The 57671-nt window shown below is 60.8% G+C and carries 40 protein-coding genes and 1 pseudogene (1 of these 41 only partly in view); 31 read left to right on the forward strand and 10 right to left on the reverse strand.

Annotated elements, in window-relative coordinates; all coding sequences use genetic code 11:
• Positions 1 to 282 precede the first annotated feature (282 nt).
• Together ACQKP2_RS06040 and ACQKP2_RS06045 are read left to right on the forward strand one after the other, a co-directional pair.
• Entirely contained in the window at positions 283 to 1743 is a 1461-nt protein-coding gene (locus ACQKP2_RS06040) for a nucleobase:cation symporter-2 family protein (RefSeq protein WP_427575180.1), read from the forward strand.
• 71 nt (positions 1744 to 1814) lie between these two features.
• The gene (locus ACQKP2_RS06045) at positions 1815 to 2288 is read left to right on the forward strand and encodes an LEA type 2 family protein (protein ID WP_427575182.1); all 474 of its coding nucleotides are present in this window, start codon (positions 1815 to 1817) and stop codon (positions 2286 to 2288) included.
• A 131-nt stretch (positions 2289 to 2419) separates the two neighbouring features.
• On the opposite strand, the gene ACQKP2_RS06050 is transcribed toward ACQKP2_RS06045, so the two are convergent.
• Positions 2420 to 3343, reverse strand: coding sequence for a carbon-nitrogen hydrolase family protein (locus ACQKP2_RS06050; protein WP_427575184.1), 924 nt, complete (start codon positions 3341 to 3343; stop codon positions 2420 to 2422).
• 84 nt (positions 3344 to 3427) lie between these two features.
• Here ACQKP2_RS06050 and ACQKP2_RS06055 point away from each other — a divergent pair, with 84 nt between their 5' ends.
• Entirely contained in the window at positions 3428 to 4336 is a 909-nt protein-coding gene (locus ACQKP2_RS06055; RefSeq protein ID WP_427575186.1) for a LysR family transcriptional regulator, read from the forward strand.
• A 21-nt stretch (positions 4337 to 4357) separates the two neighbouring features.
• Here the strand turns inward: ACQKP2_RS06055 and ppk2 are convergent, their stop codons facing one another.
• Positions 4358 to 5179, reverse strand: coding sequence for a polyphosphate kinase 2 (gene ppk2 / locus ACQKP2_RS06060; protein WP_427575188.1), 822 nt, complete (start codon positions 5177 to 5179; stop codon positions 4358 to 4360).
• A 286-nt stretch (positions 5180 to 5465) separates the two neighbouring features.
• On the opposite strand from ppk2, the gene ACQKP2_RS06065 reads away from it, so the two are divergent.
• Genes ACQKP2_RS06065 through ACQKP2_RS06075 form a run of 3 tightly spaced genes read left to right on the forward strand, consistent with a single transcriptional unit; the run spans position 5466 to position 11204 of the window.
• Positions 5466 to 6557 carry an efflux RND transporter periplasmic adaptor subunit gene (locus tag ACQKP2_RS06065; RefSeq protein ID WP_427575303.1) on the forward strand — a complete coding sequence of 364 codons (1092 nt, stop codon included), beginning with the start codon at positions 5466 to 5468 and terminating at the stop codon, positions 6555 to 6557.
• Positions 6554 to 9751: an efflux RND transporter permease subunit gene (locus tag ACQKP2_RS06070; protein WP_427575190.1), complete on the forward strand. Its 3198-nt coding sequence runs from the start codon at positions 6554 to 6556 to the stop codon at positions 9749 to 9751. The genes ACQKP2_RS06065 and ACQKP2_RS06070 overlap by 4 nt, the downstream gene beginning before the upstream one ends.
• 1 nt (position 9752) lies before the next feature.
• Positions 9753 to 11204: an efflux transporter outer membrane subunit gene (locus tag ACQKP2_RS06075; protein WP_427575192.1), complete on the forward strand. Its 1452-nt coding sequence runs from the start codon at positions 9753 to 9755 to the stop codon at positions 11202 to 11204.
• A gap of 21 nt (positions 11205 to 11225) precedes the next feature.
• Here ACQKP2_RS06075 and ACQKP2_RS06080 read toward each other — a convergent pair whose 3' ends face one another.
• Both ACQKP2_RS06080 and arcD (ACQKP2_RS06085) read right to left on the reverse strand, forming a co-directional pair.
• Positions 11226 to 11888 carry a hypothetical protein gene (locus ACQKP2_RS06080; protein WP_427575194.1) on the reverse strand — a complete coding sequence of 221 codons (663 nt, stop codon included), beginning with the start codon at positions 11886 to 11888 and terminating at the stop codon, positions 11226 to 11228.
• A 100-nt stretch (positions 11889 to 11988) separates the two neighbouring features.
• The gene (gene arcD, locus ACQKP2_RS06085) at positions 11989 to 13416 is read right to left on the reverse strand and encodes an arginine-ornithine antiporter (protein ID WP_427575195.1); all 1428 of its coding nucleotides are present in this window, start codon (positions 13414 to 13416) and stop codon (positions 11989 to 11991) included.
• 438 nt (positions 13417 to 13854) lie between these two features.
• Between arcD (ACQKP2_RS06085) and arcD (ACQKP2_RS06090) the strand changes: the two genes are divergently transcribed.
• The 5 genes from arcD (ACQKP2_RS06090) (at position 13855) to ACQKP2_RS06110 (ending at position 19162) form a co-directional block, all read left to right on the forward strand.
• Entirely contained in the window at positions 13855 to 15282 is a 1428-nt protein-coding gene (gene arcD / locus ACQKP2_RS06090; protein WP_427575196.1) for an arginine-ornithine antiporter, read from the forward strand.
• Between the two features lie 35 nt (positions 15283 to 15317).
• A complete protein-coding gene (gene arcA / locus ACQKP2_RS06095; RefSeq protein WP_427575198.1) occupies positions 15318 to 16574 on the forward strand; it encodes an arginine deiminase in 1257 nt (418 codons plus the stop codon).
• 68 nt (positions 16575 to 16642) lie between these two features.
• Positions 16643 to 17653 (forward strand): ornithine carbamoyltransferase, encoded by a 1011-nt coding sequence (locus ACQKP2_RS06100; RefSeq protein WP_427575200.1) that lies wholly within the window; start codon positions 16643 to 16645, stop codon positions 17651 to 17653.
• A gap of 151 nt (positions 17654 to 17804) precedes the next feature.
• The gene (gene arcC / locus ACQKP2_RS06105; RefSeq protein ID WP_427575201.1) at positions 17805 to 18734 is read left to right on the forward strand and encodes a carbamate kinase; all 930 of its coding nucleotides are present in this window, start codon (positions 17805 to 17807) and stop codon (positions 18732 to 18734) included.
• A gap of 65 nt (positions 18735 to 18799) precedes the next feature.
• On the forward strand, positions 18800 to 19162 hold the full coding sequence (locus ACQKP2_RS06110; protein WP_427575202.1) for a DUF5064 family protein: 363 nt from the start codon (positions 18800 to 18802) through the stop codon (positions 19160 to 19162).
• A gap of 79 nt (positions 19163 to 19241) precedes the next feature.
• Here the strand turns inward: ACQKP2_RS06110 and ACQKP2_RS06115 are convergent, their stop codons facing one another.
• Entirely contained in the window at positions 19242 to 19496 is a 255-nt protein-coding gene (locus tag ACQKP2_RS06115) for a hypothetical protein (RefSeq protein WP_427575203.1), read from the reverse strand.
• 163 nt (positions 19497 to 19659) lie between these two features.
• Between ACQKP2_RS06115 and ACQKP2_RS06120 the strand changes: the two genes are divergently transcribed.
• Positions 19660 to 19977: a DUF883 family protein gene (locus ACQKP2_RS06120; protein ID WP_427575205.1), complete on the forward strand. Its 318-nt coding sequence runs from the start codon at positions 19660 to 19662 to the stop codon at positions 19975 to 19977.
• 131 nt (positions 19978 to 20108) lie between these two features.
• Here ACQKP2_RS06120 and ACQKP2_RS06125 read toward each other — a convergent pair whose 3' ends face one another.
• Positions 20109 to 21149, reverse strand: coding sequence for an Ldh family oxidoreductase (locus ACQKP2_RS06125; RefSeq protein WP_427575207.1), 1041 nt, complete (start codon positions 21147 to 21149; stop codon positions 20109 to 20111).
• Between the two features lie 219 nt (positions 21150 to 21368).
• Here ACQKP2_RS06125 and ACQKP2_RS06130 point away from each other — a divergent pair, with 219 nt between their 5' ends.
• The 3 genes from ACQKP2_RS06130 (at position 21369) to ACQKP2_RS06140 (ending at position 27995) form a co-directional block, all read left to right on the forward strand.
• Positions 21369 to 26189 (forward strand): dermonecrotic toxin domain-containing protein, encoded by a 4821-nt coding sequence (locus tag ACQKP2_RS06130; RefSeq protein WP_427575208.1) that lies wholly within the window; start codon positions 21369 to 21371, stop codon positions 26187 to 26189.
• 146 nt (positions 26190 to 26335) lie between these two features.
• Positions 26336 to 27337: a FecR family protein gene (locus ACQKP2_RS06135; protein ID WP_427575210.1), complete on the forward strand. Its 1002-nt coding sequence runs from the start codon at positions 26336 to 26338 to the stop codon at positions 27335 to 27337.
• A 286-nt stretch (positions 27338 to 27623) separates the two neighbouring features.
• Positions 27624 to 27995, forward strand: a complete 372-nt coding sequence (locus tag ACQKP2_RS06140) for a fe2+ zn2+ uptake regulation protein (RefSeq protein ID WP_427575212.1) — start codon at positions 27624 to 27626, stop codon at positions 27993 to 27995.
• A gap of 19 nt (positions 27996 to 28014) precedes the next feature.
• On the opposite strand, the gene ACQKP2_RS06145 is transcribed toward ACQKP2_RS06140, so the two are convergent.
• On the reverse strand, positions 28015 to 28203 hold the full coding sequence (locus ACQKP2_RS06145; RefSeq protein WP_111283688.1) for a hypothetical protein: 189 nt from the start codon (positions 28201 to 28203) through the stop codon (positions 28015 to 28017).
• 167 nt (positions 28204 to 28370) lie between these two features.
• On the opposite strand from ACQKP2_RS06145, the gene ACQKP2_RS06150 reads away from it, so the two are divergent.
• The 15 genes and pseudogenes from ACQKP2_RS06150 to ACQKP2_RS06220 all read left to right on the forward strand — a co-directional run bounded on the left by ACQKP2_RS06150 (position 28371) and on the right by ACQKP2_RS06220 (position 49458).
• Positions 28371 to 28505 carry a hypothetical protein gene (locus ACQKP2_RS06150; protein ID WP_427575214.1) on the forward strand — a complete coding sequence of 45 codons (135 nt, stop codon included), beginning with the start codon at positions 28371 to 28373 and terminating at the stop codon, positions 28503 to 28505.
• A 299-nt stretch (positions 28506 to 28804) separates the two neighbouring features.
• A complete protein-coding gene (locus tag ACQKP2_RS06155) occupies positions 28805 to 29251 on the forward strand; it encodes a DUF411 domain-containing protein (protein WP_427575216.1) in 447 nt (148 codons plus the stop codon).
• Positions 29251 to 29685 (forward strand): YqaA family protein, encoded by a 435-nt coding sequence (locus ACQKP2_RS06160; RefSeq protein ID WP_427575305.1) that lies wholly within the window; start codon positions 29251 to 29253, stop codon positions 29683 to 29685. Before ACQKP2_RS06155 ends, ACQKP2_RS06160 begins: the two co-directional genes overlap by 1 nt.
• 83 nt (positions 29686 to 29768) lie before the next feature.
• Positions 29769 to 30794, forward strand: a complete 1026-nt coding sequence (locus tag ACQKP2_RS06165) for an alpha/beta fold hydrolase (protein ID WP_427575218.1) — start codon at positions 29769 to 29771, stop codon at positions 30792 to 30794.
• Positions 30795 to 30807: 13 nt separating this feature from the next.
• Positions 30808 to 31761: a D-2-hydroxyacid dehydrogenase family protein gene (locus tag ACQKP2_RS06170; protein WP_427575220.1), complete on the forward strand. Its 954-nt coding sequence runs from the start codon at positions 30808 to 30810 to the stop codon at positions 31759 to 31761.
• A gap of 579 nt (positions 31762 to 32340) precedes the next feature.
• A complete protein-coding gene (gene glgA / locus ACQKP2_RS06175; protein WP_427575222.1) occupies positions 32341 to 33927 on the forward strand; it encodes a glycogen synthase GlgA in 1587 nt (528 codons plus the stop codon).
• A gap of 12 nt (positions 33928 to 33939) precedes the next feature.
• A pseudogene (treZ, locus tag ACQKP2_RS06180) lies at positions 33940 to 35735 on the forward strand (malto-oligosyltrehalose trehalohydrolase).
• Positions 35732 to 37810, forward strand: a complete 2079-nt coding sequence (gene malQ, locus ACQKP2_RS06185) for a 4-alpha-glucanotransferase (protein WP_427575224.1) — start codon at positions 35732 to 35734, stop codon at positions 37808 to 37810. Before treZ ends, malQ begins: the two are co-directional and overlap by 4 nt.
• A complete protein-coding gene (locus ACQKP2_RS06190; RefSeq protein ID WP_427575226.1) occupies positions 37807 to 40602 on the forward strand; it encodes a malto-oligosyltrehalose synthase in 2796 nt (931 codons plus the stop codon). The genes malQ and ACQKP2_RS06190 overlap by 4 nt, the downstream gene beginning before the upstream one ends.
• Before the next feature lie 21 nt (positions 40603 to 40623).
• Positions 40624 to 40953, forward strand: a complete 330-nt coding sequence (locus tag ACQKP2_RS06195; RefSeq protein ID WP_427575228.1) for a DUF2934 domain-containing protein — start codon at positions 40624 to 40626, stop codon at positions 40951 to 40953.
• A 132-nt stretch (positions 40954 to 41085) separates the two neighbouring features.
• Positions 41086 to 43254: a glycogen debranching protein GlgX gene (gene glgX / locus ACQKP2_RS06200; RefSeq protein WP_427575230.1), complete on the forward strand. Its 2169-nt coding sequence runs from the start codon at positions 41086 to 41088 to the stop codon at positions 43252 to 43254.
• A 190-nt stretch (positions 43255 to 43444) separates the two neighbouring features.
• The gene (locus ACQKP2_RS06205; protein WP_427575231.1) at positions 43445 to 44209 is read left to right on the forward strand and encodes a PIG-L deacetylase family protein; all 765 of its coding nucleotides are present in this window, start codon (positions 43445 to 43447) and stop codon (positions 44207 to 44209) included.
• Between the two features lie 104 nt (positions 44210 to 44313).
• Positions 44314 to 45114, forward strand: coding sequence for an endonuclease/exonuclease/phosphatase family protein (locus tag ACQKP2_RS06210; protein ID WP_427575233.1), 801 nt, complete (start codon positions 44314 to 44316; stop codon positions 45112 to 45114).
• A gap of 284 nt (positions 45115 to 45398) precedes the next feature.
• A complete protein-coding gene (locus ACQKP2_RS06215; protein ID WP_427575235.1) occupies positions 45399 to 48077 on the forward strand; it encodes an autotransporter outer membrane beta-barrel domain-containing protein in 2679 nt (892 codons plus the stop codon).
• 313 nt (positions 48078 to 48390) lie between these two features.
• On the forward strand, positions 48391 to 49458 hold the full coding sequence (locus ACQKP2_RS06220) for an autotransporter outer membrane beta-barrel domain-containing protein (RefSeq protein ID WP_427575237.1): 1068 nt from the start codon (positions 48391 to 48393) through the stop codon (positions 49456 to 49458).
• 196 nt (positions 49459 to 49654) lie between these two features.
• On the opposite strand, the gene glgB is transcribed toward ACQKP2_RS06220, so the two are convergent.
• The 3 genes from glgB to ACQKP2_RS06235 form a co-directional block, all read right to left on the reverse strand.
• Positions 49655 to 51889 (reverse strand): 1,4-alpha-glucan branching protein GlgB, encoded by a 2235-nt coding sequence (gene glgB / locus ACQKP2_RS06225; protein ID WP_427575239.1) that lies wholly within the window; start codon positions 51887 to 51889, stop codon positions 49655 to 49657.
• Positions 51890 to 51891: 2 nt separating this feature from the next.
• Positions 51892 to 55233: a maltose alpha-D-glucosyltransferase gene (gene treS / locus ACQKP2_RS06230; RefSeq protein ID WP_427575241.1), complete on the reverse strand. Its 3342-nt coding sequence runs from the start codon at positions 55231 to 55233 to the stop codon at positions 51892 to 51894.
• 146 nt (positions 55234 to 55379) lie between these two features.
• Positions 55380 to 57374 (reverse strand): alpha-1,4-glucan--maltose-1-phosphate maltosyltransferase, encoded by a 1995-nt coding sequence (locus ACQKP2_RS06235; protein ID WP_427575243.1) that lies wholly within the window; start codon positions 57372 to 57374, stop codon positions 55380 to 55382.
• Between the two features lie 218 nt (positions 57375 to 57592).
• Here ACQKP2_RS06235 and ACQKP2_RS06240 point away from each other — a divergent pair, with 218 nt between their 5' ends.
• A protein-coding gene (locus ACQKP2_RS06240) for a hypothetical protein (protein ID WP_427575245.1) crosses the window boundary here: on the forward strand, positions 57593 to 57671 show its start. Its footprint extends 89 nt past the window's final position; 79 of the gene's 168 nt are visible here — the first part of the coding sequence; its start codon is at positions 57593 to 57595; its stop codon lies beyond the right edge, outside the window.

Raw genomic sequence — 57671 nt, forward strand, 5'->3', positions numbered from 1 at the left:
GGGAGCGAGCCTGCTCGCGATGAACGCAAGAGCACCGCTGGGTGTCTGGTGCCCAGTGTTATCGTTCACGACCATCGCGAGCGTGCTCGCTCCTACAGGCATCCAGGCAGCGCCATGAACCTGTGGGAGCGAGCCTGCTCGCGATGAACGCAAGAGCACCGCTGGGTGTCTGGTGCCCAGTGTTATCGTTCACGACCATCGCGAGCGTGCTCGCTCCTACAAAAGCCTGGGCGTTTCTGGCATCCTGCGCCTCCACTTTTTGGCCCGGCCCGCACATCGCCCATGACCGCCTCTGAAAAAATACCTGCCCCACGCCGCAACGACCTGATCTACGGCCTCGACGACCGCCCGCATTTAACCGCCACCGTGTTCGCCGCCCTGCAGCATGTGCTCGCCAGTTTCGTCGGCATCATCACGCCGACGTTGATCATGGGCAGCGCGCTGGGCCTGCAAAGCGAGATCCCCTACCTGATCAGCATGGCGCTGTTCGTATCGGGCCTGGGCACCTTCGTCCAGGCGCGCCGTTTCGGTCCGATCGGCTCGGGACTACTGTGCCTGCAAGGCACCAGTTTCTCGTTCATCAGCGTGATTCTCAGTGCCGGCTTCATGGTCAAGGCCCGTGGCGGCGGCACCGATGAGATTCTCTCGACCATCTTCGGCGTGTGCTTCTTCGCCGCCTTCATCGAGGTGGTGTTGAGCCAGTTCATCGGCAAGCTGCGCATGCTGATCACCCCGGTGGTGACCGGCACGATCATCACGCTCATGGGACTATCGCTGATCAAGGTGGCCATGACCGATATCGCCGGTGGCTTCGGTGCCACCGACCTTGGCGCGGCCAGCCACATCGGCCTGGCGGCGCTGGTGCTGGGGACCATCGTGATATTGAACCGGGTGGACGTACCTTTCCTGCGCCTGGGGGCGATTGTCATCGGCCTGACACTGGGCTATGTCGTCGCCTGGTCGCTGGGCGTGGTCGATTTCGCCAGCCTGCCCGCCGTGCCGCTGATGAGCGTACCGGTGCCCTTCAAGTACGGTTTTTCATTCGACTGGGTGGCGTTCGTGCCCGTGGCGGTGATTTTCCTGGTGTCACCGCTGGAAGCGGCCGGTGACCTGACCGCCAACTCGATGATTTCCCGGCAACCGGTCAAGGGCCCGGTCTACATTCGAAGGATCAAGTCCGGGCTTTTGGCCGACGGCCTGAACTCAGCGATGGCCGCGGTCTTCAACAGCATGCCGATGGTGACCTTCGCCCAGAACAATGGCGTGATTCAACTGACCGGCGTGGCCAGCCGCTACGTGGCGTTTTTCATCGCCGGGCTGCTGGTCCTCTTGGGGTTGTTTCCGATGATCGGCGCGGTGTTGCAACTGATGCCCAAGCCGGTGCTGGGCGGCGCCGAACTGGTGATGTTCGGTACCGTCGCCGTGGCCGGGATCAAGATCCTTGCAGAAGCGGGCCTGCATCGGCGCAACATGCTGATCGTGGCGATTTCCATCGGTATCGGCCTGGGCGTGGCGGCAGTGCCGCAAGTCTTGCGTGAATTGCCTGAGGCCCTGCACAACATTTTCGAATCGCCCATTACTGTCGGCGCGCTGTGCGCTATCGTTTTGAATATCTTCCTGCCCGAAGAATTCCTCGAACTGGAAGAAGACGAGTTCGACCCGGAGGCTTCCGTACTGCAGGTCATGCAGAACCCGGATGTCGCGCACCAGGTTGAACCCCAAACACCTGCGGGTGTCGCATAGCCGGACCGCCAGATCGCGCTCAAGGGCCGAGCCACTGGTGGCTTGGCCTTTTTTTTCACGAGAGCACGTCCATGCGCAGTGTCCACGCGATCATTGTTTCCCTTGTGCTGTTGTGCCTGAGCGCCTGCACCACCTTTCCCAACAGCGACCCACTGAACATCAACGTCGTCGGCCTCGAACCGCTGCAAGGCCAGGGCATGGAGGTGCGCTTCGCCGTGAAGATTCGCGTGCAGAATCCCAATGGAATGAACGTCAACTTCAGCGGCGTGGCCCTGGACCTTGAAATCAATGGACAGCCCTTCGCTTCCGGTGTCAGCGATCAGTCAGGCTCGATCAGTCGGTTTTCCGATACCGTGCTGACCGTGCCTGTCAGCGTCTCGGCGTTCTCGGTGCTGCGCCAGACCTATGTGCTGGGCCAGATGCAAACGCTGAACAACATGCCCTACATACTGCGCGGCAAACTGGGCGGCGGTTTGTTCGCCACCCAGCGCTTCGTGGACAGCGGCAACCTGCGCTTGCCCGGGCCTGTAACCAGCGGCCTGTAGGTGTAGGTGTAGGTGTAGGTGTAGGTGCGAGCATGCTCGCGATGGTCGTCAACGATGACGCTGGAAACCTGACACCCAGCGTCGTTCTCTCGTTCTTCGCGAGCGTGCTCGCTCCTACAGGGGTTCAGGGGTCATGAGCTGAAGCGCACGCCCGGTTTGGCCCGCTCGTCGACCGTCAACTCGAAAACGTCCGGGCGCGCATAGTGCCCGACCACGTCATAGTCGTAGCGGGCGCGTACCAGGTCGTCGGTGTCGATTTGTGCGGTCAGCAAGCCGCGTTCGCCACGCAAGGGCCCGGCCAACACTTCGCCCATCGGCCCGACTATGACACTACCGCCGGCAATCAGTGGCCGTTCGGCCGGCCAGTTGGGTACCTCGATACCCAAGGCCTGCGGCGAATCCTGGACCTGGCAGGCACTGACCACAAAGCAGCGACCCTCGTGGGCAATGTGGCGCATGCTGACCTGCCACATCTCGCGCTCGTCCACCGTTGGCGCACACCACACCTGCACGCCCTTGGCGTACATCGCGGTACGTAGCAACGGCATCATGTTTTCCCAGCACACCACCGCGCCAATGCGCCCCACCTGGCTGTCGATCACCGGCAAGGTGGAACCATCCCCCTTGCCCCAGATCAGCCGCTCGGTGCCCGTCGGCATCAATTTGCGGTGCTTGCCGACCAGTCCGGCCTGCGGATCGAAGTACAGCGCCGTGCAGTACAGGGTACTGCCGGCCCGTTCAATGACACCGATCACCAGATTGGCGCCGGTACGCGCCGAGAGTCCGGCCAGGGCATCGGTTTCCGGGCCGGGTATGTCGATGGCGTTGTCGAAATAGCGGGCAAAGGCTTCACGGCCTTCCGGCAGCCGATAGCCCAATTGAGTGCCGAAGCCTTCGCCTTTCGGGTAGCCGCCCAGCAACGCCTCGGCCATCACCACCAGCGCGGCACCGGATTCGCTGATTGCGCTTTCAAAGGACAGGATCTGTTCCAGGGTCTGGGCCTTGCCAGCGGGCAAGGCACCGATCTGCAGTGCGGCAACAATGGATTTGGACATGGCGATCACTCCGTCGGTATCAGGTATTGCTCATTCTCGAGCGTCACTGGATCATGAATAAAGCCCTGCTCACTGCTGAATGATATGAACCAAATGAATATCGCCGACATCGATCTCAATCTGCTGAAAGTCTTCGAAGCCTTGCACGAGGAGTCCAGTGCCAGCCGGGCCGCACTGCGCCTGGGCGTGACGCAATCCGCCGTGAGCGCGGCGTTGCGCCGCTTGCGCGAAGTCTATGGCGATCAGTTGTATGTGCGTACCGGCCGCGGCCTGGCGCCGACACTCAAGGCCAATCAACTCAAGCCGGTGGTCAGCGATGCCCTGAACAAGTGCCGCCAGAGCCTGGCGATGGTCGATCCCGCCGCCAGCCACTATGAAGGACGCTCGGTGACCGTGGGCATGTCGGATGACTTCGAAATTGCCTATGGTCGACGATTGATCGAGCAAGTCGCCCGCAGCGCCCCGAAGCTGCGCCTGATTTTTCGCCAGACCCACAGTCAGATCGTCGCCCAGGCCCTGATGGAGCGCAGCATCGACCTGGCGATCACCGCCGGTGGCTTTGCCGAACGCCTGTTGAGTCGCCAGGTGCTGGGTGAAGGAGGTTATGAATGTTTGGTCGACCCGCTCAGCCTGGCGGTGGGCCAGCAACACATCGGCCTTGAGGAATTCGTCGCCCGTGAACACATCCTGGTGTCATCGGGCGGCTTCATCGGCATCACCGACGAGGGTCTGGCAGCGTTGGGCCTGAGCCGACGGGTCTGTGCCTCGACCACGCATTTTGCGGCGTTGCCCCACTTGCTCAAGGGCAGTCGGGCCGTGGCGACCATCCCCGCCCATGCCGCCCGCAGCCTTGCCTCACTCTGCGGCCTGGCCTTGCTCCCCTGCCCCCTGGCGCTGCCGCGCTACCCGATCGAACTGGGCTGGCGTACCAGCACCCAGCTCGATCCGGTGGTGTTGAAAGTGCGTGAGGCGATTGTCGAAAGCTTTGCCTGAATGTGCCTGGCAACCACTCCGTCAGAACTTTTCGGCAATGCGCTTGTACGGATAATCCGGTTCGCGGTAGGCCCCGGGCTTCTGCCGCTTGGGCAATACCACTTTCTCGCGCGGCACATCCTTGTACGGAATACGCCCCAGCAGATCGCTGATGATGTTCAGCCGAGCCCGACGCTTGTCATTGGAGTCCGCCACGAACCAGGGCGCATGCTCGGTATCGGTAGTCTTGAACATGTCGTCGCGCGCGCGCGAATAGTCATACCAGCGGCTGTAGGACTTGAGGTCCATGGGCGACAGTTTCCAGATCTTGCGCCCGTCCTTGATCCGCGCTTCGAGCCTGCGGGTCTGTTCCTGCGGACTGACTTCCAGCCAATACTTGAGCAGGACGATGCCTGAATCAATGATCGCGCGTTCCACATTGGGCACCGTCTTCAGAAACCCCGTGGCCTGTTCTTCAGTGCAGAACCCCATGACACGCTCGACCCCCGCACGGTTGTACCAACTGCGGTCGAAGATCACCACTTCACCGGCCGCCGGCAGGTGCGGCAGGTAACGTTGCAGGTACATCTGGCTTTTTTCACGATCGGTGGGCGCCGGTAACGCAACCACCCGAAACACCCGCGGGCTCACCCGCTCGGTCAGTGCCTTGATGGTCCCGCCCTTGCCTGCACCATCGCGGCCTTCAAAGACGATGCATATTTTGGCACCGCTCTGCTTGACCCACTCCTGCATCCTGACCAGCTCGACATGCAATCGACGCAGTTGCTCCAGATAGTCCTTGTTTTTCAGCGGCTCGCTTTTTTCCGCCTGACTCCTTGAAGCCGCTTTCTTGTCCTTTGCCATGATGATGACCTCGCAAGCACGATGGATAACCACAGCCAGTGTAGGTAACAGATCAATGTTCCGACTGCCGATTGCTCCCGTATCAGTCGGTTAGCGCTGTTTGGACTTAGTGGCTACGCTTCTGTTCGAGCGACTTTCAAGGAGCATTTGCATGGGCGTGGACATCAACCTTTTCAGGCGGTGCGTCAACTTGCCGATGGTTCTTGCGATCGCAGGGGCGGGCCTGCTTGGCGGATGCGGCAAGGAACCGGAGACGCTGGCCCGCAAAGCCCCCGATGTGACAGTCATGACGGTTGCCGCCCATGACACCCCGGTGACTTTCGAGTTCGTTGCCCAGACCCAAAGCTCCCGTGAAGTGGAAATCCGTGCCCGCGTGGCCGGTTTTCTGGAAAAGCGCCTGTATACCGAAGGTTCCCTGGTAAAGGCCGGACAGACCCTGTTCCAGATGGACCGCAAACCGTTCGAAGCCTCGCTGCTGTCGGCGCAGGGCCAGTTGGCCCAGCAACAGGCTCGCTGGGAAGTGGCCAAGGCGACCCTGGCCCGAGTCCGTCCGCTGGCCGCGCAAAACGCCGTCAGCAAGATGGACCTGGACAATGCGGTAGGTGAAGAACGCTCGACCCGGGCCGCCGTGCTGGCCGCGGAAGGTACTGTACGTACCGAGCAGTTGAACCTCAGTTACACCACCATTTCCAGTCCCCTGACCGGTCTTTCGAGCTACGCCAAGCGACAGGACGGCAGCTATGTGACGCCGGGCGAGTCAGGGCTGTTGACCACCGTTTCGCAGATGGACCCCATTTACGTCAACTTCAGCCTTTCGGAAAACGAAACCCTCAAGTACCGCGACGAGATGAATAGCGGTCACCTCAAGCTCCCGCCCCAAGGCGATCTGGTGATCGAAGTGGTGCTGGCCGACGGCACCGTGGTGCCCGAGCATGGCAAAGTGAGTTTCCTGGCCCCCTCGTTCAGCCAGAATACCGGCACCTTTCTGGTCCGTGCCGAACTGGCCAACCCGAAGGGATTGCTCAAGCCCGGCCAGTTCGTCCGTGCCCTCGCCAAGGGCGCCACCCGCCCCGACGCGATCCTGGTGCCGCAAAAAGCCGTGTTGGAAGGCGCCAAAAGCCACTTCGTGTGGGTCGTCAACGCCGAGGGCAAGCCCGAACAGCGCGTGGTAATGGTCGGCGACTGGCACGGCGATGACTGGTTCATTACCCAAGGCCTGCGGGCCGGCGAACGGATCGTGATCGATGGCGCCGTCAGGGTCACGCCTGGCGGTGCGATCAACATCGTCCAGAAGACTGACGCCGCGCCGGCAGCGCCGACGGCTGAACCCGTGTCCAAGCCGGCGAACCAGGCTGACAGTAGCGGGAAAAAACCATGAGCCTTTCCCACTATTGCATCGATCGGCCCATCTTCGCCTCGGTCATTTCCATCGTCATCACCCTGGCCGGCGCCGTGGCCATGCTGAAACTACCCGTGGCCCAGTACCCGGACATCACGCCGCCACAAATCACCGTGGCGGCGACCTACCCCGGTGCCGATGCACAGGTGGTGGCCAACAACGTGGCAGCGCCCATCGAACAGCAGGTCAACGGCGCCGACAACATGATCTACATGAACTCGTCGAGCTCCGCGACCGGCAACATGACCCTCAACGTTTTCTTCGAGATCGGCACCGACCCTTCCCTGGCGCAGGTCGACGTGCAGAACCGGGTCAACCTGGCCTTGCCGCAATTACCCTCGGCCGTTCAGAGCCAAGGCATTCAGGTACAGAAGAAGTCTTCGGCGTTCATGATGGTGCTTGCCGTGTATTCCTCCGGCGACCGCTACGACAGCACCTACGTCGCCAACTACGCCAACCTCTACATTCTCGATGCGATCAAGCGCATCCCCGGTGCCAACCAGGCCAGTATTTTCGGCACCCCCGACTACGCCATGCGCATATGGCTAAAGCCGGACCGCATGGCCCAGCTGGGCATTACCGCAGCGGATGTGCAAAAAGCCGTGGCCAACCAGAACCAGCAATTTGCCGTCGGCCGCGTCGGTCAGTCTCCCACGGGGCAAGCCGTGGAACAGTCGTTTGCCGTGACCACCAAGGGGCGCCTGACCGAGCCTGCGGAATTCGAGAACATCATCCTGCGCGCCAGCAGCGACGGCGCCGCCATCGTTCGGCTCAAGGACGTCGGGCGTGCCGAGCTCGGGCAGAAGGACTATTCCCTGCGCAGCACCTATCAAGGGCGTCCGGCAACCCTGATCGCGGTGTATCAACAGCCTGGCGCCAACGCCCTGGATGTATCGGCAGCCGTCACCTCGACCCTGGCGCAAATGAAGGAAACCTTCCCCGAAGGAATCGAATACAAGATCGTGATGGACACCACCGCCTTCACCCGCGCGTCGATTTCCGAGGTGATTCACACCTTTTTCGAAGCGCTGGTGCTGGTGGTCATAGTGGTCTACCTGTTCCTGCAGAGCCTGCGTGCCACGCTGATTCCCGTACTGGCGGTGCCGGTGTCGATTGTCGGGACCTTCATTGGCATGTCGGCCCTGGGGTTTTCGGTGAACATGCTGACGCTGTTCGGCATGGTGCTGGCCATCGGCATTGTGGTGGACGACGCCATCGTGGTGATCGAAAACGTCGAGCGCAACATGCATGTCCACAAGATGACGCCCAAGGATGCCGCCAAGCGTGCGATGGACGAAGTGGCCGGTCCCGTGGTGGCGATCGTGCTGGTGTTGTGTGCGGTATTCATCCCGGTGGCCTTCATGGGCGGGATCACCGGTCAGCTGTACAAACAGTTTGCGATCACCATTGCCATCTCCGTAGTGATCTCGGGCCTGGTGGCCCTGACGCTGTCACCGGCATTGGCGTCGCTGTTGCTCAAGCCCCAGCACGGCGATAAAAACGCATTCTTCCGCTGGTTCGAACGCAGCTTCGAGCGCATGACCGAAGGCTATTCGCGCTCCGTGGCCCTGATGATCAAGCGGTTCGTGGTGGCATTGCTGCTGTTTGCCGGCATGATCGGGTTGATTCTGCTGATGTCTCAGCGCATACCCGGCGCCTTCCTTCCCCCCGAAGACCAGGGCTACCTGCTCGGCGCCGTGATCATGCCCGATGCCGCCAGCCTCGACCGCACCGGCGAAGTCGGCAAAGTCGCCAGCGACTTCTTCATGAACGATCCGTCCGTCGAAGGCGTCGCCATCGTCAACGGCTACAGCCTGCTGGACGGACAGAACAAGAACAACGCGGCGGCCTTCTTCGTCGGCTTCAAGGACTTCGAAGGGCGTTACAAGGACTCCGACACCATCAAGCAGCAAAGCGCCCCGGCGGTGATCCAGAAAGCCGCGCACGCGTTTTCTTCAGTACAGGAAGGGGTCATTCTGCCGGTCAACCCACCGTCCATTCCGGGCCTGGGCACGACCGGCGGCATGGAGGTCTGGATTCAAAGCAAGGGTGACGCCAGCGTCAATCAACTGGCCGAAATGGTCGCCAGTGTCGTCGCCAAGGCCAGGCAACGCCCGGAACTGGGCGCCATCACCTCGACCTTCAACGTGTTTTCAAGGCAATTGCTGGTCGATGTGGACCGGGAAAAGGCCGAATCCCTGGGCGTGCCCATCGAAGACGTCTACAGCGCCATGCAAACGATGTTCGGCTCGTTGTACGTTTCGCAGTTCAACAAGTTCAGTCGCCTGTGGCAGGTCATCTTGCAGGCCGAGCCGTCCTATCGGCTCAAGGCCGACGACCTGCAGCAAATCTACGTGCGCAACAAGAACCTGGAAATGGTGCCGCTCAAGGCCATGATCAACACCCGTTACGTCACCGGCCCCGACCTGTTGACCCGTTTCAACAACTTCCCGGCGGTCAAACTGACCGCCAACGCCGCCCCCGGCTACAGTTCCGGCCAGGCGCTGGCGGCGCTGGAAGAAGTCAGCGCCGAGGTCATGACCAACGATTACGCCTTGGCATTGAGTGGCGAGGCGTTCGAAGAGAAGAAGAGCGGTGGTTCTTCTTCCCAGGTGTTCATCTTCGGTCTGGTGATGGTGTTCCTGATCCTGGCCGCCCAGTACGAAAAATGGTCGCTGCCGGTCGGCGTGTTGCTGGCGGTGCCCTTTGCCGTGTTCGGCGCCATGCTCGCGGTGCTCCTGCGGGGCTTGAGCAACGATGTCTACTTCCAGATCGGCTTGACCATGCTGGTGGCGCTCGCCGCGAAGAACGCCATCCTGATTTTCGAGTTTGCCGTACTGAACCGGGAAACCGGCATGTCGGCCTACGACGCGGCCATGACCGCGGCCAGGGAGCGCCTGCGTCCGATCGTGATGACGTCGCTGGCGTTCATTCTGGGCTGCGTTCCACTGGCCATCGCCGTGGGCGCTTCGGAAAACAGTCGCCATTCCATCGGCACCGGGGTGATTGGCGGGATGTTGGCGGCCACCGTCATCGCGATCTTCTTCATTCCGATGTTCTATTACCTGATAGAACGAATGACCGAGAAAAAGGCCGCCGTGAAGCCGGCGGAGCCGACAGCGCTCGGGCATCTGCCCGACGGTGCCGCGCAACACCGGCATGGGGAGGACTGAGATGCGCAGATCCCCTCTTCCACTGGTGCTTTGCCTGAGCCTGACTGCCTGCATGGTGGGCCCGGACTACCAGCGCCCGGTCACCGACACGCCAGCGGCCTATCGTTATGCGGACAAGGAAGCGAAGAATTTATCCAACACGCTGTGGTGGGAACAGTTTCAGGATCCAGTCCTCAACGACCTGATTCGCACCGCGCTCCTGGAAAACAAGGACATCAAGATCGCCGCCGCGCGGGTCGAGGAGTTCCAGGGGCGTTACGGCGTCACCCGCTCCCAGCTGTTTCCACAAGTCAGCGCCGGTGCGCAGGGGCAACGCAGTCGCTCGCCCCGAGACAACGGCCCTGTTCCCCTGGACCCAAGCGTCGACCCGGTGTTCAACAACTACCAGGCCACCCTCGGCGTCAATTGGGAGCTGGACATCTGGGGTCGCCTGCGCCGCCTCAATGAGTCCGCCCGCGCCGACCTGCTGGCTTCAGAGGAAGGCCGGCGCAGTGTCATCCTGAGCCTGGTGGCGTCAGTGGCAAGCAGTTACGTGACACTGCGCGATCTTGACCGTGAGCTGGAAATCTCCCGCACCACCGCCAAGGCACGGGGCGACTCCTACGAGATTTTCAAATTGCGTTTCGGTGCCGGCACCATTTCCGAGATGGAACTGGCGCAGAACCAATCCGAGTACGAGCGCACGATGGCCTCGGTTGCGCAGTTCGAACCCCTGGTGGCCCAACAGGAAAACGCACTGGCCGTGCTGCTGGGACGCAACCCCGGGCCGATCATTCGAGGGCGCGACCTGGGCCAATTGGCGCTGCCGTCGGTGCCTTCCGGCCTGCCCTCGGAACTGCTGGAGCGCCGACCCGACCTACGCCAGGCAGAACTTAACCTGATTTCGGCCAATGCCCTGATCGGTGCCGCGAAGGCTCAATACTTCCCGACCATTTCCCTCACCGGATTGTTCGGTTCGGTCAGCAATCAACTCTCCGACCTGTTTACCGGCCCGGCCCGGACCTGGTCCTATGGCGTCGCGGCGAGCATGCCGATTTTTACCGCCGGCGCGATCGCCGGGCAGGTGCAACAGGCCGAAGCGGTTCAACAACAAACCCTGCTGGTCTACCAGCAAGCCATTCAATCGGCGTTCAAGGATGTGGAGGATGCACTGGTCGCGTCGAGCAAATCCCGCGAACAGATGGCCTACCAGGCTCGCCAGGTCGACGCGCTGCGGACCTACGCCCACTATGCACGGCTGCGTTATGACAACGGATATACCAGCTACATAGAAGTACTGGATGCCGAGCGCACCCTGTTCGATGCCGAACTCAACTACACCCGCACGCGGGCAACGGTGTTCACCAGCATGATCGATTTGTACAAGGCGACCGGTGGCGGCTGGGTGGCCGAAGCGGACAAGCTGACGTCGACAGCAGCGCCGCTGCCTTCGAGTAACGGTCAGGCGAAGTAGCCAGCCTGGCGCTTCGCCTGCCTAGCCGCCCAGCGCAATGATCGCGCAAATCAACAAGGTACCGGTGATGGCCAGCGCTACGCCGCCCTGCCAGGGCTTCGCACCCGCGTACCGGGCAAGCATCCAGCCGGCCAGGAACAACACCACGACACCGACCAGGTTGGATACGCGCACCGCCAGCATCGTCTGCTCGATCAACAGAAAGGGCACCACCAGCGGGAAAGTCGAGATGACGACCAGCAGGAAAACCCCCAGTGCCCCCTTGAAATCATCCAGCCTCAGTGTGCGATGCGTCGACGTGGCCGGTGCTTCGATCAGGCTGCGACGCAGCATCTCCAGCCCCTGCGTACCTGCCGCGGCGGCCATTTGTGGTGGCAGCGCATCGGCTATCAGCGCCTGCCCGATCGCCGGATCGGCGCTGCCGCGCAAGGTGGAAAACAAGGTACGGTTGCGCGTGCGCTCGATCACGGCCCGCAGCAGGTACATCACTGCATCGGCAAGGCCCCAGGCCAGGTTGCAACCCAGCGCGGCGATCATCATGGTCCGCTCTGCTGCCTGATCGGCCGTGGCCACGCTGAGGGTACCGGTGAAGGTCATGGCCATGAGCAGGCCAAAAATCACTTCCGTGACACGGTCAACGGGGTCGAGTACACGTGCCGACTTGTGTTCTGTTGTGCTTGGCATGGCGTGAACCCTTTCGGATCGGAGGTCAAAGGTCTTCCTCTGTCTTATTCAAGTGTAGTGGCAACCCCCTCCCGCGCCCTGACTCGCTGGGTGTCCGCCCTCATAACGACAGCAAGCCGCTGTACAACCCATAGGCTGCCAGCCCCGCGCCGCTGATGACGCCGGTGAATATGCCTTTTTCGAGGGTGGTGAACAGGGGTTCGCCCTGCTCATGTTTGGCCTTGGCGAACAGAATCACCCCTGGCGCATACAGCAATGCCGACAGCAGCAGATATTTCACGCCGCCGGCATACAGCAACCACACGGCATAAACCAGCGCGATGCTGGCGATCAGCAGGTCCTTGACCCGCTCGCGCGGGGCATTTTCGTAGGTTTCGCCGCGATGGCTCAGCAGCACGGCATAAGCGGCCGACCACAGGTAAGGCACCAGAATCATCGAGGACGCCAGGTAGATCAGGCTGGTGTAGGTGCCGGCGGAAAACAGGGTGATCAGCAGGAACAACTGGATCATGCCGTTGGTCAGCCACAGGGCGTTGACCGGTACATGATTGGCGTTTTCCCGGGTCAGGAACGCCGGCATGGTCCGGTCCCGGGCGGTGGCGAACAGGATCTCCGCGCACAGCAACGCCCACGACAACAAGGCGCCCACCAATGAAATGGCCAGGCCGATGCTGATCAGCAACGCACCCCAGTGGCCAACGATATGCTCCAGAACCGCCGCCAGAGACGGATTCTGCAGGGCGGCCAGTTCCGGCTGGCTCATGATCCCGAGCGACAACACGTTGACCATCACCAGCAGCGCCAATACGCCGACAAAGCCGATAACCGTCGCCCGGCCGACATCCGAGCGCTTCTGTGCGCGAGCCGAATAAACGCTGGCCCCCTCGATGCCAATGAATACGAACACGGTCACCAGCATCATGTTGCGCACCTGATCCAGCACGCTGCCGAAATTCGGATTGCTACGCCCCCAGATATCGCGGTTGAAGATTTCGGCCTTGAAGGCAACGGCGGCAATCACCACGAACATCACCAGTGGCACGATCTTGGCCACCGTGGTGACCTGGTTGATGAAGGCGGCCTCCTTGATTCCGCGCATGACCAGAAAATGCACGGCCCAGAGCAATACCGAAGCGCAACCGATGGCGACTGGCGTGTTGCCTTGACCGAAAACCGGAAAAAAGTAACCGAGCGTACTGAACAGCAGTACGAAGTAGCCGACATTGCCCAGCCAGGCGCTGATCCAGTAGCCCCAGGCAGACGAGAACCCCATGTAGTCGCCAAAACCCGCCTTGGCATAGGCATACACACCGGAATTCAATTCAGGCTTGCGATTGGCCAGCGTCTGGAACACGAAGGCCAGGGTGAGCATGCCGACGGCAGTCACTGCCCAACCGATCAGGATCGCGCCTACATCCGCTCTTTCCGCCATGTTCTGCGGCAAGGAAAAGATCCCGCCGCCAATCATCGACCCCACCACCAGCGCAATCAGTGCTCCGAGCCGAAGTTTTTGCGCCGGATTCGACATTCCCCTCTCCTTTTCCTGTAGTTCCCGCGGTGATAAATCGACGGATAGCAAGTTTTAACTAAATAGATAAAGCGTAATAACGTTTATTAAACCCCGCCAGAAAAAACATGGCTTATATATAGCCAAATCTGCTTTCAAGACCTGATTTTAATCGCGATTCAATCGACACATCCTCTCTGATACGGGGTAATTCGAAAGCCATGCAGGTAACTTTACAAAGCAGGAAAGCAGACTAGTATCTAGACTTCAATGGATGAAGGAACTTTTCTCATTCCCATCAATACCCCTCTAGCCAGCACTTTACAGCGATGTTGCCAAATATTTCATGGCTTCAGCATTACTTACTGTTTATGTGCTTATTTAGTGTTCCATGTCAGTTAAATGAAAAGTCGACAGAAGTAATCTGTTGACTCTCTTCTCACTCACTGGAGACATGCCATGTCTGAATCCCCCGGGAAGTTGAAACTCGGAGCATTGGTTGCGCTGGTTGTTGGTTCGATGATTGGTGGCGGGATCTTTTCCTTGCCGCAGAACATGGCCGCCAGTGCCGATGTCGGCGCCATCCTCATTGGCTGGGCCATCACGGCAGTCGGCATGCTCACCCTGGCCTTCGTGTTCCAGACCCTGGCCAACCGCAAGCCTGATCTCGACGGTGGGGTCTATGCCTACGCCAAGGCCGGTTTCGGCGACTACATGGGTTTTTCCTCCGCCTGGGGCTACTGGATCAGTGCCTGGCTGGGCAACGTCGGTTACTTTGTTTTGCTGTTCAGCACCCTGGGTTATTTCTTTCCTGTGTTTGGTGAAGGCAACACGGTCGCGGCCGTGATTGGCGCATCGGTGCTGCTCTGGGCCGTGCATTTTCTGGTGTTGCGCGGGATCAAGGAAGCGGCGTTCATCAACCTGGTGACCACCGTGGCCAAGATCGTGCCATTGGTGCTGTTCATGTTGATCGCACTGTTCGCCTTCAAACTGGACATCTTCACCGCCGACATCTGGGGCGTGAAAAACCCCGACCTGGGCAGTGTGATGAACCAGGTGCGCAAGATGATGCTGGTCACTGTCTGGGTGTTCATCGGTATCGAAGGCGCCAGTATCTTCTCGGCCCGCGCGGAAAAACGCAGTGACGTCGGTAAAGCCACCGTGATCGGCTTCATTACCGTGCTGCTGTTCCTGGTGCTGGTGAACGTGCTGTCGCTGGGCATCATGACCCAACCGGAACTGGCCAAACTGCAGAACCCGTCGATGGCCGCCGTGCTTGAGCACGTGGTCGGTCATTGGGGCGCGATATTGATCAGCGTCGGCTTGATCATTTCGCTGCTCGGTGCACTGCTGTCCTGGGTACTTTTGTGCGCGGAAATCATGTTCGCCGCGGCCAAGGACCACACCATGCCGGAGTTCCTGCGTCGCGAAAACGCCAACAACGTACCGGTCAACGCGCTGTGGCTGACCAATGCCATGGTTCAGCTGTTCCTGATCATCACGCTGTTTTCAGCCAGTACCTACCTGTCGCTGATCTACCTTGCCACCTCAATGATTCTGGTGCCTTACCTGTGGTCGGCAGCCTACGCCCTGCTGCTGGCGGTACGCGGGGAAACCTATGAAGGCAGCGCCGGTGAGCGGCAAAAGGACCTGATCATCGGCGCTATCGCCCTGATCTACGCGATCTGGTTGCTATACGCCGGCGGCATCAAGTACCTGCTGCTCTCCGCCCTGCTCTATGCCCCCGGCGTGATTCTTTTCGCCAAGGCAAAACTTGAAATCAACAAACCGGTTTTCACCAACGTCGAGAAGCTGATCTTCGCAGTGGTCATCGTGGGCGCCGTGGTGGCGGCTTACGGACTGTATGACGGTTTCCTGACTCTGTAACAACTCATTGACTTTTCATCTGGAGGAACACGGTAATGACCACGGAAAAAGTTAAGTACGGCGTGCATTCCGAAGCCGGCAAACTGCGCAAAGTCATGGTTTGTTCTCCCGGCCTGGCCCATCAGCGGTTGACCCCGAACAACTGCGATGAACTGCTGTTCGATGATGTGCTTTGGGTCGCCCAGGCCAAGCGTGACCATTTCGACTTCGTCACCAAAATGCGCGAGCGCAATGTCGATGTGCTGGAAATGCACAATCTGCTGACCGACATCGTCGCCATCCCGGAAGCGCTGGACTGGATCCTGTCGCGCAAGATCACTCCCGACACCGTCGGCCTTGGCCTGATCAATGAAACCAATTCCTGGCTGCGCAGCCTGGAACCACGCCATATCGCCGAGTTCCTGATCGGCGGCGTGTCCGGCGATGACTTGCCGACAAGTTTCGGCGGCAAGGCCATCGAAATGTTCCGCGACTTCCTCGGCCGCTCAAGCTTCCTGCTGCCACCGCTGCCCAACACCCAGTTCACCCGCGATACCACCTGCTGGATCTACGGCGGTGTGACACTCAACCCGATGTACTGGCCGGCGCGCCGTCAGGAAACCCTGCTGACCACCGCCATCTACAAGTTCCACCCGGAATTCACCAACGCCGACTTCCAGATCTGGTACGGCGACCCGGACAAGGACCACGGGCATTCGACCCTCGAAGGTGGGGACGTCATGCCGATCGGTAACGGTGTGGTGTTGATCGGCATGGGTGAACGTTCGTCCCGCCAGGCCATCGGTCAACTGGCGGTCAACCTGTTCAAGAACAAGGCCGTGGAGAAAGTCATCGTCGCCGGCCTGCCCAAATCCCGCGCAGCCATGCACCTGGACACCGTGTTCAGCTTCTGCGACCGCGACCTGGTGACCATATTCCCGGAAGTGGTGAACCAGATCGTCGCCTTCACCCTGTACCCGGACGACAGCAAACCGGGCGGCATCGATATCCGTCGCGAAAAAACCAACTTCATCGACACCGTCGCCCAGGCGCTCAATCTCAAGACCCTGCGTGTGGTGGAAACCGGTGGCAACAGCTTCGCCGCCGAACGTGAGCAGTGGGACGACGGTAACAACGTGGTTGCCGTGGAGCCCGGCGTGGTCATCGGCTACGACCGCAATACCTACACCAACACGCTGCTGCGCAAGGCCGGCGTGGAGGTCATCACCATCAGCGCCGGCGAACTCGGACGCGGCCGGGGCGGCGGCCACTGCATGACCTGCCCGATCATCCGCGATCCGATCGACTACTAACCCATTGACCCCTGGTCGCACCCACCCGGTGCGACCGGGGGGATAACCGATACCATAGGAGATCCAAAATGGCGTTCAATATTCATAACCGCAATCTGCTGAGCCTGGAACACCACACCCCTCGCGAATTGCGCTATCTGCTCGATCTGTCCCGCGACCTCAAACGTGCCAAGTACACCGGTACCGAGCAGCAACACCTCAAGGGCAACAACATCGCGCTGATCTTCGAAAAAACCTCCACTCGCACCCGCTGCGCGTTCGAAGTCGCCGCCTATGACCAGGGTGCCAACGTCACCTACATCGACCCGAACTCCTCGCAAATCGGCCACAAGGAGAGCATGAAGGACACCGCCCGCGTGCTGGGTCGCATGTACGACGCCATCGAATACCGTGGCTTCAAACAGGAAATCGTCGAAGAACTGGCCAAGTTCGCCGGTGTGCCGGTGTTCAACGGCCTGACCGATGAGTACCACCCGACGCAAATGATCGCCGACGTGCTGACCATGCGCGAGCACAGCGACAAGCCGCTGCACGAGATCAGCTACGCCTACCTGGGCGACGCGCGCAACAACATGGGCAACTCGCTGCTGCTGGTCGGCGCCAAACTCGGCATGGACGTGCGGATCTGCGCACCGAAGGCCCTGTGGCCCCATGACGACCTGGTCGACCGTTGCAAGAAATACGCGGAAGAAAGCGGCGCCCGCATCACGCTGACCGAAGACCCCAAGGCCGCCGTCAAGGGCGTGGACTTCATCCACACCGACGTCTGGGTGTCGATGGGTGAACCGGTCGAAGCCTGGGGTGAACGCATCAAGCAACTGTTGCCTTATCAGGTCAACGCCGAGCTGATGAAAGCCACCGGTAACCCACGCACCAAATTCATGCACTGCCTGCCGGCTTTCCACAACAGCGAGACCAAGGTCGGCAAGCAGATTGCCGAGCAGTACCCGCACCTGAGCAATGGCATCGAAGTGACCGATGACGTGTTCGAGTCCCCGGCCTGCATCGCCTTCGAGCAAGCGGAAAACCGCATGCACACCATCAAGGCGATTCTGGTGTCGACCCTGGCCGACCTGTAACGAACCGAATGCGGTTCATGTGGGAGCGAGCCTGCTCGCGATATCGGTAGGACGATCAACATTGATATCGACTGACAGACCGCTTCGCGAGCAGGCTCGCTCCCACAAAGGGCCGTGTTATCGCCACATTTCCGCTTAGAAGGACTGCATCATGCGTATCGTCGTAGCTCTGGGTGGCAACGCCCTGCTCCGCCGTGGTGAGCCGATGACCGCTGACAACCAGCGCGCCAACATTCGCATCGCCACCGAACAGATCGCCAAGATCCACCCCGGCAACCAACTGGTCATCGCCCACGGCAATGGTCCGCAAGTGGGACTGCTGTCATTGCAGGCAGCCGCCTATACCTCGGTTACGCCCTACCCACTGGATGTGCTGGGTGCCGAAACCGAAGGCATGATCGGCTACATCATCGAACAGGAGCTGGGCAACCTGCTGGATTTTGAAGTGCCCTTCGCTACCTTGCTGACGCAAGTGGAGGTCGACGCCAACGACCCGGCTTTTCAGAAACCCACCAAACCCATCGGCCCGGTGTATGCCAAGGCCGAGGCGGAAAAACTCGCGGCCGAAAAAGGCTGGTCGATTGCCCCGGACGGCGACAAGTTCCGTCGTGTGGTCGCAAGCCCCAAACCCAAGCGCATCTTCGAAATCCGTCCGATCAAATGGTTGCTGGAAAAAGGCAGCATCGTCATTTGCGCCGGTGGGGGTGGCATTCCGACCATGTACACGAGCCCCGGCAAACTGGAGGGCGTGGAAGCGGTCATCGACAAGGACCTGTGTTCGGCGTTGCTGGCCGAACAACTCGAAAGTGATTTGCTGGTGATTGCCACCGACGTCAACGCCGCGTTCATCGATTTCGGCAAACCGACCCAGAAAGCCATTGCCCAGGCGCACCCCGACGAACTGGAACGGCTCGGCTTCGCCGCAGGCTCCATGGGGCCGAAGGTGCAGGCAGCCTGCGAGTTCGCACGCCATACTGGAAAGGTCGCGGTGATTGGTTCGTTGTCGGACATTGAAGCGATCGTCCAGGGCAAGGCTGGCACCCGCGTCAGTACGGAAAAACCCGGTATCAGCTATCGCTGAACGAAACACGAAGGCAGGCTCCGGCCTGCCTTGCTTGAAGTTCTAACCAATAAGGAGAGATGACAATGGCTATGTTCGAGCCAGGTCACTTGCACATCGAGCGTCACGCGCTGACCAAGGACGACGTCAGCTACAACTTGCACATCGAATACACAGTCATCCAGGACCCCAAGGAAGGCAAGGGAATGGAATTCACGATGCACGGCAGCATTCAGGGCAAGGAGCTCAAGGAGACCTTCTATCTGCCGAAGGACCAGGCCTACAACTTCGCCAGCAATGTCACGAAAATCGCCGAGAAGTACGGGATTCCGAAGGCATTGAGCAGCATCGGCTCGCAGCATAAGCACTACGACCTGATGTTTGAAGACGTGAGGGTCCAGCTGAATATGAAATCCGGCGATCCCGTTAAACCCGAACATCTGGAATAACTGACTGTTGCGATTTGCGGCACCGCGTCGTCTGGCATGGCATTGCCATATGACGCGGCGCTCTGATTCGATGTAAAGGTTACTTGTTGGCGGCCATCAGCCGATTGACTTCACTGCGCACCATGTTCGAAAACTCCGGCGGTGACATGCCATCCAGCTCGGCCCGGACCCATTCCGCCCATTTGCCCTTGCGTTTGGCCCGCTCACCGAACAGACGGGCGGCTTCACCCTTGGCTTTGCCCAGATTGGTTTGCCAGAGTTCGAACAGGCGTGCCTTTTCATCTTCAAGCGCTGCGCGCTCGGCCAGGGGTTTGTCGGCCAGATTGAAGCTCATGTGAATTTCCTGCTGCGTAAATAGGCGACATCTTACACCGTAGGACGAAACGTCCTGCTGCAGTTTTCGCAAGGATTGAGCCGACAGGCCCATTCGGCTGCAACTTTTTCAATGGCGACGCACTCCATTGTTCACTGTCCATTCACCTGCAAGGAGTCTTTCAATGGCCCGGAAATCAGCCGCACAATCGGCCGAAGATCAGATCAAGGATCAGGCGTTCAGCGACCTTCAGGCGTTGATCGAGGAGTCGGAGAAACTGCTCAAAAGCAGTGCCTCACTGGTTGGCGAGGAAGCGGAGACACTACGCGGACAAATCGCCCTGAAACTTCAGCAAGCGCGGGACTCGGTGAACAGCGTGCGCGACCGGACCAAACCGGCGGTCGAGGCCACCGAAACCTACATTGGCGGTCATCCATGGCAGACCGTGGCGGTTTCCGCCGGCTTCGGCCTGGTGGTAGGCCTGTTGCTGGGGCGGCGCTGATCACAGCGCTAAATGACGTGAACACCCTGTAGGAGCGAGCAAGCTCGCGATGGACGTCAACGATAACGCTGGCCACCTGACACCCAGCGGCGTTCTTGAATCCATCGCGAGCTTGCTCGCTCCTACAGAAATCAGAGACCGGCCAGTTCCCGCAGATTCGCCAGTGTCTGCCCATCAAGGGCGATGCCATTGATTTGCGATTTGGCCCGCTGATTGTGGCGTCGATCACCCGGCAAGCGCTTCAACCCCACGCCATGCATCTGCCGCACCAGCTCCTGACTGCGCTCGGCAAAACTCTGCCCCGCAGCCTTGTCCGGATCGATGACGATCAGCAATTGACCGGTCCATGGCGTCTTGGCGCCGGGGTGGTTTTTCCAGTCGAACTCGAAGGAAAAATTGCCGCCGGTCAAAGCCGCCGCCAGCAGCTCCACCATCATCGACAGAGCCGAGCCCTTGTGGCCGCCGAACGGCAGCAACGCCCCACCCTCGAGAATGGCCTTGGGATCCTGGGTCGGCTGGCCCAGGCCATCCACACCCATGCCCGGTGGCAGGCGCTCGCCCTTGCGTGCGGCGATCTGCACATCGCCATGGGCAATGGCACTGGTCGCCAGGTCAAACACGATCGGCTCGCCGTCGGCACGCGGTGCCGCGAAGGCGATGGGGTTGGTGCCGAACAGGGGGCGATCGGCTCCGTGCGGCACCACGCAGGTCATGCTGTTGACCACGCTCAACGCCACCAGCCCTTCGTAGGCAAAGGGCTCGACATCCGGCCACAACGCGGCGAAATGGTGGGAGTTACGGATTGCCAGCACCGCGATACCGGCGCTGCGGGCTTTTTCGACCAGCAATGATCGCGCCGCGGCGAGGGCCGGTTGCGCAAAACCGTTGCCGGCATCGACGCGCACGAAACCCGAAGCCACATCCTCGACCACCGGGACCGCCTTGCCGTTCACCCAACCGCTCTGCAAGGTTGAAACATAGCCGGGAATGCGAAACACCCCGTGACTGTGTGCACCGTCCCGCTCGGCGCCCGCACAATTTTCGGCCAGCACCCGGGCAACTTCGACCGAGGTGCCGTGACGCAGGAATATCTTCTCAAGCAATGCTGTCAGTGCGGCCAAAGACAGGTTTTGCGAGACAACAGCAGATGCTTCGTTGTGTGGCGCAGACATCTGAAGCTCCAGATTAATTATTAGAGGGGGCAACAGCGTTGGTAGACCAGCGATTTACAACGTGTGGCGAGCATCCTGTCAACCCTTGCATGAGGCCTGTCTGCAGTAAAAATCACACTGGGTGCGTTAACTATCTACCACCTCCCCCCGCATACCGCTCCCTAGTCTCGGCACTCTTTCCATTGGCGCCCTGCACTGCGCCCCGCACGAGACTCGACCATGTCCACACCCCCTGCTCCACTGTATTTTCCGAAAGTCCTGAACACCCCTGGCCTTTGGACCGAGCTCGGCCGAATCCACGGACTCACCCAGCGCGACTTTGAATGGCTCAAGCACATTGAACTGACCAGCCAGCGCCTGCGCAGCCAACAGGCTCGACCGATGATTGCCGAAAGAATCCTGCTCGTCGCGCCCGGTCACGAGCCGGTCGTCCTGGCCGGCAGTTTCGTGCTGAGCCCCACCCCGGAAATGAACGGGGTCATCCTGTATACCCCCTATGCCGGCATTCAGAAGTACTACAGCCGCGCCGCCTTGACCGAACAACTGCTACAGCGACTGCTGCGCAAGACTGAAGACGACGACTTGCTTGCCTTCATGTCGCTGGCCCGGCGCAAGACACTGACGCAGATGTCCGCTGTCCAGGTGACTTATCAGACCATTGAAGGCGATGTATTCGAGGATCAACGCACCGCCATCCTCGACAACCAGACCCACGACGATCAGGCGATGGTTGATGAACTGACGACCCTGCCGACCTTGACTTCCATGCTGGATACGGTGCTTGGCCAGTTGCTCTCTCCGGCATTTCCAGGGATCGACCAACGTCAGACCCAAGTCGATTTTTATGTCACCAGCACTGCCGGACAGAACAGTGGCGCCGTACGACGCTGGGCCAATTCCCTATCATTGAACGCTGCCGTGTTGTTGCATTACCGCAACCAGCGCTGGCCGTTTGATCAACGCCCCGAGTATTCCCATCCTCAAAAAAAATCGACACGTATCGATCAGCAGCACTGGGAGATTGCCGTCACCACGGCGTCGGCAAAATTGATCAGTCTGTTGTCCGGACAGTTGGCGCACTTCTGGAATGAAGCCAGTGTCGACGGTGCGTCAAGAAGGGCATTCTTCACCCGCGCGATCAGCGAGCAGGCGCGCACGGAGCTGCTGCTCAAGCGCGAGGCCGACATCATCAGCCCGGAGCAGTTCGCCGCGCTGCACGTTGTCATCCAACCGGTTTCCAACCCTGCTCACCGCCCTACCCTGGAAACCGTGCGACTGTGGGAGCATCCCGCCAACTTCGTGGAATTGGCGGGCTCATTGATGATCAGTCATTCCAACGCTTACCTCTACACGCCCACCCAGGGGCTACAGGTACTCGAGGACTATGCAGACCTGAAGGACACCCTGTTGAGCAAATTCAGCGCCAGTGGTCACGAAGATGAGCTTTATGGCCTGCTGGGCCTTGAGGAACGCAGCCGTTTCATTGGTTTCCATCACCCTCAAGTCACCGGGGAGGTCCTGTCCGGGTCGATATTCAAGACCCTGTTCGAAGCGATCATCGTCAAGCAACAGGATAATCTGGGCTACGTGCTGCAGCTTTTACGCAATAGCGACGGCGCGGTCGATGTGCATGCCTTGTTCGATAAGGCGCTGGATATCCGCTCCATGATCAACGAGCGTTTGCTCGCACTGGAGGTCAACGGCCGCTGGAGCACCCGACCGGTATTGTCGGGCACGCAAATGCCCTCGAACGTGCGGGCAGACAAGGCGGCGTCCCTGGCCAGAACGTACAGTGATATCGAGGCGCAGCTCAGCAAAGACTTTGCCGCACAACCCACCACTTCAACGGAACAACAACGATCCTGGCTGGAACGCATGGCGCGAAATCTGGCCCATACCTTTTCCGTCGGCCTGCGCGGAGAAGCGCAGGCGCGAGTACTCGGTTCACTCATGCGCGAAGCGGACCAGGCAATCGTCGACACGGTGTTCAACCCCGATTATCCCGAGCGCGCCAATCGCCGCGCGCACAACGGCTTCCGACCCGACGTCTATTCATGGGTCCTGGAATGTTCCGGGCAAACCAACACACTGCCATTGGCCAACTGCATCCTGGTGACCGAGCGCGGCGGACTCGATGTTTCACATTCGGGGCGTGCCATTGTGTGGACACCCGCCAAAGGGCTGGAAGTGTTCGCCAGCGTCAACGCGGTCAGGCAGCAACTGAGCCGGCGCCTGCTCGACCCGAGTGAATGCCAGGCATTGCTGGAGAACCTCGACCCCACGCGGCGCAAGTTCCACCAGACCTACTCGCTCGGATCATTTCGACTGATCGAAGGCAATGTCCTCGACTACCTTGCGCGGTCGGCCATTGAACACTTCCTGGCCTCCTGCCAACACCTGCGCTCGCTCAAACTCGATGGCGATCAGCAGAGCAAGGCATTGAAAGCGCTGTCGCAAACGGTGATCGATACCAATTTGCGCCGCGCTACGCGGATCTCCCGTGCAATCGCCCATCAGCATTCATTACCGGCGTGGCTGGGCATGGCGCCCGCCGTGGACCAGCAGACTCATATCGAACTGCTGGAGCAATACCGCCGCAATGTTCACGAGGACAAAGACTATCTCAGCGATTTGCCCGACCTGGCCGGTTATGTACACCAGACATTGGCAGCCTTGCTGCGCACGCGTTTTCCCGGTGCCGTAGCGGACCCGGACGATATCGAAATCATCCCTGACCTGGCCTTGGCCGGCGCGCCCCGAAGTCTGACGCAATTCGCCCTGGATCACGTCAGCGCTACAGAGGGGTTCGGCTTTACCCTACGATCCAAAACGGCTGCAGCGCTGCCCGCCGGACTGGATCAGAACGCCATCCGGCAACTTTTACTGTCGCTGGATATCCAGGAAGGCTTTGCCCGAAAAGTGCTCGATAGTTTATCGGCCAGCCATGAAGGGTCCGAGGTCCGGCGCTTGCGTTTCGTGCACCAGCTGCCTTGGCAACTGATGCAACATGCCCACGCCCTGTACCTTCAACAGCGCTTGTCGCGAGCGGCATTTGACTTGATCGAACAAGTACTGGACATGCCCGACAGCCTTGCCCGCGCAACCGTGCAGGGCGCCCACGCGATCTGTCGCAAGCTGGCGTTGATCAAGACCGGTGCTGCAGCCCCCATAGCCGCAACGGGTCTGTATCTGATCGGCCCCGGTGTCGGACATGGCGGTCCGCTGGTGCTTTACGCGCCTTACCATAGCGGCGAGGTCTTTACCGAGTTCGACAGTGAAACCAGCCTGCTTGCAGCCATCAATGCGCCCGGCCCCCTGCAGGACCTGATCATCCGTCGCCTGCCGGAGAACCAACAATCGGTGTTCCATAATCTGTTCCAGTCCAATGCCGGACAACCGGGTGACATGTCCATTGATTCAACCCCTCTGGATGGCCATCTGCTAAACAGATTGTTCAGCGACAACACCAGCCTGCTGGCTCGCCTGATGGGTACCCAGCGGCAGCCTTCGGCCCAGTCGGATTGGGAGGCGGCAAAGTACCTGTTCAGTTCCGGGATCAAACTGATCTCGGGCCTGCTGCCGGGCAAACTCGCCTGCGGTCGGTTTCTGTGGCAAAGCTACACGGATATCAAGAACTCGGCCGAGGCACTGCTGGAGCACCACTGGACTCAGGCATTGCAAAACTTCATCGCCGGTGCTGCTCAAATGACTCTATTGGGGCGCCTGTCACTGCAGCCTGCTGTCGAGACCACGCCGTTGACCAGCCCGTCCGCGCCGGTGGCACGCGCATTGACCGCCCCGAACTGGTCGCAACTATCGCCAACGACGCTTGCACGCACATTGCGCCAACCTTTCGAAACGTTTTCGCTGGCCTTGAAGGATCTCATCAAAGGCTCGGTTGACGGCACTTACCTTGATCCCGCCAGCCATCATCACTTTGCCGCGGTCGCTGGAAAGGTCTACCGCATTGTTCAATCGGGCGCCGTGTGGCGACTGGTCAATGACGAACTGGACGGCCCTTCCCTGCTACGCATGCCGAGCGGGCAGATGGTCATCGATCCGGATGTCCATACCGTGCACTACGGCAAGGCCCTGTCGAAGATGCACAATAAATATGTGACCGACCAGGAGGTGCATCGAGTCCTGAACATTGAGGCGCGAGGCATGGAGGCCATCCGCACCCTACACCCCGAAAAGGCGCAAATGATCATTCAAGCCATGGATCTGGCACGCCTTTATGCATTCAACAGCCTTCACAATCTCGCGCAATCGCGCCTCCTGTTACCTGGCACACGCCTGGACAGGTTCTTCAAGCGCTTTTTTGATCTGGGCAGCGTCGACCAACGCCTTCTCGACAAAATCAAGGCGGCCATTGTCCCCATCTGCAATGCGCTGGTGGATCCCAACGAAGACTTCATGAATACCGAGCGCTTTGTGCTGGGCTCCAGCAAGTACCCCGACGCCAATTTGATTGCGTTCGTCGTCGACAAGGATGCGCGTAAAACCGTGCACTTCACCGAGAAGTTTTTCGACCAGCAACTGGACTGGTACAAGTCCTGCCTGAGCGAACCCTTCGATGTCGATGCCCATAGTCAGGCGTCCACGCTGATTCACGAGTTCTCACATCTGTTTTCCAACACGGTGGACATTGCCACGCTGGAAGCGCGGCGTCCTTTTGTCGATCTGGTCTCCCCTGTCACCTCTTATGGCGCGGTCATGAAACAAAACCAACAAAGCTTTCAGCGCGAAGCCTTGTCCCTGGCCACACCCTCGGAGGAATTGTTCGCTCGATGGCACAGTATTCGGCAATGCTGGATCGACATGGATGACATCATGAACACTCGCCACGTGGCGAAGGAGATCCTCAAAGCCACTGGCTGCGCCACAATCGCCGAGGCGCGCGCCGCGTTTCTCGATCCACGCAATACGGACCTGCGTGTCGACACCATCTTGCGCAATGCCGACTCGATTGCATTTCTGATCTGCGAAATGGGCCGGCAGCTGGACCCGGTACCAGGAACATCCGGCCATTCGACCTGAATGAAAACTCCTCAGAGGCCAAACCTTGGTGCACACCCATGCGCGTTGGATGGACTCAGGGAACATTCGCGTGATGGGTAATTGCCATGATCGATGGACCTGCAGACGGCCCTCAAGGTTAGAATGGCGCAAATCAGGATGAGTCAATGACCGACCACTTTTTCACGCCAGCCGAATACGACGCCATCAGCGATACCGCTGCGCACTGGTGCATGCGCATGCATGCCAGCGACTGCACCGCGAAGGAACGTCAGGCATTCGAGCAGTGGCTCGATGCCCACCCGCTGCATGTATCCGAATACGAGGCCATGCTGGAAATATGGGACGTCGCAGGTAACCTGCAACGCCCGGAGAAAGCGCCTGTACCGATTGTACGGCTCAGGCCAGCCTCCTGGCGCCGCTTTGGCGTGGCGGCGGCGGTATGCGCCCTGGCGTTGCCATTGGCCGCCTACAGCGGCTGGAGCCTGGGCTGGCTGCCCGACTCATACCAGCGCCTGGAGACCACCGACAAGGGGCGCCAGGTCACCTTGAACGATGGCAGCCAGGTCGAACTGAATCTGCGAACCGAACTGATCTACAGCCATTACAAGGATCGTCGCCAGGTCACCCTGGAAAAAGGAGAAGCCTTCTTCAGCATCGCCCACGACAGCGGCCATCCCTTTGTCGTCAGGGCAGCCGAAGGCAAGATCCGGGGCACCGGGAGCCGATTCAACGTCTGGCTGTATGAAGATCAGGTGAAGGTGAACCTGATCGAAGGCTCGGCTCTGGTCAGCAGCAACAGCGAACAGCCGGGAGACGGGTTACGGTTGGGCCCTTCGATGCAGGCCAGCTATGGCCATGGGGACTTCATACCCCGGATCAGACAGACCGACGAGCATGACCATTCGCTGGCCTGGCGCAGCGGCAAGCTGGTCATCGACGATCTGGCGCTGAACGAAGCGTTGCCGCTGATCAATCGTTACCTGAAAAAACCGTTGATGGTCGCCGACAACAGCACCGGTGCAATTCATATCGGTGGCGTCTACAACATCAATGAACTCGACAGCCTGGTGGCAACCCTGCCCAAGGTGCTGCCCGTTTATGTGACCCGCAATAACGATGGCAATCCGGTCCTCAACGCCATCCCGCAGAAGCCGGCAAAAAACTGAATGCCGGGCTCAACCGGGTCAACCGGTTGGAAACATTCACACTCGCCCTGATCGTATACGGTGCCTGCAGCAGCGCACTGGGCGACGCGCTGCGCTTGTTTCAGGGACGAAGCAAACGGAAAAAACCCAGGAAGCCGGACTCCGGAGCCACGGAGTTTTAACAGTCCGGTAACGCCACGACGACGAATTTTCTACATTCGAGTCCTCATGATCTGGGTTACTCATACATCCAGTCGTGTAAGAGCGCCCATTTTCCTGATCAGGCTCTGAAAAGGAGTTTTCTGCAATGTACAACACACCACTGCCATCGGACGGTAGCAATGCACCCATGAGCACTACCATCGGGGCCGGTGTTTTCGACCCGCCTGCCGACCGCCATGGCAACGAGCGAATTCGCTTGCTGCTCAAGAGCTTTGGCCTGCGAACCAGCCTGATTCGCCTCAAAGTCATCGACGCCCTGCTCAAGGCCGCCGAAAGCGACCGCAGCCTGGGCGTGCGCGGGGTGCACAGTCATTTGCTGGAACTGGACATCCCGCTGTCCTTCCTGAGTGTGCGCGAAGTGTTGAAGCGCTTGTGCAGCGAAGGCGTGATCGTGCTCAACGAAGACAAGAGCTACAGCCTGCATCCACAGGCCGCTGCCGTCCTCAGACGGCTCTGATCCGGTTCGGGCACCTTGCTCAGGGCTTGACCTTGCGACGCATCACGCCATTGATGACCACCACGACCACCGCCACGCCAATGGCGATGTACTGGAACACTTTTTCGCTGATCACACCTGTGTTCTGCAGCCAGGAAAGGCCAAACATGATCCCCAGCACCACCAGGGAGATCAGAATCGAATATTTCAAACGTTGCGACTGGGTCATTAGCATTTCCTGAATGTAAGCCTGAAGCTGGAATGTATCCGCTTTGTATCGAAAAGCATGCCAAGCCCCTACCGTTTTTCGGGGATGAGGCGAGGTAAACGGGGTCTCATGTTACAGCCGATGAAGAGTTTTGGCTTCAATACGGCGATAACCATGAGGATTTATCAATGTTGCGTCGAATCACTCTGCTGATTCCCCTGTTGGCCCTGCTCTCCCTGAGCGGCTGTATCGTCTTCCCCCACGGCGGCTGGCACCACGACCATTATTACAACGGTGGAGGCCCGGGCTACTACCATCGCTAGCCCCCACCCATGACTCAAACACCCTAATCCTCCCCCCCCCTTTTGTAGGAGCCAGGCTTGCCGGCGAAGGCGTTTGCGAAGGCGCCGCACGACGCAAGGCCGCATTCGCCGGCAAGCCTGGCTCCCACAACAGCACCGACCTGACAAATTTGTAATGTCGCCTTCATCTTCCTGACAGCCCTCAACTACGATCATGGGGCTGCGCAGCGTTGTAGCAACTTGAAACAATCGCCCCATGCCTGCCCGGAAAAACCGGTCAAAATGCGCTTCTTTTTGCCAGCAATCCGAGACCCGTCGACATGCGAAACCACTTGCGTCTGGCTGCCCTGAGCGCCCTGTTCATTTCCTCCCTGGCCCAGGCCGCCGACCTGATCCCGATCGAAGTGCATCGCGATGCCAATTGCGGCTGCTGCAAGAAATGGATCAGTCACCTGCAGGCCAATGGCTTCAAGGTCGAGGACCATGTCGAAGCCAACATGAGCGAGTTCAAGCAGCAACACGGCGTACCCGCACGCCTTGCGTCGTGCCATACCGGCTTGATCAACGGCAAGTTCGTCGAAGGCCATGTGCCGGCCGACCAGGTACTGGCCCTGAGTCAACGCGACGACCTGCTGGGTGTTGCCGCCCCGGGCATGCCCATGGGCTCACCCGGCATGGAAATGGACGGCATGAGCGATGCCTACCAGGTCATCGGCCTGAAAAAGGACGGCACCGATGTAGTGGTGGCGGATTACCCCGCCCATTGATCAGCGGCGTCTTCATCGGCTTGTTTCTCGCGGCCTTCGGGGCCGCCACGCTGCTGCCCCTGCAATCGGAGGCGGTACTGGTGGGGTTGCTGCTCAGCGATCGTTATTGGCCATGGTCATTGCTGGCGGTGGCCACCGTGGGCAATGTCCTCGGCTCGCTGGTGAACTGGTGGCTGGGGCGCGCCATCGAACGTTTGCGTGACCGGCGCTGGTTTCCGGTCAATCCTGCCCGCCTGGAAAAAGCCCGAACGCACTATCAGCGTTATGGCCACTGGTCGTTGCTGCTCAGTTGGCTGCCGGTGGTCGGCGATCCACTGACTCTGGTCGCCGGAGTGATGCGTGAACCCTTGGGACGTTTCCTGTTGATGGTAACCCTGGCCAAAGGCGCCCGTTATGGCGTGCTGGCGGTGATCACCCTGGGCTGGATGGGTTGAACCAGCCCTTGCCGCGGTTGCCTGTTTAATGTCGCCCTAATCATGCCGATGCAGCATCGTCCGATTGTCAAAGGAGTTCACCGATGCCCTTCACACCCGCCCGCTGGCTGCCCGGCCTGTTCCTGACTGCCGCCCTGCCCGTGATGGCGCAGGCCGAAGGCCCGGCGTACGGCCCCGAACTGCAGGGTTTCGAATATCCCTACACGGTCAAACATTTTGCTTTCACGTCCCAGGGTCAAAGCCTGCAAATGGGCTACATGGACGTCGCCGCCCATGGCAAGGCCAACGGTCGCAGCATCGTGTTGATGCACGGCAAGAACTTCTGCGGTGCGACCTGGCAAACCTCGATCAAAGCCTTGAGCGATGCCGGTTACAGGGTGATAGCCCCGGACCAGGTCGGTTTCTGTACCTCCAGTAAACCGGACCGCTACCAGTACAGCTTCCAGCAACTGGCAAGCAATACCCAACAATTGCTCAAGGCCCTCGGCATCCAGAAAGCGACGCTGCTGGGCCACTCCACCGGCGGCATGCTGGCCACCCGTTATGCCCTGCAATACCCCGATCAGGTCGAACAACTGGCGCTGGTCAATCCCATTGGCCTGGAAGACTGGAAAGCCCTGGGCGTGCCCTGGCGTACGGTCGATCAATGGTATGAACGTGAACTCAAGCTCAGCGCCGATGGTATCCGCACCTACGAACGCAACACCTATTACGGCGGTCGCTGGAAACCTGAGTACGATCGCTGGGTGGACATGCTCGCCGGCCTGAACAAGGGTCCGGGGCATACGCAAGTCGCGTGGAATTCGGCGTTGATCTACGACATGATCTTCACCCAGCCGGTTTACTACGAATTCCAGAACCTGAAGATGCCGACCCTGTTGTTGATAGGCACGTCCGATACCACCGCCATCGGCAGCGATATCGCCCCAGCAACGGTCAAGGCAAGAATCGGCCATTACGACGTGCTCGGCAAACAGGTGGCCAAACGGATCCCGCAGTCGACCCTGGTGGAGTTCCCCGGCCTGGGCCACGCGCCGCAGATGGAAGAGCCGGGGCCGTTTCACCAGGCGTTGCTTGGCTGGCTGAACAAAACCAATCCCGTGCGTTGATGAGGAAAACCTGATGGCGTTGCAGATTGCAGTGATTGACGATTGGCAGGATGTGGCCCGCAACGTGGTCGACTGGTCGCAACTGGAGGCCATCGGCCAGGTGAGTTTTCTTCACGATTATCCGGCCGACAACGAATCCCTGGCGCAGCGACTTGAAGCGTTTGAAGTCATTTGCGTCATGCGTGAGCGCACCCGTTTCGATGAAGACCTGTTGCGCCGACTGCCGAATCTGAAACTGCTGGTCACCGGCGGAATGCGCAATGCCGCCCTGGACTTCAAGGCCGCTGCCGCACTGGGCATTCAGGTCTGCGGCACCGACAGCTACAAGCACGCAGCGCCCGAGCTGACCTGGGCCCTGATCATGGCCGCCACCCGCAATCTGGTGGCCGAAGCCAATGCCTTGCGCGCGGGTAAATGGCAACAGGGTCTGGGTGGCGACCTGCACGGCAAGACCCTGGCGATCCTGGGCCTGGGCAGCATCGGTCAGCGTGTCGCGCAGTTCGGCCAGGTATTTGGCATGCGTGTGATCGCCTGGAGTGAAAATCTCACCCCGGAGCGAGCCGCAGAGGCCGGGGCAACCCTTGTCAGCAAGCAGGAACTGTTCGAACAGGCCGATGTGTTGTCGGTGCACCTGGTCCTCAGCGAGCGTTCCCGGGGCCTGGTCGATGCCCAGGCATTGAGCTGGATGAAACCCACCGCGCTGCTGGTCAATACCGCACGCGGGCCCATCGTCGACGAAGCCGCCCTGATCAAGGCCCTGCAAAAGCGCCGCCTGGCGGGCGCCGCCCTGGATGTCTTCGAAATCGAACCGTTACCCGCCCATCATCCCTTCCGTACTCTGGAGAATGTGCTGGCCACGCCGCATGTGGGCTATGTCAGCCAGCAGAACTATCACCTGTTCTTCTCGCAGATGATCGAAGACATTCAGGCATGGGCCACCGCAAAGCCGATCCGCCTGTTGAACTGACGAATGATCTGTAGGAGCGAGCATGCTCGCGATGGACGTCAACGATAACGCGGGCTGTCTGAATGCCAGCGGTGCCTTTGAGTCCATCGCGAGCGTGCTCGCTCCTACAGTTTTATTAATGCACCGCAATGGTGCAAATCAACTGTTGCGCCACGCACACCGATGTGACAGTTGTGCATCGAAACAGCCCCTTTTTTAACGAAAAACATGCCCTTCGTCGGTGCGTGCGCCAAGCTTTCCGGCACGTCCGTACCTCATCAAACCGATTGTCGAACAATTTTGCCATCCGGGCTTTACCGCTCTAAGTTCTGGCCTAGACTCCTTTTCGCGAAGTAAAACCGGCCGGTCACAAAGTGGAAAAAAAGTCGAAACTTTTGCCTCGTGCAATCGGTCGACTCATAGGTAGGTGCGTTGCGACTGGTTCATTCCTTGCAATGGCTAATCCACCCATTCTGCTTGAGCACATGTGGGCAGCGCTTGCTCGCCGATGTGCCGCGATTTCGCGCCCGGTCACAGGAAGTGGCCATGACATACCGTTTGCCAGAGCCAAGAATCAGTTCAACAACACGGGAGATTCATATGATCAGTGCGGCTTTAGATGTTCAGGGAGAACGTGCTCATCAGCATGTCGGCGAATCGAGCACCGTGAGTGCACCTGCTGCGCAATCGATCAGCGTTCCTGCGGGCAGGATGCTGACACGGGTGACCAGCCAGAATCCCAACAAGAAAAAAGTGTTGTTCGTCACCTCCGAAATTGCCGATCTGGTCAAGACCGGCGGCCTGGGTGACGTCTCTGCCGCGCTGCCACGGGCCATGGCCCACTTGCACGATGTACGGGTACTGATCCCCGGTTACCCGCAGGTACTGCACAGCGAGAACCCGATCCACATCATCGGCGAACTGGGCGGGCATGCCGCACTGCCGCCCTGCAAGATCGGGCGCATGGACATGCCCGATGGCCTGGTGATCTACGTGTTGATCTGCCCCGAGCTGTACGAGCGTGAAGGTTCCCCCTATGGCGCCAACAACGGCCGCGACTGGCCGGACAACCACATTCGTTTCGCGCGCCTGGGGCTCGCGGCCGCCGACATCGCCGCCAATCTCGCACAAATTCACTGGTGCCCGGACCTGGTGCACGCCCATGACTGGCCGGCCGGCCTGGCGCCCGCCTACATGCACTGGCGCGGACAACGCACGCCGACGCTGTTCACCATCCATAACCTGGCCTATCAAGGCGTGATCAGCCTGGGATCGTGCCCCGAACTGGGCATTCCCCATCACGCGCTGCAACAGGAAGGCATGGAGTTCTACGGCAAGATGTCGTTCCTCAAGGCCGGCATGGCCTATTCCAGCCATATCACCACGGTCAGCGCGACCTACGCCCAGGAAATCACCACCCCGGCCTTTGGCTGCGGTCTCGACGGGTTTCTTGCCTCCAAGACCCAGCAAGGGCTGCTCAGCGGCATTCCCAACGGCATCGACGAAAGCTGGGATGCCGCCACCGATACCCACCTGTTCCGCCCGTTCAACATTGGCGACTGGGAAGGCAAGGCGGCCAACGCCGCCCATGTGCGCCAATTGTTCGGCCTGAAGAATTCCGAGGGCCCGCTCTTCGCCGTCGTCTCGCGACTGGTCTATCAAAAAGGCCTGGACCTGACCGAAGCGGTATCGGAGTACATCGTCCAATCCGGTGGCCAGATCGCAATCATCGGCCGGGGCGAGCCGGAAGAAGAACAGGCCATGCGCGAACTGGCCCTGCGCTTCCCCGGACAGATCGGGGTGCGTATCGGCTTCAACGAAACCGATGCCCGCCGCATGTTTGCCGGCAGCGACTTCCTGCTGATGCCTTCGCGCTATGAACCTTGCGGCCTCAGCCAGATGTACGCCCAACGCTTCGGCTCGTTGCCGGTGGCGCGCAATACCGGTGGCCTGGCCGACACCATCGAAGACGGCGTGACCGGATTCCTGTTCGACGAGTCCACCGTGGACAGCTATCGGCAGGCCCTGAGTCGCGCGTTCAAGGTGTTCGCCTTCCCCGACCTGCTGCACGCCATGCGCTGCCGGGCCATGGCTGCGCCTTTCAACTGGTGCAAGGCGGTGGAACCTTACGCCGAACTCTACGAACAGCTGGTGGCTAAAGCGTTGGGGAAATCGCACAAACAGTAAGAGGCTTTCAAGATGTCGTTACGGACCCTTGAGACCTGGCCTCACGGCGCAATCATGCTGGACGCCCAACAAACGCAATTTGCGTTGTGGGCACCCGATGCGTTCTACGTCAGTGTCGAGCTGGAACATGGACAGTCCTTGCCGTTGTTGCCCCAGGCCGACGGCTGGTTCGTGATCAACACCCGCTGCCCGCCCGGCACGCGCTATCGCTACAACATCGATGGCGAACTGCTGGTACCTGACCCCGCCTCGCGGGCTCAGGCCGGGGGCATCGACCAGCCCAGCCTGGTGGTCGACCCCCATGCCTATCGCTGGCAGCACAGCACCTGGCAGGGACGACCGTGGAACGAAGCGGTGATTTATGAACTGCACGTGGGTGCGCTCGGCGGTTTTGCAGCCGTCGAGCAACAGCTGGCCAGGCTGGTGGAATTGGGCATTACCGCCATCGAGCTGATGCCGGTGGCGCAGTTCCCCGGTGAGCGCAATTGGGGCTACGACGGGGTGCTGCCCTACGCGCCCCAGGCGAGCTATGGATCGCCCGAGCAGCTCAAGCATCTGATCGACACCGCCCACGGCCACGGTCTGGCGGTCATTCTCGATGTGGTCTACAACCATTTCGGGCCGGACGGCAATTACCTGCACCACTACGCCAAGGCCTTCTTTCGCGAAGACCTGCACACCCCGTGGGGCGCGGCGATCGATTTTGGTCGCCGCGAGGTCCGGGATTTCTTTATCGAAAACGCCCTGATGTGGTTGCTCGAATACCGCTTCGACGGCTTGCGCCTGGACGCCGTGCACGCCATCGAAGACCCGGACTTCCTCCAGGAGCTTGCACAACGGGTGCGGCGCCAGACCGACCCGGCGCGACACGTCTGGCTGATGGTGGAAAACGAACACAATCAGGCCAGCCTGCTGGCGCAGGACTACGACGCGCAATGGAACGACGACGGCCACAATGCCCTGCATGTCTTGCTGACCGGCGAAACCGATGCCTACTACGCCGATTATGCGCAAAACCCCACCGAACAACTGGCGCGTTGCCTGAGCCAGGGCTTCGTGTTCCAGGGCCATACCGACCGTCACGGCAAACCCCGAGGCCAGCCCAGCGGTCACTTGCCCCCCAGCGCCTTCATACTGTTCCTGCAGAACCACGACCAGATCGGCAATCGCGCCTTCGGCGAGCGCCTGCATCAACTGGCACATCCCGCTGCCTTGCAAGCCGCCACCGTGCTGTTGCTGCTGTCGCCGATGATCCCGTTGATGTTCATGGGCGATGAATGGGCGGCCGAACAGCCCTTCCTGTTTTTTACCAGCCACCACGGCGAGCTGGCGCAACGGGTGCGTGACGGACGACGTAACGAATTTGCAGCGTTCAGCGCGTTTACTGACCCAGACAAACGCGAACAGATTCCCGATCCGAATGCCCCACAGACTTTCGAAGCGTCACGTCCCATGCTGAGCGTCACCGCACGCTCGGCGACATACGACCTGTATCGGCAACTGTTGCAAGTGCGCCATCGACAGATCATTCCCCGTTTGCCGGGCACTCGTGCACTGGGTGCCGATGTGCTGGGCAAAGGCGCCGTGAGCGCCTGCTGGCGAATGGGCGACGGCAGCCTGCTGCGCATCGACCTCAACCTCAGCCAGACAGCGGTGCCGTATTCGCCGCCGACCGGTACTTCACGGCTGTTCGAACACCCGCCACAGTCGGCCGAGCGGCTGGATCAAGGCACCCTCGCCCCGTATTGCGCGCTTGTCAGTCTCACGGCCGCGCCCCCTTTGCCCCCCTTGACGGAGAGCGCCCATGAGTGATGCGCAACTGGAAATATTGGCCAGCCGGGCGGGCCTGGCAGTGGACTGGATCGACGCCAACGGGCGCCCGCAAAAGGTGGCGCCCGCGGTCTTGCGCAACGTCCTGACCGGTCTGGGTCACCCCGCCGGCAGCGCCCAGGAAATAGACGCCAGCCTGCTTCAACTGCAGCAGGCGCAACAGAACCGGCAGCTGCCGCCACTGCTGACCGTCGACGCCGGCGTCGGCCTCGATCTTGGGCACTACTTCGAGCCGCAGACACCCTGCGAAATTCATCTCGAAGACGGCTCGCGACTGCAACTGAACCTGGACAACGACGCGATGTTGCCCGGACTGATCCCGGTCGGTTATCAGCATGTCAGCATCGACGGACAAACCTTCACCCTGGCCGTGGCCCCCGCACGCTGTTACAGCGTGGGTGACGCCACCCAGACCCCGACACCCCGTGCCTGGGGGTTGAGCGTGCAACTGTACGCCTTGCGCCGCGCCGGCGACGGCGGGTTCGGTGACACCCAGGCTCTGGAGGAACTGGCCAGGGTCGCCGGTGAGCGCGGCGCCGAGGCCCTGGCAATCAGCCCGCTGCACGCCATGTTCGCCAGCGATGCCCAGCGCTACAGCCCCTATTCACCCTCCAGCCGCCTGTTTCTCAACAGCCTGTATTGCGCGCCGGGGACCATCCTGGGCGAACATGCAATGCGCATCGCCATCGAGGCCACGGATCTGGCGGTCGAACTGCAACGACTCGAAGCGCTGCCATTGATTGACTGGCCGTTGGCCGCCGATGCCAAGCATCGTTTGATGCAAGCGTTGTACGAAGGCTTCATGCAGGGCGAACATCCGCTGCGTGCCGACTTCGCCAGTTTCCGCCATGCCGGGGGTGAGGCGCTGGAGAACCACTGCCGCTTCGAAGCCATCCAGGAAATGCGCCTGGCCCGGGATGAAAGCCTCGACTGGCGCCAATGGCCAGAGCAGTGGCGCAATCCGCGCAGTGCCGCCCTCGCCGCGTTTGCCGAGGAAAATGCCGGTCGCATCGGCTTCTTCGCTTTCTGCCAGTGGCTGATCAGCCGTTGCCTGGAGCGTGCGCAGGCGGCGGCCCGTGGCAGCGGCATGAGTATCGGCCTGATCGCCGATCTGGCCGTCGGTGCCGACGGCGGCGGCAGCCAGGCCTGGAGCCGCCAGGATGAACTGCTCGCCAGCCTGACCGTCGGCGCGCCGCCGGACATTCTCAACCGTGCCGGCCAGGGTTGGGGGATTTCCGCGTTTTCCCCCGAAGGCCTGGTGCGCAACGGTTTTCGCGCCTTCATCGAAATGCTGCGGGCCAATTTCGCCCACGCCGGCGGCTTGCGCATCGACCATGTCATGGGCCTGCAACGCTTGTGGGTCATCCCCAACGGCGCGCCGCCCACCGACGGCGCCTATCTCTACTACCCGGTGGATGACCTGCTGCGGTTGCTGACACTTGAATCCCATCGCCATCAGGCGATTGTCCTCGGCGAAGACCTCGGCACTGTGCCGGACGGCCTGCGGGAGAAACTCATAGCCCGTTCGATGCTGGGCATGCGGGTGCTGCTGTTCGAGCAGGACAACACCCACTTCAAGCCCATTCTGGAATGGCCGGACAACGCCCTGGCGACCACCAGCACCCACGATCTGCCAACCCTCGACGGCTGGTGGCATGGCCGCGATATCGACTGGAACGCGCGCCTGGGCCTGATCGACGCCAACGGCGAAATCGAGTGGCGCCACCATCGCGAGCGCGAGCGCGAAGGGCTGCGCCGGGCCCTGAGCCAGGACCCGCAAAACTTTCGCGAAGAGTCCCACGAGACCGATCAGGTGCTCGATGCCAGCGTACGTTTCCTCGGCCATACCCGCGCACCGCTGGTATTGCTGCCACTGGAGGATGCACTGGGCATCGAACAACAGGCCAACCTGCCCGGCACCATCGATACCCACCCCAACTGGTCGCGACGCCTGCCGGGTTACAGCGAAGCCCTGCTGGATGATCCGGACGCCGCCCGCCGCCTGGAACTGCTCGCCTGCGCGCGACTGCAGGCGGCCGAGCGCGATCAATGATCCAGGTGTCGATACCCGCCTTGCGCGCGACCCTGCGGTTGCAATTTCATCAAGGCTTTACCCTGGACGATGCGGTGCCGCTGGTGCCGTATTTCGCCCGCCTGGGCATCAGCCACCTGTATGCCTCGCCGTTGCTGCGCGCGCGCGCCGGTTCCATGCATGGCTACGACGTGGTCGACCCGACCACGGTCAATCCGGAACTGGGCGGCGAGCCGGCGCTGCATCGCTTGGTCGCGGCGTTGCGCGGGCACGACATGGGGCTGATCCTGGACGTCGTTTCCAACCACATGGCCGTCGGCGGCGGTGACAATCCCTGGTGGCTGGACTTGCTGGAATGGGGACGCCTGAGCCCCTACGGCGAGTTCTTCGATATCCAGTGGCACTCCCCCGATCCCTTGCTCGAAGGCCAACTGCTGCTGCCGTTCCTGGGCAGCGACTACGGTGTCGCCCTGCGCGATGGCACCCTGCCCCTGCGCTTCAATGCCCGGCAGGGTACGTTCCATGTCGAGCACTACGAGCATCATTTTCCGATCTGCCCAACCAACTACGGCGAACTGCTCAAGCCCGACGGGACGCTGCCGGCCGCCCAGGCCGATTCGCTCAAAACCCTGGCCGAGCACTTCAGCGCCCTCAGCTACCAGACCGATGCCCGCCGTCTGGCCCTGACACTCAAGCAACAGCTGCGCACCCTCGCCGAGGATCCGATCGTTGCGAAGGCGATCGAGCAACAACTCAACGCTTTCGATTCGCGCACCACCGATGGCTTTCAGCGCCTGCACAACCTGCTGGAACGGCAAAGCTATCGCCTCGCCAGTTGGCGTACCGCCGCCGATGACATCAACTGGCGACGCTTCTTCGATATCAACGAATTGGGGGGCTTGCGGGTCGAGCGGCCGGCCGTGTTCGAGGCCACTCATGGGAAAATCTTTCAACTGGTCGCGGACGGCTGGATCGACGGGTTGCGCATCGACCACATCGACGGCCTCGCTGATCCCAGGACTTACTGCCGCAAACTGCGGCGGCGGCTCGACAGCCTGACACCGGGCCGGCGCCTGCCGATTTTTGTCGAGAAAATTCTCGGAGAAGACGAAACCCTGCATCGCGACTGGTCAGTGGACGGCACCACCGGTTACGAATTCATGAACCAGGTGTCGCTGCTGCAGCACGATCCCCAAGGCGAAAAGACCCTCGGAACACTGTGGCAGCGCTACAGCGAACGCCCGTGCGATTTCCGCCTGGAAGCGCAACTGGCCCGCCAGCAGATACTCTACGGCTCCCTGGCCGGGGACTTCGAAAGTGTCGCCCAGGCCCTGTTGCAAGTGGCCAGGGATGACCTCATGACCCGCGATCTGACCCTCGGCGCGATCCGCCGCGCCTTGCAGGCGTTGATTGTGCATTTTCCGGTGTACCGCACCTACATCAGTCCCCTTGGCCGCAGCACGCAGGATGAGGTGTTCTTCCGGCAGGCCATGGATGGCGCCCGGCAAACCCTCGGTGAAGCGGACTGGCCGGTGCTCGACTGCCTGGCCACCTGGCTGGGCGGCGAATCCTGGCGGCAGCGCCCTGCCGGACGGGTACGCAAGCGCCTCAAGCATGCCTGTGTACGTTTTCAGCAACTGACCTCGCCGGCAGCGGCCAAGGCGGTGGAGGACACCGCGTTCTATCGCTCGGCGGTACTGCTGTCACGCAACGACGTGGGCTTCGACACCCAACGCTTCAGTGCGTCGCCGGCAGACTTCCATGCCGCCTGCGCGCAACGCCTTGGCGAGTTCCCGGACAATCTGTTGGCCACCGCGACCCACGATCACAAGCGCGGCGAGGACACACGTGCACGTCTGGCGGTGCTGAGCGAACGCAGCGCCTGGTATGCCGACCAGATCGGCCTGTGGCGCACGCTGGCCCGACCACTGTGCAGCGACGATGCCATGCCGGCCGCGGCGGACGAATTGATTCTGTATCAAACCATCCTTGGCAGTTGGCCACTGGACCTCGACAGCAGCGATCTGCCTGCATTGCAGATCTACGCCGAACGCCTTTGGCAGTGGCAACGCAAGGCGCTGCGCGAAGCCAAGCTGCAAAGCAGCTGGAGCGCACCCAACGATGCGGGTGAACACGCCACCCAAGTGTTTATCCAGCGCCTGCTGCTGGCACCCGAGGGCGAGCTGTTGCGCTCGGCCCTGGAAAAGGCCGCTCAAGCCCTTGCCGTTCCCGGTGCGCTCAACGGGTTGGCGCAAACCTTGCTGCGCATGACCGTACCCGGCGTGCCGGATCTCTATCAGGGCAATGAGTTCTGGGATTTTTCCCTGGTCGATCCGGATAACCGTCGGCCGGTGGATTACGCCAGCCGCCAACACGCCCTGCAACAACCGTTGGACCTGCCGCTGCTGTTGGCCAACTGGTGCGACGGGCGCATCAAGCAAGCCTTGATTGCCCATGCGTTGAACCGGCGCGCCGAATACGCCGAGCTGTTCCGGCGCGGCACCTACCAACCGCTTGAAGTCCTGGGCAGCCAGGCGCATCGGGTACTGGGGTTCGTTCGCGAACTGCAAGATCAACGCGCCATCGTGATCGTGCCGATTCACTGCGCGGCGCTGCTGGAAAACAGTGCCATGCCCCAGGTCAGCGCGCCGCTGTGGGGCGATACACGGATCCATTTGCCGTTCGTGACCTGCGAGGAAAATCTGAAGGGACTTTTTTCCGGCGTCACAGTCACAAAAAACAGGGAGCTGATGATCAGCGCCGCCTTGGGGGACTTCCCGGTCAATCTCTTTATCCATAAGACCCACGCTTGAGTTCAATTCAGGAGCAGTGCGATGAGTACCACCGACGATAAACGCATCCGCGAGTTTGCCTATCAGATCTGGGAGTCCGAAGGAAAACCCGAAGGCCAGGAACACCGCCACTGGGAGATGGCACGCAAACTGGCCGAAGCCGAAGCCCTGGCACCGAAAAAACCGGCCAAGGCGGCTGGCGCCAAGGTCGCCGGCAAAACTGCCGACAGCGCTGCTGGCAAAGCGCTGAATGGCAAGGCCAGCGCAACGAAGACCAAAGCCAAGGCCTCGCCGGCCACCTCGCCAGCGATCGCGCCCGTGGAAAAAATCGCGGCGAAAAAGCCTCGCGCACCACGCAAGCCTGCCGTCTGATCCTTTCGGTGGCGGGCCCGCTCGCCACGTTGCCATTTCATGTTCGCGGGCAAGCCTCGCTCCTACAAACGGATGGCTTTTCCTGTAGGAGCGAGGCTTGCCCGCGAATGCCGCAACGCGCACGGAGCACTTATGACCCGTCCAAAGAAAGACACGCCGCCCTATTCCACAACCCACGCCGAGCCCTCGCGAATCCGCGAAGGCCTGCCCTTTCCGCTGGGTGCGACCTGGGATGGACTGGGGGTCAACTTTGCGCTGTTTTCCGCTAATGCCACCCGGGTCGAACTGTGCATTTTCGACGACAGCGGCGAAGTGGAGCTCGAACGCATCGAGTTGCCGGAATACACCGACGAGATTTACCACGGGTACTTGCCCGACGCGCATCCGGGGCTGATTTACGGCTATCGCGTCCACGGTCCCTACGACCCGGCCAACGGTCATCGCTTCAACCCCAACAAACTGCTGATCGATCCCTACGCCAAACAATTGGTCGGCCGCCTGAAGTGGTCCGAAGCCCTGTTCGGCTACACCATCGGCCACCCCGATGCCGACCTGAGTTTCGACAAACGTGACAGTGCGCCCTACGTCCCCAAGTGCAAGGTCATCGACCCGGCCCACACCTGGGGTCATGACCATCGCGTCAGCGTGCCCTGGGACAGGACGATCATCTACGAGGCCCACGTGCGCGGCTTCAGCATGCGCCACCCCTCGGTTCCCGAACACCTGCGGGGCACCTTCGCCGGGCTGATGGTCGACGATGTGCTCGAACACATCCGCAAACTCGGTGTGTCTACCGTGGAATTGTTGCCGATCCATGCCTTCGTCAACGACCAGCATCTGCTGCACAAGGGCATGACCAACTACTGGGGCTACAACAGCATTGCCTTCTTCGCCCCGGATCCGCGCTACCTGGCCAGTGGCAAGATCGCCGAGTTCAAGGAAATGGTCGCGCACCTGCATGAAGCGGATCTGGAGGTGATCCTCGATGTGGTCTACAACCACACCGCCGAGGGCAACGAGCAAGGTCCGACGCTGTCGATGCGCGGCATCGACAACGCTTCGTACTACCGCTTGAGGCCCGATGACAAACGCTTCTATATCAACGACTCCGGCACCGGAAACACCCTGGACCTGAGTCACCCCTGCGTGCTGCAAATGGTCACCGACTCGCTGCGCTATTGGGCCTCGGAAATGCACGTGGACGGTTTCCGTTTCGACCTGGCGACCATCCTGGGGCGCTATCACGACGGCTTCGACGAGCGCCACAGCTTCCTCGTGGCCTGCCGCCAGGACCCGGTACTGCGCCAGGTCAAGTTGATCGCCGAGCCCTGGGACTGCGGGCCCGGCGGCTATCAGGTCGGGCGTTTTCCCCCGGGCTGGGTGGAATGGAACGACAAGTTCCGAGACACCGTACGCGCCTTCTGGAAAGGCGACGACGGGCAATTGGCGGACTTCGCCAGTCGCATGACCGCTTCCGGCGAGATGTTCAATCAGCGCGGGCGCCGCCCGTTCGCCTCGGTGAATTTCGTCACCGCCCATGACGGCTTCACCCTCAACGATCTGGTGTCATACAACGACAAGCACAACGAAGCCAACGACGAGAACAATCAGGACGGCAGCAACCACAACTTGTCGTGGAACCATGGCGTCGAAGGGCCTACCGACGATCCCGAGATCAACGCCCTGCGCCACCGCCAGATGCGTAATTTCTTCGCCACGCTGCTGCTGGCCCAGGGTACGCCGATGCTGGTGGCCGGCGACGAATTCGCCCGCACCCAGCACGGCAACAACAACGCCTATTGCCAGGACAGCGAGATCGGCTGGGTCAATTGGGACCTGAGCGAAGACGGCAAGACCTTGCTCAAGTTCGTCAAACGCCTGATCAAACTGCGCCTGGCTTACCCGATCCTGCGCCGCGGGCGTTTCCTGGTCGGCAATTACAACGAAGACATCGGGGTCAAGGACGTGACCTGGCTGGCGGCGGACGGCAGCGAGATGACCACCGAACATTGGCACGACACGCACAATCGCTGCCTGGGCATGTTGCTCGACGGCCGCGCCCAGGAAACCGGCATTCGCCGCAAGGGGGCCGATGCGACCCTGTTGCTGGTGGTCAACGCCTACCACGACATCGTCAACTTCCGTTTGCCGCAGGTCCCTGACGGCGGCTTCTGGACGTGCATGGTCGATACCAACCAACCGTCGATTCGTGGCCAGGAACGCTTCGGGTTCGGGGACGAATATTCGGTCACCGGCCGCTCGCTGCTGTTGTTCGAACTGCAGCATGAGCAAGAGGAATGAAGCGAATGCAGGTCAAAGAAAAATATCGCCCTGATTGAACCCCAGGGGCGACGAACACCCCTTCATGAGCAATACTCGTTGCGCGGCTTCATCGGTTGCCGCTCAATGCTATCAATCCGCCTTCATGGGTCTGTCGTGCTGACTTCGAGCCGCGCGCATGACGAAGGCGAAACGAAACAAGGACGTCCCCATGAAATCTGCTTCCATCAGCGAAAGCCTGCCAGCACAGATCTGGAACAGCGTCCCGCAACTGGACAACATTCCGATCATCAATACCCGCTCCCTGGTCGCGCCGGGAGCGCGCGCGGTGGTGATTGCCCCGCATCCGGGCGATGAAGTCGTGACGTGCGGCGGTTTGCTGCAATTGCTCAGCGCCATGGGGCATCCCCTGCAATTGATTTCCGTGACCGACGGCAGCGCCAGCCATCCAGGTTCCCGGCAGTGGTCGGAGAAGCGCCTGAGCGTGTTTCGCCCCCAGGAGAGCGTCGAGGCCCTGCGTCGGCTCGGCTTGCCGATGCACAGCCTCAAGTGGATTCGCGGCGGCTTCACCGACAACGCCCTGGCCGAGCAGGAACACGAGTTGACGCAGTTCATCGCCCGCTATTTGCGGCCAGGCGATGTGGTGTTCAGCACCTGGTCCGAAGACGGCAACAGCGACCATGACGCCGTCGGCCGTGCCAGCGCCAATGCCGCGACCATCGCCGGTGCGGACTTCAACGAAGCACCGGTGTGGGCCTGGCACTGGCCGGCGCGCGATCGCGAACTGATCCCCTGGCACCGCGCCCGCAAGGTGCGCCTGGACACCTGGACAGTCGCGCGGAAAAGCCATGCGACCCATGCCTACGCCAGTCAGCTGGATGGCGAACCGGCCCTCGGTGTCGCTCCGCTGTTGCCACGGGTACTGCTGGAGCGGATGCGTCTGCCTTATGAAATTTTCTTCGTCCAGGACGTGTAACAGCCCTGGAGCCTGCCAGAGCTGCTACAACTGTGAATGACTCTGAACTGCCCGCCTCTGCCGCAGTCGCATGCATACCATGGCCTTGAACCAGAGGAGTGAACGTGTCCAGTACATCCAGACCGCAGCCGGTCGAACCCGCGACGTCGAAACCCTCGGCGGCCATTCACCGACTGCGTGTACTGACGGTCAATACCCACAAGGGCTTCACCGCCCTCAACCGTCGTTTCATTCTGCCGGAGCTGCGCGAGGCGGTGCGCAGCTCCTCGGCGGACCTGGTGTTCCTGCAGGAAGTGGTCGGTGAGCACGATGGTCATTCTTCGCGCTACAACAATTGGCCGACCACGTCGCAATACGAGTTCCTGGCGGACAGCATGTGGGCCGACTTCGCCTATGGCCGCAATGCGGTCTATCCCGATGGTCATCATGGCAATGCCCTGCTGTCCAAATACCCGATTCGCGAACACCGCAATCTCGACGTGTCCATCACCGGCCCCGAGCGCCGTGGATTGCTGCATTGCGTCCTGGACGTACCCGGCCACACGGAAGTCCACGCCATCTGCGTCCATTTGAGCCTGCTGGAAAGTCATCGCCAATTGCAGTTGCAACTGCTCTGTCGATTGCTCGAGTCCCTGCCCCGGGAAGCACCGGTGATCATCGCCGGCGACTTCAACGACTGGCAGTTGCAGGGTAACGCGACCCTGGTGCGCCGTGACGACCTGCACGAAGCCTTCGAACGCCACCATGGCCGCCCGGCAAAGACCTACCCGGCGCGGTTTCCCCTGCTGCGTCTGGACCGTGTTTACCTGCGCAACGCCAACAGCCATGAGCCGAAAATACTCGGCAGCAAGCCCTGGACGCATTTGTCGGACCACCTGCCATTGGCGGTAGAAGTGCGCCTTTGACCCGGTCCGGGCCCATGTCAGCCGCCTTTCATGGACCGCGTTTTTGTCCATCGACCTGTTACTTTTGACAGTAGCCCCGCCAAAAAACTGCTGCTACGGTGCTCACGTCCCTGCCGCCCTGCTGCTGGCATGCGACACACAGTGGCCGTCGTTGCCGAAGGTTCTCGATCACGGGTCCGTGTTTTCCCGATGCTGTCTCGCAACTCGCGCTGCCGAGGGTATCCGCTGCCTTGCCGCTTTTGACACGTGCAGGCCAGGGTGCCGATCCCAACGGGGAGACGAGCATGAACCTTTCGACCGAACTGCCCCGCAGCCGCGCCTGCGCCTGCATCCTGTGTCTCTGGCTGAGCCTGGGCTGGCCACACGCCGTCCAGGCTGCCTGCACGTTGGTGCCCACCGGCGGCAACGACAACTTCGTCTGTGACAGTGGCAACAGTGCAGCGCTGAACGATCCGGCGGGCAACAACACCCTGACCTTCCCCGCCAACGGGACCGGCACCGTCAACGGCAATGTGACATTCGGTGCGGGCAACGATACGGTCAACATGAGTTCCGGACGCATCGTCGGCACGCTCGATCAGGGTGATGGCGCCGATACGTTGAACATCAGCGCCGGGCAGATCACCGGCGCCGTCAACCAGGGCAATGGCGTCGACCGGTTCACCATGAGCGGCGGCACGATCCAGTCCCTGTCCCAGGGCGACAGTCGCGACTTTTTCACGATGACCGGCGGCACCATCGTCGGTGCCTTCGAGGATGGCGACACCGCCAGAATGAGCGGCGGCACCATCGGCCGAGTCGACATGAAGCTCGACAACAACCTGTTCGACCTGTCCGGCGGGCAGATCCTGGGCAACCTGGTCACCGGGTTCGGCAACGACACCATCATCGTTTCCGGCGGCAAGATTGGTGGCAACATCAGTGTCAGCGGCGGCAATGACAGCATCACCGTCACCGGGGGCGAAGTCGTCGGCGAAATCCACACCAGTGTCGGCAACGACACCTTCGTGTGGGACGGTGGCGGTATCCTCCATTCGGCCATCTTCATGGAAGGCGGCGATGACCGGGCGACCGTGCGAAATCTTGATGAAACCCTGCTCGCTCAGACACCGAGCCTGGATGGCGGCACCGGCAACGATGTGCTGACCTTCGATCACACCACCACTTCGGTTGCCAGTCGTTACGTCAATTGGGAAACGGTCAACCTCAGCAACAACTCGAAAATGGCGCTTGCCGACCGCTTTGTACTCGGCGACAGCGGGACAGGCACCGGTGTATTCAATATCGATGGCAGCAGCGTCCTGACATCGACGCAAGGCAGCATCACCCCCTTTACCGCAGGCCAGCGCGTGACGCTGAACAACGCCGGGACCATCGACCTGAGCAGCGGCAATACCCGCACCAGCGACACGCTGACGGTACAGGGCAATTACGCCGGCAACGGCGGACAACTGTTCGTGCAGAGCGTGCTCGGCGACGACAGCTCACCGAGTGACAAACTGGTGGTCAAGGACGGGACCTTGACCGGTGACACGGCCATTACCGTCAGCAATCTGGGTGGTGCAGGTGCGCTGACACTGCAGAACGGCATTCAGGTAGTACAGGCCCAAGGGACGGCCATCAGCAACAGCAACGCGTTTTCCCTGAAGGCTCCGTTGTCGGCGGGAGCCTACGATTACTACCTGTTCAAGGGGGGCATCACACCGGGCAGCGAAAACAGCTGGTACCTGCGTTCTGCAGTGGTGGCGCCTCCGTTGGTCGCAGTGCCCAACCCCGATCCGGCCTTGCCGCCGGTGCTGGTACCAGTAGTGGCAGCGCCGGTACCAGCGCCGGTTGCAGCACCAGTTGCAACACCAGGAGCAGCACCGATAGCAGGACCTGCTACAACGCCTGGGACAACACCGATAACAGAACCCGTTGCACCACCCGGGACAGCACCGATAGCCACGCCCGTCGTCGCCGCAGTTCCGCCACTGCCCGCTGCCGTGCCAGGCGCTGCACCTATCCCCCTGTATCGTCCTGAAGTGCCGACCTGGTCGGTGCTGCCACCGGCGGCAGCGCAATTGGCCCTCACGGCGCTTGGCACTTTTCATGATCGTCAGGGCGATCAACGCCTGCTGACAGAAACCGGTGCCTTCGGCGCCGGCTGGGCTCGCGTTTACGGCAAGAACTTCGACCAGAACTGGTCCGGTACGGTGACGCCTCGACTCGATGGCTCACTCAACGGGTTTCAGGTGGGCAATGACCTGTTTGCATCGCAAATGGCCGCCGGACAAACCCAGCGCAGCGGTTTTTTTGTCGGCCACAGTCGCTTGAAGGGCGATGTCGACGGTTTCAACGAGGGTTTCAAGGGCAAGGACGCCGGCAAGGTCGAGCTCGAAGGTGACAACCTCGGACTGTACTGGACCCTGACAGATCCCAAGGGCTGGTATCTCGATACGGTGGCGATGTACACCTGGCTGGACGGCAGCAGCCACTCCGATCGCGGCCTGAAGATCGATAACCAGGGTCACGTCCTGAGTCTTTCGGCAGAGACCGGTTACCCCATTGCCCTGGCGGGCAACTGGGTGCTCGAACCCCAGGCGCAAGTGATCTACCAGAAGGTTTATCTCGACAGCCAGAATGATGGCGTTTCGCAGGTGTCCTTCGACTCCGACCCGGCATGGACCGGTCGACTCGGCGCTCGTCTCAAAGGACGATTCGACATCAGTGGCCTGCCGCTGGAGCCCTACCTGCGGACAAATATCTGGCACACCTTTTCCGGCACCGACACAGTCACTTTTGCCGCCGTCACCGATATCGACACCGAACAGAAGGCCTCATGGGCCGACCTCGGAATCGGCGCCATCCTGACCCTTGCCCCAGGTGTCAGCGTTTATGCCAATGCCGACTACAGCAGCAATATTGACACTCGCCAGCTGCGGGGAATGGCCGGCAACCTGGGTGTCAGGTTGAGCTGGTAATACCGAGCAAAGGCTCTATCTCGCGACTTTTTTGACGAATTTTCCAATAAACAAGAACTTAGGTATACGCCGAAAATCAGTCACTTATAAGACCTGAAATACCCCTACCATTTATCGGCCATTTTCTTGACGCGATAACAGGGGTCTTCTTGACTTCACGGTACTACCCCCGGAATTACTATCAGGGGCAAGCCCCCAAGACACCCGCGAATACGGGCGGCCCCCGGCTTGCCCCCCTCCATTCGGTCGCCCCTCGTTCGGGGTAGGAGAGACGCCAAGGCAAGTACGGCATGCGATTGCAAGGTAGCCCGCCATGAAAACCTCATTCACCCAACAAGAGATCAAAATCACTTTTTGCACTGTCACGAGTTCACTCCTGCTGTGCTCTTCCATGGACGTTCAGGCCTCGCCGGCCGAGGATCAGGCCACGCCCTGGTATCGCCAGGACATCCCCGTGCTTACCTTGCCCGCTATCGACACGACGTACCCCGGCCGCTTCAGCGCCACACCCGATCTGCGAAGTAGCCACTTCACTACGGCTGATGCCACACCCAATGCCTGGGATCAGGTCTACGGGCAGGCATCACGCCAGGCAGAAAAAGATGCCCTGGCCCAGGGGTTCTCCAATCCCGACTCGGGCGTACTCAAAGGCCCGGCGATCCTGACCCTGCAAAGCAGCAGCGGCAGCACCCAGCAAGTTGGCCTGCTTGGCGGCACGACCCTGATCGAGGGCAACAGCAATGGTCTTTTAACCAATCGCGGCATGTCTGACCCCAACAGCGACACTCTCAACTTGCAGGGACAGAGTCTGGGCGCCTACTACAGTCTGATCGGGGCCCAGGGCTGGCATGTCGACCTGACGGCCAGTGGCGGCCGTGTCAGCGGCTTCAGTCGCAATGAACAAGGCACCCGGCAAGCCACCGAAGGCAGTTCGGTGACGTTGTCGGTCGAAGGTGGTTTCCCGATTGGCATCAGCGACAACTGGGTGGTTGAACCCCAGGCGCAATTGATCAATCAGCGCATCACGCTGGACACCCCTTACGCCGGCTCGGGCAATGCGTCCTCCACCGACCTGTCGGCATGGAGTGGCCGCGTCGGCGCCAAATTGAAAGGCAGTTACGATATCAACGGCCTGCCCGTAGAACCCTACGTGCGGACCAACTTGTGGCACACGGTGTACACCGGCAATACCGTGACCCTCGATCAGGTCGACAAGATCAGCAGCAGCCGAAACTCTTCCACCGTCGAACTGGGTTTGGGCCTGGTGGCGCGGGTAACGCCAGCGGTGAGCGTGTACGTCAGCGCCGACTACAGCAGCGATGTGGATGACAACGATTTGAACGGTTTGATTGGCAGCCTGGGTGTGCGGATGCGCTGGTGAGGCTCGGACCGGTGTGTCGCTTGTAGGAGCGAGGCTTGCCCGCGAAGGCGGCACCGCGTCGTGCAGTGGTTCGAGAACGCCTTCGCCGGCAAGCCTGGCTCCTACAGCGAAGGCGGCCCCGCGTCATCCGGTGGTTCGAGAACGCCTTCGCCGGCAAGCCTGGCTCCTACAGCGAAGGCAGCGACGCGGTTGCGGATCAGCCCTCGGGACTGAGCATCAACACCGCCAGCGGCGGCAGGTTCAGCACCAGCGACAAGGCCTGGCCATGGCTAGGCGTTTGCTCGGTAGACGCCCCGCCGCCATTGCCGTAATTGGAACCGGCATAGGTGGCCGAATCGCTGTTGAGCAGCTCTTTCCAGCGCCCGGCGAAAGGCACGCCGATGCGGTACGACTCCCGGGGCACCGGAGTGAAGTTGGCCACCACCAGCACCGGCCGGCCCTCCTTGCTCCAGCGCAGCCAGGCGTAGACGCTGTTGATCGCATCGTCGCCGATCAGCCACTGGAAGCCTTGCGGCACATCGTCCTGCTCGTACAACGCCGGCTCGGCGCGGTACAGACGGTTGAGGTCGCCGACCAGTTTCTGCACCCCCTGGTGTTCCGGGTATTGCAGCAAGTACCAATCCAGTTGCTGGTCGTGGTTCCACTCGCGCCACTGACCGAACTCGCAGCCCATGAACAGCAGCTTCTTGCCCGGATGTGCCCACATGAAACTCAGGTAGGCCCGCAGGTTGGCGAATTTCTGCCAGCGGTCGCCCGGCATCTTGTCGATCAGCGAGTGCTTGCCGTGCACCACTTCATCGTGGGAAATCGGCAGGATGAAGCGCTCGGACCAGGCATACACCAGGCCGAAACTCAGCTCGTTGTGATGATGGGCGCGGTAGACCGGGTCCTGCTGGATGTAATGCAGCGAATCGTGCATCCAGCCCATGTTCCATTTGTAGGCGAAGCCCAGGCCGCCCTGCTCCGTGCTCTGGCTCACGCCCGGCCAGGCGGTGGACTCCTCGGCGATCACCAGTGCACCGGGTGCCTCAATGGCGACGACATCGTTGAGATGGCGCAGGAAGTCGATCGATTCGAGGTTTTCCCTGCCGCCATGACGGTTCGGCACCCATTCGCCGGCCTTGCGCGAGTAATCGCGGTACAGCATCGAGGCCACGGCATCGACCCGCAGGCCATCGACGTGGAAATGCTTGAGCCAATGCAGGGCCGAGGCCAGCATGTAGCCGTGCACTTCGGTACGGCCGAGGTTGTAGATCAGCGTATCCCAATCCTGGTGGAAACCTTCCTGCGGGTTGGCGTACTCGTACAGCGCGGTGCCGTCAAATTGCGCCAGGCCATGGGCATCGGTCGGAAAATGCGCCGGCACCCAGTCGAGGATCACGCCGATGTCAGCCAGGTGGCAGGCATTGACGAAGGCAGCGAACTCGTCGCCCGAGCCGTAGCGCGCGCTGCTGGCGAATTGCGACAACAGCTGATAGCCCCAGGATCCGCCGAACGGGTGTTCCATAACCGGCATCAGCTCGATGTGGGTGAAGCCCAACTCCTTGACATAGGGAATCAGGCGTTCGGCCAGTTCAGGCCAGGTGTACAGGCGCGCCACTTCACCCAGATCGTCCAGTTCGCATTGCCAGGAACCGGCGTGCAATTCGTAGATCGACAAGGGTGCGCTCTGGCGTTGACGCCCGACACGCGACTGCATCCAGTCCTGATCCTGCCAGTCGATCTTGAGCGGTGAGGCGACCTTCGAAGCGGTGTCCGGTGGCAGGCTGGTGGCCAGCGCCATGGGGTCAGCCTTGAGCGGCAAAATGCCGTGCTTGCCCAGGATCTCGTATTTGTAGGTCTCCCCCGCTTGCAGGCGTGGTACGAACAACTCCCAGACACCGGTGGGATGACGCGAGCGCATCGGGTGGCGGCGACCGTCCCAGGCGTTGAAATCGCCCACCACCGAGACCCTTCTGGCGTTCGGTGCCCACACGGCGAAACGCACACCCTCGACACCGTCCACGGTGGTCAACTGTGCCCCCAGGGCACTGCTCAAATCACGATGATTGCCTTCGGCGAACAGGTACAAATCCATCTCGCCCAACAGCGGACCGAAGCTATAGGGATCTTCGGCCAGCTGCTCGCCACCGGCCCAGCGGGTGCGCAGCAGATAGGGTTGCGCCCGGTCGAAATGCCCGACGAACAGGCCCGGTGTCCCGGTCGTTTCAAGAGAGCCCAGTTCCTGCCCGGAGTCCCTGGCCACCACCTGAACACTCAAGGCGTCCGGCAGATAAGCCCGGATGTATTGCCCGCCGGCACCATCGCCATGGGGCCCGAGAATTGCAAAAGGGTCATGATGCTCGGCGCGTGCCAGTGCATCGATATCCCGCGTCCTGGGCAATAGCCCTTCTTTGTGATGATGACCCTGCTCCCTGTTCGAGACACTCATGACTACTCTCCACCAAGATCGGAAAAGGGTTTGAGCCCATTCAATAACCCGTACAACCCGTGCAAGGGCACGGACAGCCAGGTGGGGCGATTCTCAGCCTCATAGGCCACTTCGTACGCTGCCTTCTCCAGACCGAACAACGCCAGTGCGGCGCTCTCGCCTTCAGGATCTTGCCATGCATGGCCAAGCGTAGCTGCCGCCAGCCGATAAGCGTCGACAAATGCCTGTCTTGCTTCATTTAAATACCGCTCGGCCACCCGCTGCCGGGCAGCGTTGGCTTGAGCGGTGTTATCGACGTTGTGCACATTGACCAACATCGCCGCTGCATAATCGAACGAACGCAGCACGCCGCTGACATCCTTGTACGGACTGTGTTTGCCCCGTCGCTCATGCAAGGGGCGCGCCGGTTCGCCTTCGAAATCGATCAGGTAGGCATCGCCCTTGATCACCAGCACCTGGCCCAGATGCAAATCGCCATGGACACGGATGCGCAAGCCACCTGCCGTCTGCCTGCCCAGTGTCTGCACATGGCCGAGGATGGCTTTTTTGTTTTCCAGCAATCGGCTGACCCGTGTCTGATCCGCCGGGTTCAGTTCGTTCTGGTGTTGTTTGAGCAACTTCAGCGCATGCTCGATTTGCGTCGTGACATCGCGAGTCGTGGCCAGTGCATCCTTTTGCGTGGTGAATTGCGGATCAAAGTCGGGGTTGTTGCTCGTTGCCGCGAGTATTTGATGCATCTCCCCCAGCCGTTGGCCGAGCATACCGGCGAAATCTTTCAATTCGCCGAGCGCGTTGTAATGCTGTTCCTGCTCGGACACGGAGCCTGCCAGTTCGTCGCGCAATGCCCGCTCCAGATTGTTCTGCGTCCACTCCCAGGCATCGCCCTGATTGCTCAAGTAGCCCTGGGCGATCATCAGCAGATTGTCTTCGCCTTGCGCATCCCGGCGAATCACCGCGCCCAACAGCGGCGAAATGTTGCTGAAACCGGCGTTCGTCAGGTACGCGCTCATCTCCAGCTCCGGGTGTATGCCCGCAGCGACCTTGCGGATCAGCTTGAGCACCAGACGGTTGTCCACCACCACTGAACTGTTGGATTGCTCGGCAGACAGGTAACGCACCTGCGACTCCTCTGTCAGGCCAAGCTCGGCCAGGCCGGCGGCGGGTTCAAAACGGATTTCGCCCCCCTCACAAGGCAATACCCTGTTGTCGTGCATGCCCTGCAACACCGCGCGGACAAAGTGTTCCAGACTGAAGGCATCCGTGATCAAGCCGACCTGCGGTCCACGGCGTACGCGGGAAAGGGCCAATTGCTGCGGTAGCGCTGTTCCGACCTGGTCTTCGGCAATAAAGCCGAACTGCAATTGGTAACAATGGGTCTGGCCGCCACTGCTGACTTCGATTTCACTCAACAACACCGGATGTTGCGCATCACCAAAGCGCACGCCATAAAGCAGATTGACCCGTTCGATGGCCGCATCCTTGCCGGCGAACCAGCGGCGGTTCTGTAGCCAGCTCGGCAGAATCTGCTGCTCAAGCGTCGTACGCGATGGCGGCTCGAGCAGTTCTTCCATGCGTTTTTTCAGCACCAGGGTGGTGAAATCCGGCAGGCTTTGTGCCGGTTCCACGTGCCAGCTCGGCATCTGGTTCTCGGCAGCCAGGCCGAACCAGTAGAAACCATAAGGCGCCAGGGTCAGCAGGAAATTCAACTGGCCAATGGGCGGGAACGCGTTACCACCGAGCATCTCCACCGGCACCATGCCGACGTAGGCCGCCAGGTCCAGCTCCACGGCCTGGGCACTGCGGGAAACGTTGGCGACACACAAAATGATTTCATGCTTACCGTCGGGCCCGGTGTATTCGCGGGTATAGGCCAGTACCCGGCGGTTGTTCGGCGACAGCATTTTCAGCGAGCCGCGCCCAAAGGCCTTCGATTGCTTGCGCACAGCGAGCAACCGTCGGGTCCAGTTGAGCAGCGAATGCGGGTCGGCGGACTGGGTCTCGACGTTGACGGAAAGGTAGCCGTATTGCGGGTCCATGATCGGCGGCAGTACCAGGCTGGCCGGGTCGGCGCGGGAAAAACCGCCATTGCGGTCGATCGACCACTGCATCGGTGTACGCACGCCATCGCGATCGCCGAGGTAGATGTTGTCGCCCATGCCGATTTCATCGCCGTAGTAGAGCGTCGGCGTACCGGGCATCGACAGCAGCAGGCTGTTGAGCAGCTCCACCCGGCGCCGGTCGCGCTCCATCAGCGGCGCCAGGCGCCGGCGAATCCCCAGGTTGATCCGTGCCCGGCGGTCGGCGGCGTAATAATTCCACAGGTAATCGCGCTCCCTGTCGGTGACCATTTCCAGGGTCAACTCATCGTGGTTGCGCAGGAAAATCGCCCATTGGCAATTGGCCGGAATGTCCGGGGTCTGGCGCAGGATGTCGGTGATCGGAAAACGGTCTTCCTGGGCCAGCGCCATGTACATGCGTGGCATCAGCGGGAAGTGGAACGCCATGTGGCATTCGTCGCCATTGCGGCCTTCGGCATCCGTTGTACCGAAATACAACTGCGTGTCCTCCGGCCATTGATTGGCCTCGGCCAGCAGCATGCGGTCCGGGTAATTGGCATCGATTTCAGCGCGAATCTGTTTGAGGACATCGTGGGTTTCCGGCAGGTTTTCGTTGTTGGTGCCGTCACGCTCGATCAGGTAGGGAATCGCGTCCAGGCGCAGGCCGTCGATCCCCATGTCGAGCCAGTAGCGCATCACCGACAGCACGGCTTTCATGACCTGCGGGTTGTCGAAATTCAGGTCCGGCTGGTGAGAGTAGAAGCGATGCCAGAAGTACTGGCCCGCCACCGGGTCCCAGGTCCAGTTGGACTTCTCGGTGTCGAGGAAAATGATGCGGGTGCCGTCGTACTTCTGATCGTCATCGGACCACACATAGAAGTCCCGCGCCGCCGAACCCTTTTTCGCCTTGCGCGCCCGCTGGAACCAGGGATGCTGGTCGGAGGTATGGTTGATGACCAGTTCGGTGATCACGCGTAATCCGCGCTTGTGCGCCTCGGCGATGAAACGCCGGGCGTCGGCCAGGGTGCCGTAGTCGCTGTGCACGGCCCGGTACTCGGCGATGTCGTAGCCGTCATCGCGGCGTGGCGAGGGGTAGAACGGCAAAAGCCAGATGGTGTTGACGCCGAGTTCGGTAATGTAATCAAGCTTGGCGATCAAGCCTGGAAAGTCGCCGATTCCGTCGTCATTGGAGTCGAAATAGGATTTGACGTGTACCTGATAGATCACCGCGTCCTTGTACCAGAGCGGGTCCTTGATAAACGTGGCTGCCTTGGATTTCTTCGCCATGTGAAACTCCTGTTGAATACCAGCGAACGCCCTGACCCGGATCGTTCCCACGCTCCGCGTGGGAATGCCTCAAGGGACGCTCTGCGTCCAGTGACGCGCAGCGTCACGGGCTGCGTTCCCACGCGGAGCGTGGGAACGATCATGGGTTAAGCGGTGATCCTCCAGATCCCGAACGGCTGATACGCAGGATCGATCCGCATGAACTGGTGCTTGCCGTGCCAGGTCCAGCGATGCCCGTTCATCAGGTCTTCGCCCTGGGTATCGGCGTCGTCCGGCAAGCCCAGTTCCCACAAAGGCAATTCGAAATGGGCCTCTTGCGGGTGATGGGGATCGAGGCTGACGGCCACCAGGATGAAATTGCTGCCGTCGGCGCTGCGCTTGCCGAAGTACAGAATGTTGTCATTCCAGGCGTTATAGATTTTCAGCCCCAGGTGTGTGTGCAGGGCCGGGTTCTGCCGGCGGATACGGTTGAGTTGGGCGATCTCGGCGATGATGTTGCCCGGCGCGGTGAAGTCCCGAGGGCGGATCTCGTATTTCTCGGAGTCCAGATACTCCTCCTTGCCGGGCAGTGGCGCCGATTCGCACAACTCGAACCCGGAATACATGCCCCACAACCCGGAGCCCATGCTCGCCAGCACCGCGCGGATCAGGAAACCGGGTCGCCCGCAGTCATGCAGGAAGGCGGGGTTGATGTCCGGCGTATTGACGAAGAAATTCGGTCGATAGCACTCGCGCCACGGTGACTGATTGAGCTCGGTGAAGTACGTGGCCAGTTCATGTTTGGTATTACGCCAGGTGAAGTAGGTGTAGCTCTGGGAGTAACCGACCTTGCCCAGCCGCGCCATCATGGCCGGCGTGGTAAAGGCTTCGGCCAGGAAGATCACCTCGGGATACAACGCCCGCACATCGGCAATCAGCCATTGCCAGAACGGCAGCGGCTTGGTGTGCGGGTTGTCGACGCGAAACAGCTTCACGCCCTCCTCGACCCAGCCGACCACGATGTCGCGCAGCTCCACCCAGAGGCTGGGAATCGCTTCGACGGCGTAGAAGTCGACGTTGACGATGTCCTGGTACTTCTTCGGCGGGTTTTCCGCGTATTTGATGGTGCCGTCGGGGCGCCAGTTGAACCAGCCCGGATGCTGCTGCAACCAGGGATGGTCCTGGGAACACTGGATGGCGAAGTCCAGGGCGATTTCCAGGCCATGCGCCGCGGCCGCCGCCACCAGCCGACGGAAATCTTCGCGGGTGCCCAGTTGCGAATGAATCGCCTCGTGACCACCCTCCGGACTGCCGATGGCATAGGGGCTGCCCGGATCGTCGGGCCCCGCGGTCAAGGCATTGTTGCGCCCCTTGCGATAGCTGCGGCCGATCGGGTGAATCGGCGGAAAGTAGAGGACATCGAAGCCCATGTCCTGGATCATCGCCAACCGCGAATGCACGTCGTTGAAGGTGCCGTGGCGCGAGGGATCATCGGTGATCGAACGCGGAAACAGTTCATACCAGCTGGCGAACTGCGCCAGCTCACGCTCGACATCCACCGGGTACTCGGGACTCAGGCTCAAATAGGCACGGTGATCGGCCAATGCCATCAATCGGGCACTACGCTGGTGCAGAAACAGCGCCACCTGCTCGGTTTCCAGCAGCCCGGACAGTTCATGGTGCAACCCTGCCAATTGTTCGCTCAGTGGTCCTTCCGTGCGCTCGGCGGCCTGCTGCACATGGATGCGACCCTCCTGCAACTCCAGACTGACAGGCACGCCGGCGGCGTGTTTCTTTTCCAGTTCATGGCAGAAACTGGCGAACTGATCGATCCAGGCTTCGATGCAATAGACATAGCGCCCCGGTGACACGACGTGAAATCGACCCTGCCAGCCATTGTTGCCAAGGTCCGTCATCACCTCGCTTTGCCAGATGTCGTCGTCTTCGGTTCGCCAGCGTATGCGCACGGCCAGTTTGTCGTGACCGTCGGCAAAGACCTTGCTGGTCACCACCACGTCCTGGCCGGCCACGGCCTTGACGGCGAACTGGCCGCCATCGAGGGTCGGCTGGGTGTTTTCGATCACGATTCGCGGCAACAGCAACGCCTGCGACAGCGGAATGTGCGGGTTGTAGCTCAGTTCTGTCGGTTTTTCAGCCGTCATCGAGCCTCTCTCCTGTACGCCCCAAGGACGCTCTCGTGTCTGATGGTCATCCACATCGGCAAGCCGCGCGCCGATTGAACTCACTTAGGTTCCGAGCGACCGGCGCCTGGAAAAGTTCACCGGCAACGGGTCGGAATCAATGACATGCCACGGCGGTCAATGAACTAAAGCATGAACTAAAGCACGACTCACGCCATGTGCCACCGGAGGCTTGAACAATGACCAATCCCTTCCCTGCCGAGACCCCCGATCCGAACATCGACGATCCGGTGATCCCGCCGACCGAGCCGCAACCCG

The sequence above is a fragment of the Pseudomonas sp. NPDC089569 genome (assembly GCF_050280625.1).
Classification (GTDB): domain Bacteria; phylum Pseudomonadota; class Gammaproteobacteria; order Pseudomonadales; family Pseudomonadaceae; genus Aquipseudomonas.

Excerpts from the sequence above, each read along its gene's own strand:
- ACQKP2_RS06100 (WP_427575200.1), top strand. The coding sequence starts at position 16,643 with ATGGCGTTCAATATTCATAACCGCAATCTGCTGAGCCTGGAACACCAC.
- ACQKP2_RS06215 (WP_427575235.1), top strand. The coding sequence starts at position 45,399 with ATGAACCTTTCGACCGAACTGCCCCGCAGCCGCGCCTGCGCCTGCATC.
- ACQKP2_RS06165 (WP_427575218.1), top strand. The coding sequence starts at position 29,769 with ATGCCCTTCACACCCGCCCGCTGGCTGCCCGGCCTGTTCCTGACTGCC.
- glgX (WP_427575230.1), top strand. The coding sequence starts at position 41,086 with ATGACCCGTCCAAAGAAAGACACGCCGCCCTATTCCACAACCCACGCC.
- ACQKP2_RS06125 (WP_427575207.1), bottom strand. The coding sequence starts at position 21,149 with ATGTCTGCGCCACACAACGAAGCATCTGCTGTTGTCTCGCAAAACCTG.
- ACQKP2_RS06195 (WP_427575228.1), top strand. The coding sequence starts at position 40,624 with ATGAGTACCACCGACGATAAACGCATCCGCGAGTTTGCCTATCAGATC.
- treS (WP_427575241.1), bottom strand. The coding sequence starts at position 55,233 with ATGGCGAAGAAATCCAAGGCAGCCACGTTTATCAAGGACCCGCTCTGG.
- ACQKP2_RS06205 (WP_427575231.1), top strand. The coding sequence starts at position 43,445 with ATGAAATCTGCTTCCATCAGCGAAAGCCTGCCAGCACAGATCTGGAAC.
- ACQKP2_RS06110 (WP_427575202.1), top strand. The coding sequence starts at position 18,800 with ATGGCTATGTTCGAGCCAGGTCACTTGCACATCGAGCGTCACGCGCTG.
- ACQKP2_RS06120 (WP_427575205.1), top strand. The coding sequence starts at position 19,660 with ATGGCCCGGAAATCAGCCGCACAATCGGCCGAAGATCAGATCAAGGAT.
- ACQKP2_RS06080 (WP_427575194.1), bottom strand. The coding sequence starts at position 11,888 with ATGCCAAGCACAACAGAACACAAGTCGGCACGTGTACTCGACCCCGTT.
- ACQKP2_RS06065 (WP_427575303.1), top strand. The coding sequence starts at position 5,466 with ATGACGGTTGCCGCCCATGACACCCCGGTGACTTTCGAGTTCGTTGCC.
- ACQKP2_RS06075 (WP_427575192.1), top strand. The coding sequence starts at position 9,753 with ATGCGCAGATCCCCTCTTCCACTGGTGCTTTGCCTGAGCCTGACTGCC.
- ACQKP2_RS06040 (WP_427575180.1), top strand. The coding sequence starts at position 283 with ATGACCGCCTCTGAAAAAATACCTGCCCCACGCCGCAACGACCTGATC.
- glgA (WP_427575222.1), top strand. The coding sequence starts at position 32,341 with ATGATCAGTGCGGCTTTAGATGTTCAGGGAGAACGTGCTCATCAGCAT.
- ACQKP2_RS06050 (WP_427575184.1), bottom strand. The coding sequence starts at position 3,343 with ATGTCCAAATCCATTGTTGCCGCACTGCAGATCGGTGCCTTGCCCGCT.
- ACQKP2_RS06235 (WP_427575243.1), bottom strand. The coding sequence starts at position 57,374 with ATGACGGCTGAAAAACCGACAGAACTGAGCTACAACCCGCACATTCCG.
- glgB (WP_427575239.1), bottom strand. The coding sequence starts at position 51,889 with ATGAGTGTCTCGAACAGGGAGCAGGGTCATCATCACAAAGAAGGGCTA.
- ppk2 (WP_427575188.1), bottom strand. The coding sequence starts at position 5,179 with ATGGCAAAGGACAAGAAAGCGGCTTCAAGGAGTCAGGCGGAAAAAAGC.
- arcD (WP_427575195.1), bottom strand. The coding sequence starts at position 13,416 with ATGTCGAATCCGGCGCAAAAACTTCGGCTCGGAGCACTGATTGCGCTG.
- ACQKP2_RS06150 (WP_427575214.1), top strand. The coding sequence starts at position 28,371 with ATGTTGCGTCGAATCACTCTGCTGATTCCCCTGTTGGCCCTGCTCTCC.
- ACQKP2_RS06145 (WP_111283688.1), bottom strand. The coding sequence starts at position 28,203 with ATGACCCAGTCGCAACGTTTGAAATATTCGATTCTGATCTCCCTGGTG.
- ACQKP2_RS06115 (WP_427575203.1), bottom strand. The coding sequence starts at position 19,496 with ATGAGCTTCAATCTGGCCGACAAACCCCTGGCCGAGCGCGCAGCGCTT.
- ACQKP2_RS06135 (WP_427575210.1), top strand. The coding sequence starts at position 26,336 with ATGACCGACCACTTTTTCACGCCAGCCGAATACGACGCCATCAGCGAT.
- arcA (WP_427575198.1), top strand. The coding sequence starts at position 15,318 with ATGACCACGGAAAAAGTTAAGTACGGCGTGCATTCCGAAGCCGGCAAA.
- ACQKP2_RS06055 (WP_427575186.1), top strand. The coding sequence starts at position 3,428 with ATGAACCAAATGAATATCGCCGACATCGATCTCAATCTGCTGAAAGTC.
- ACQKP2_RS06170 (WP_427575220.1), top strand. The coding sequence starts at position 30,808 with ATGGCGTTGCAGATTGCAGTGATTGACGATTGGCAGGATGTGGCCCGC.
- ACQKP2_RS06070 (WP_427575190.1), top strand. The coding sequence starts at position 6,554 with ATGAGCCTTTCCCACTATTGCATCGATCGGCCCATCTTCGCCTCGGTC.
- ACQKP2_RS06155 (WP_427575216.1), top strand. The coding sequence starts at position 28,805 with ATGCGAAACCACTTGCGTCTGGCTGCCCTGAGCGCCCTGTTCATTTCC.
- ACQKP2_RS06140 (WP_427575212.1), top strand. The coding sequence starts at position 27,624 with ATGTACAACACACCACTGCCATCGGACGGTAGCAATGCACCCATGAGC.
- ACQKP2_RS06220 (WP_427575237.1), top strand. The coding sequence starts at position 48,391 with ATGAAAACCTCATTCACCCAACAAGAGATCAAAATCACTTTTTGCACT.
- arcC (WP_427575201.1), top strand. The coding sequence starts at position 17,805 with ATGCGTATCGTCGTAGCTCTGGGTGGCAACGCCCTGCTCCGCCGTGGT.
- ACQKP2_RS06130 (WP_427575208.1), top strand. The coding sequence starts at position 21,369 with ATGTCCACACCCCCTGCTCCACTGTATTTTCCGAAAGTCCTGAACACC.
- arcD (WP_427575196.1), top strand. The coding sequence starts at position 13,855 with ATGTCTGAATCCCCCGGGAAGTTGAAACTCGGAGCATTGGTTGCGCTG.
- ACQKP2_RS06045 (WP_427575182.1), top strand. The coding sequence starts at position 1,815 with ATGCGCAGTGTCCACGCGATCATTGTTTCCCTTGTGCTGTTGTGCCTG.
- ACQKP2_RS06190 (WP_427575226.1), top strand. The coding sequence starts at position 37,807 with ATGATCCAGGTGTCGATACCCGCCTTGCGCGCGACCCTGCGGTTGCAA.
- malQ (WP_427575224.1), top strand. The coding sequence starts at position 35,732 with ATGAGTGATGCGCAACTGGAAATATTGGCCAGCCGGGCGGGCCTGGCA.